The sequence below is a fragment of the Streptomyces sp. V3I8 genome, from assembly GCF_030817535.1.
Taxonomy (GTDB): Bacteria; Actinomycetota; Actinomycetes; order Streptomycetales; family Streptomycetaceae; genus Streptomyces.
On sequence record NZ_JAUSZL010000003.1, the window covers coordinates 111,262 to 157,951 of the forward strand.

Here is a 46,690-nt window from a genome sequence, read left to right on the forward strand (position 1 = left end):
CGAGTACAGCAAGCACTACCAGGCCGTCATCACCCAGCTCCTCGCCGAGGACGGCGGACGATGACCCTCTACCGCGAGATCACGTGAGCGCCGAGGTCTGCGGGGCGCCCCACGAGGAGCGCCCTGGCGTCGCATGTGACCGCGAGGCCCACCAGATGGCAGGCTTTCACCGCAACCGTGCGGCAGGGCTCGTCTGGGCGGCCGGAGCGCTGCCCGAGCCCCCGCCGACCGGCCGGGCCGCGCTGGCCTCCATGGCCGTCCGTACGAACCGCTCCGGACGCACCGGGGCGCCCGCCGACGCCGTTACCACCTGGAAGGACAGCCATGCCCCAGGCGCACCACCGAGCCACCCGTGAGGACGTGTTGGAGGTCTTCGCCGACAGCGGACGGGCGCACTACAAGATGCGTCGCCGTCCGCTGTCGGCGCCCGAGATCCGGCGTGCCGTCGAGGACGTGCAGGGGGGAACGGTGGCCGACTACCCCTTTCGGAAGCTCCTGAATGCACTGGTCGCCGACGGATCCCTCACCTCCCGCCATGGGGGCGGCTGGAGGGGTCTGGCCCCGTCCATGTACGACGTGCGGCCGAACGTGACCTACTACACCCGTGCGGACGTCCTGGCCGAGTGGGAGAAGGCCCGCGCCGACGCCAAGACGGCAGCCCTGGAGGAGCAGGCCAACCAGTACGCGAGAGGCTTTCTCGTCGAGCGTCACCGCGACGAGTACGAGGCCCTGAAGGCCGAGTTCTACACCGAGTTGGAGAAGGAGCAGGGCAAGTGAGTATCGAAGAGGGTTCGTTGCAGACGACCGAGCCGCTGCGTGAGCTGCATCTGAACGGGCTGAACATGAACGTCGGCTCGCTGGTCGGCTGGGCTCATCAGGGCATGGTCGACTTCGACCCGCCGTACCAGCGTCAGCCGGTGTGGGGGATCCGTCGCCGTCAGCAGCTGATCCGCTCCCTCCTCATGGGCCTGCCGGTCGGCGCCATCACCGTCAACCGGCGCGATCACTCGGAGTTCCGGGCGCCCGGTCACGTCCCGAACGTGTCACCGCCGTTCGCCGTCATCGACGGCAAGCAGCGGTGGCAGACCCTCGTGATGTTCAGGGACGACGAGTTCCCCGTGCCGCGCTCCTGGTTCCCAGAGGAGGCGCTGTCGGCCGTGTACGAGGAGAACGCCGACGGCGCATGGGTGCGGTACTCCATGCTCGCCATGCGGGGGCGGACCGACGTCGACATGCCTGCGATCGCCTTCAACGAGGCCCGCTTGGCCTCGGTCGAGGCGGAGGCGGAACTGTTCGACCTGATCAACTTCGGCGGCGTGCCCCAGGGTGAGGCCGACGACGACCGCTGAATGTCAGCCCCTGCGCGTACGGTGGCGCCCGGCCGGTGAGGCCGGGCGCCACTGGCGTTTCCTCACCCGCTTGCAACGCACTGATCAGTGCGCTAGGTTGGCGTCATAGCCCGCCGAGGAGGAGCGAATGACGACCGACAGGACCACGATGGACGACGTCCGCAGGGTCACCCCGCAGCAGCTCACGAAAATGACTCCCCCGCAGATCGATCGGCTGAACGCCTGCCTGTCCGGAGAGTACGAGCGCCTCGATGGCGAGCGTGACCGCGAGTGGGAACGGCTCTATTCGGCCGTCGGCGAGCAGAAGGAGAAGGTCGGCCGCCGTCAGGCCTATCTCCTTCGCCGGGACGAGCTGGAGGAGAAGGCCCGCGCGATCCTCGCCGCCCCGCCCGCCGAACCCCCCTCGCACCTGAAGCGGTACGACTTCATGCTGACCGCCGAGAAGTACACCGCGAGGATCGGTGAAGTCCTCGGCAAGATCGACGCCATCGGCGACAAGGTCCAGGAGCTGAACCGGAAGGTACGCCCCAAGCTCACCGAGGAGTGGGACCTCCGGGGCGGCTGGTCGCGCTTCTTCCTGGTAAATAACACGAACGGGCACATCCACAAGACCACCAGCCCCGTCGGCTGCCACACGCTGCACTGGAACACGGACATCGGCTGGCTTCCCGACCTGTCCGGTCTGACCGAGGCCGACGCAGTCAAGGCGCACGGCACCATCCTGTGCTCGGTCTGCTTCCCGTCGGCCCCCGTTGAGTGGACCGTGGGCAAGGCCCCCGCTGACACGGAGTGCCCCGGCTCACGCCAGTTCGTCAAACTCGATTCCTCCATGGCGCGCCGCATGTCGAAGTTCGCCACGTGCCCCGAGTGCGGAAAAACGGGCGTCAGTGTCAGCTCCGCATGGAATCTGCGCAAGCACGACCGGCCGGAGCCCGCTTCGGCAAAAACCGACAGCTGACCCACGAGCCCGCCCCCTCACCGGGGGCGGGCTCGCCCGCTAGACAGCGCACTGACTAGTGCGCTAGGTTGGCGCTATAGCCCGCCGAGGAGGAACACGTGAACGCCGAGAAGTCACCCCGCCCCGCCGCTGGCAAGCCGCCGTCGGTCACCGCCGTGATCAAGTTCCTCAAGTCCGCCGGTTTCCAGCACGCCCGTTACGCCGAGTCGCTGTCACAGGGAGGCGCGGCGGGGGCGAAAGTGCGCGCCCACCACATGGGGAAGGTGTCCGTCACCTGGAGCGAGGGGGACAAAGAGTTTTTCAGGAGAATGGCGGACCTCGGCCACACGAGCGTGGCAGGAGTGCCGGTACACCCGGACACCGAGCAGCACGCCCGGGAGTACGCCGAAGCTCTCTCGCCGCGATACAGCGTGCATATCCACGACGGCACCACTGTCTACCTCGACGCCCGCGAGACCCTCCCCGTCCGGCCCAAGGGCGTGCCCACCGCCATCACGGTGCGGAAGGCGCTTGCTGCGGCAGGGGCTGCCAGAGCTTCCGAGATGTTCATGGTCGTCTCCGTCGTCGACCAGCCCGATCACACCCGCGTCGCAGTCCTTGAAGGAGAGCGCCTCGACGCGGTCCGGAAGGCTCTGGAGGCCGAGGGGTGGACCTTCGAGACCGGCGAGGCCATCGAGCACTACTTCATCAAGATCACAGGCTCCACGCCCGACCGCCCGGCCCGCCTGCGCAAGCTCCGCGCCGCGCGTGCCGCCAAGGAGGAACGCAAGAGCGTGGAGGCCAAGTTCCTCCAGCGGGTACGGGCGGCCGATGCGCCCCAGAAGGAGCCCTCCCCGGTCGGTTCGTATGTCGCGTGGGCCGAAGGCCCCCAGGAGCGCACCGAGCACGGCTACGTCATGGCCGAGCGTGACAGCGAGGCCCTTGTGCTCGGGCTGGACGGGGGCTTTCGGCAGATGCCCGCCGACATCCCCGAGACCGTGTCCGAGGAGCCCCAGGCGCCCGCCGCCGTGCGGGACGGCAAGGGGCGCGTATTCAGGGTCGGCCAGCGTGTCAGCCTCCGCACGCGGGACGGCTTCTTGGAGTTCGGCGAGATCACCGAGTTCGGCAAGCTCGACGACGGCACCCAAACGCTCACCTTCACCGCCGACACCCGGCAGTTGGCCCCGATCTCCCGCCCGATCAAGGGTGTTCCCCCGAGAAGGGAGAAGATCCGGCCGATTGACCCGCCCCGGATCAGCCGAGTAGCCCTCGACAAGCGGATCAACCCCGCCTGAACAGCCCTCCAGGGCCCGCCCGCCCGGCGGGCCCTGGCCGCTTTCCGCCATCCGCTAGACAGCGCACTGATCAGTGCGCTAGGTTGGGCACAACAGCCCGCCAAGGAGGACCACGTGAACAACGGAACCGGCTCGATCCACTTGCAGGGAGTCGGCCGCGTGCCCGCCGTCCCGGCCAGCGCACTGACCGTCGGAGACCAGCTCATGTACAACGGGGGCAGCGTCGCCCAGATCACCAAGATCGTGGACGCCTCCGCGCACTTCCTCAAGATCACGCAGGTGAGCCCGAAGGACGGGACGGAGCACCTCCGCAAGATCAAGAAGACGAGTCTCACCGCCCGCGTGCCTGCCGAGCATCGCCGTCCCCTGGGCCACGACGCCCCGGCGACCGCCTACCGCGCCCAGGTCCGTGCCCCCGAGCACGGCCAGTGGGTCACCGTGAGCCACGGCGCCACGGCCGAGAAGGCCGCGAGCGACCAGAGCAACTACCACCCCGCCTACTTCGCGTCCGTTCTGCTCGACAACCACGGACTCGGCTGGAGCCGAGAGAACCCCGACGGCCGCGCCGCCAGCGTCAAGGCCATGACGGACGGCGAGACCCTCACTGCCGCCGACGGCCACAGCTTCCGCATCCTGCCCCCCGAGCAGCCCCAGACGCCCGCCCGCCGCGTCGTCGAGGGCGTCGTGATCACCCACGACGACACCTCGTCCGGCACGGAGCCCAAGCACAGTGCCGACCCCGACGCCCGCGCCGCCGTCGAACTGTTCACCGCCGCCGGGCACACCCCCGCCGAACTGACCGGCGACTACGACCCCGAGACCAGCACCGCGAACGGCTTCCTTGTCGTCCCGCGCGGCGCCGGATCCGTGTACGTCTACCACCTCGTGGACGGCAAAATGCAGCCCGAGGACTCGAACGCCGGGTACTGGCCCCAGTCCCGGGAGTACCGGCGCCTGTTCCGCGACGCCCCGGGCTGGGAGGTCCGCAACCGCGCGGGCGCCAGCGCCCAGGCTCAGCGCATCGAGGAGCCGTCCGCCCCCACCCGGCTCGCACCGGGCGCCCTCGTGAGCCACACCGCCCAGGAGTGGGCCCACAGCAAGGCGACGGCCGTCGTCGTCGGCGTGACGCGAGAGCACCACGACGGAACGTGCGAGTACGCGGTCATGGCAGGCCAGGAGTTCGCACGCCGCATCGGAGAGGACAACCCCATGACGCGCGAGACCGAATGGAACTCCGCCCGCACCAGGCCCATCGAGGGACCCCGGGCGGCCGTCGAGGGCGCCGACATCGAGAGCAAGATCGTTCGCAGCGTGCTGGACAGTTCCCGGCGAGAGGAGATCATCGAGACTGCCCGGAACCCTAAGCTGACGCGTCTGGCCTCCGCCGTTGCCCGCGTCGCCGACCACCTCTCGCCCGAGGAGCGGAACGCCGCCGACTGGCACCGGGTGCGCCTGGCCCTCCTGGCGCGAGGGCGCTTCGATGTCGTCGTCACCTCCAACAAGCCCGAGTACACGGCCCGCAGGGGCGTGGCGTGCATCATCACCCACGTCGCCTATGCGGACGCCGTCGAGTCCCGCCGTAAGGAGTCTCAAGAAGAGGGGTACTACGCCCAGGTCTACTACGGGGAAACACGCCTGCGGGTGACCGAGGAGAACTTGCGTATCTCGCTCGCCCTGGGGGTCCGGGAGTCCGCCCGGCCGCGCTTCGAGGTTCGCAGGGTCAGCCCGTACTACTTCGGGGTGTGGGACGCCCGCACGGACCTGTGGGCGTCCGTCTCCGAGCGCCGTGAGCAGTGCGAGGAGGGCGCCACGGGGCTGAACTCCGGACGGCTGGAGCTGGACGACCTTGGCAGGATCAAGGGTCCCGACAGCCTCTGACCAGCGTAAACACGTTCCGTGGTGCCAACCTTCACACCAGAGTTGCCAGCGCACTGATTAGTGCGCTAGGTTGGCACCACGCCAAGCAGGAACCGCCACACGAGGAGCACCGAATGCGCATCACCGCCGACCACGTCAAGGAACTGGCCAACCTCCACGGGGACAACGTCCTCGTCCCGCAGGGCGAAGAGGGCACGCCGTGGGTCATCTCCACCCAGAACCAGCACTACCGGGGCGCTCATACCGTCATCGCCACCAGCGAGCAGGTCACGGACCTGGCCCTTGACGCCGACTTCGACGAGGACGGCGACCTGACCGACGAGGCGGCCGAGCGCATCGCCCGCAAGCTCAGTGAGACCCCCCGCGAGGAGGCCAGGGGGTACGCCCGGGGCATGGCCCAGCACGACGACGGCACCCGCCGCATGGCCGAGGGCACCGCCCGCTCGATCCTGGGCAAGGTCACCGCCGCGCGGGACGAGCTGAAGGCGTGGGAGGGCGAACACCGCAACGTAGCCGACTGGCGCGTCAACGATGCCCTTGAGGGACTGAGCAAGGCCCGCAGGGCGCTGGACTACCTCCTCGCCGACACCGACCCCGAGGGCGACGCCGCCCGCGCCTCGATGCGCGCCGCCTTCGGGGAGTAGACCCCCGGCGGGCCGCCGGACCCCGCCCGGCGGCCCGCTAGACAGCGCACTGATCAGTGCGCTAGGTTTGCCCCACGCCAAGCAGAACCGCCACACGAGGAGCCCGCAATGCGCGTCACCGCAGCCAAGATCCGCCAGGCCACCGCCCACATCGAGGAGGCCACCGGAGGCGGGTACAAGAGCCTGACCGGCGGCAGCAACACCGGCCGCACCGGCACCACCTTCTCCGCCAACTTCGAGACGCGGATCTTCGACAGCGCCCGGGGCGAGAACCGCCAGGCCCTCGCCTTCTTCCTCGGCGTGATGCAGGAGTTCGGCATCCTGACCGACGAGTGGGCCGAGGTGCGCGCTGACCTGGCCATCGGCTTCGCCGACACGCAGACCTGGTTCGAGCGCGGGCAGTACGACGCCCAGAAGCAGAAGACCGTGATCGCCCGTAAGGCCCGCGCCGCCGCCGAGGCCGACAAGGAGGCCATCCGCGACAAGGCCCGGCCGATCGAGGAGCGCCGCGCCGCCTTCCGCCGCCACAACCGCCGTACCGGGTCCGCCGCGCCGCGCTCCGTCGAGTCCAGCAGCCAGGATCTGGACGACGAGACCGGCTACAACGGCACGAACTGGCCGACCCACACCATCGACGTGTGGATCAACAACGACCACAAGGTCTACGAGGACGCCGTGAACCACTCCCGGGTCAGCGCCGACTCCCTGCGCGACTACGTCGAAAAGGTTCTGTTCGACCTGTACGCGCTGCCGGTCGACGTGCGCAAGCGCCTCACCCAGACCGACGCCCACGGACACGCCAACGTCCGCTCCAGCCTTGCCCGCGAGGACGACGCCACCGACCCGCGCGAGGCGTTCACCCGGGTCGACTGGGAGTACGTTCGCTCTTCCCTCCTCGGCGAGTAGCACCACCGCCCCGGCCCCGTTCACACCGGCGGGGTCGGCCGCAGGCCGGTTCGATCCCTGCTCTGAATAAGACCGAACAATGTGAAGGCAATGAAGGGAAATCAAATGCCGGAACAAACTACGAGTTGCCGTTCAGAAGACGGAAAGACCGTCGGCGGTATTGACGCGATCATTGCCATGGTCCGATTCCTCGTGGACCGGGACATGAGTTCGGAGGAGGTGCAGCACGCATTGGCGGACCTCTTCGAAGATAGCGACTTTGCGAAGATCCAGGCTGCGAGAACGTTTTTCAGCCCGCCGGACGAGTAGCACAACCGCCCCGGCCCCGCCGACACCGGCGGGGCACTGGACCGAGGCAGGTTCGAAGCCTGCCCGGGGCACTCCACCACCCGCCACGACCACAAGGGGAACCCACCGTATGGACAGCGACCGCGACGCCCGCGACCGCGCCGGACAGCTCGCACAGGAAATCTGGCTCGGCATCTGGCCGCACACCGACACGCCGAAGCGCCCCCACGTCGGACACCTCGACTCGGACATGCCCGCCCCGGAGTACCGCCTGACCCCCTTGCAGCACATCGAGGAGGCCAAGCCGGGAGACCTGCTGTGGGTGATGGACCTGGACGGCCGCGACGTCCGCCGGGAGCGCACCCTGAGCACCCACACCGCCCGCGAGGCGGTGCAGCTGGGCACGCTGGCCCGGGTCGAGTCGACCACGGCGAAGATGATCAAGGTCCATGACATCCTCGTGCGCCCGCAGGGCGGATACGGCGGCGCCAACCTTGACGCCCTCGGTGACCCGGCCCCGGGCGCCTACGTCGTCAGCATGCGGTTCGACACCGCCGGGCGCCTGTATGCCCGCCTCGGCACCGTCGAGGAGATCCGCGAGCGCCTGGCCGCCCACCCCCGCTACGCGGAGTGGCAGGAGGCGTACGCCGCCGCCGTGGTGGAGCACGAGGCAGCCGAGGCGCGCGGCAAGGCCGAACGGGACAGGAGGCAGGCCCGTCGCGCTGTCCTGACGGCTGCGATCGAAACCGTCAACTCGATCGCCGGTGAGGAACTGGTGAAGCTGGATTCCCCCTGGGGTGAGCAGGACACCGCCAGGCCCGCGAACGAGTGGCTTGCCGAGGGCAACCACCTGAACACCTACCTCGCCGGGCTCGGCGCCTCGGGGAAGTTCGACACCCGGGGGCGACTGGAGATCGGGAAGGCACTGGAGACGCTCGACCTGACCCCCGCCGGACGGGAACGCGCCGCCCGCGCCAAGGGGGCCGCCCAGAAGGAGGCGGCCCGGCTGATCGCCGAGAAGGAGCGGCGCAGGCGCGACGAGAGCGCCCGGGAGCACGCAGACGCCGTCTGGAGCGACCTGTGCAACGAGGGCCCCGGGGCCGCGCTGCGGGTCGCCCCCGTCTTCCCCGCTGGCAGGAGCGACGTGTACCGGCCGCCGGTGGCGCTCCTCTTCCACCACCTCAGCCGTGACGTCAACCTCGGCCTGACGGACTCTGGCACCTACCGGGCTGCTGTTCTCACCGGCCCGAACTCTGGGCAGGCGTGGGAGGGCGACACCGCCGAGGACGCCGTCAAGGCCATGTGCGGGGCGCTGTACGGCACGTCGTGCGAGCACGGCTACACCACCGGCCAGGACTCGTGTCCCGGCTGCGACGCGACCGCCGGAGACTTCGAGGGCATCCACCCCTCCCGGGGCGCCATGCCCGGTCCCACGCCCACCCTGACCCGTGCGACCGAGGGAGAGAAGTGAGCAAGCCCAAGACCGATACGGAGATCGTCGCCGCGTTCGAGGAGGCCGCCGCCGCAGCCCTCGCCGAGGTCCAGAAGGCGCGCAAAGCGCTGGCGGGCGCGGTGGAGTACAGCGGCGAGGCGGCTGACCGGGCGTACGGCATGCTGCTGTACGCCGAGGGGTTCGCCGTGTGGTTCGAGGAGCGCTCGATCAACCCGGACGGCACCCTTGCGCGCCACGAGGGGGAGGAGGACGACGACATGGCGAGGCACCTGCGCCGTGGTCGCCGCAACATGATCCGGCGCATGCTGGTCACGCCCGAGCACCCGTTCGAAGGAATCGCCGGAATCCGTCAGCGCTACAGGCGCGAGGGCGTAAAGCGCTTCCTGGCCGCCACCTCGTTCGTCGCCGCTGAGGGGGAGCTGTGAGCGTCCGGCAGTCCTACCCGAGCCCGGGACTCGCCCCCGACTTCCATTGGGACCTCCAGGGGCGCGCCCAGTTTCGGCACAAGGGCTTCACCGTGCGTGTTCTGATCCGTCCGGCCACGGACGACGACGGGGTGTACTACCTCGGCACCGAGCCCGGCGCGAATGACGTCGTCCTCGTCGGCACGGTCGACCTGGACCACGTGGAGGTGGCGAGCGTCGGGCACGGCGCCGACTTCACCAATCCGTACCAGATGAACGAGGCTCTCCGGACCGTCCTCGACGACGCCGTCAGCGACGCCCGTACGAACGTCGGCCGCCTGGTCAAGGCCCTGGCCGCCGTCGATGCCCAGCAGGAGAAGGAGGCCAAGCGGTGAGCAGCAGGCAGGCCTACACGGTCGTATCCAACCCGATGCCCGGCCCGCTGCTGGCCGCAATGTCGAGCCTGAAGGGCGCCACCGTCGCCCCCGAGGATGCCTACTCCGACGCCCAGGGGCATCACCTGATCGCCCGTAAGGGCTCGGTTGTCGTGCATGCCACGCTCGCCCTGGACCACTACGCCGACGGCGTCGACTGGGCCGACGGAGACATGGCGTGGGCCGTGACCCGCGACGGCGCACCCGTCGACTGCATCCGCTGGTCCGACGTCGTCACCGTCGTCCGCGAAGCCCCCGAGGAGGCGCCCGTGCCGGTCCAGCAGTGGCCCGCCAAGGGCGACGTGATCACCATGAGCACCGTACCGGGCGTTACACCGCCTCTGTCGTTCACGGGCATCGTGACCTTCACGCCTGCCGACGGATGGCACGAACTGAGTGTGGACTACGCCCCGGAGAGCTTTGACGCTCACGTGAGCCGGTCCAAGTTCCCCGGGGTCTGGACGTGGGAGTACGCCGGTCCGATGGTCGTGGAGGGGGTGACCCCGTGAGCGCGCACCCGCGCCGCCCGAAGCGGCCCAAGCGCCCCCGGTAGGGCGGTGGAAACAGGGGGCTAGCCAACGCACTAACCAGTGCGCTAGGTTGGCCCCCTACCCGCCGAGGAACGAGGACCCCATGAGCGACACCCGAGTGAAGATCAATTTCGACGAGGAGCCGTGCGGACGCTGCAGCGGCACGGGTCAGCACTCGTACAACCAGCGTGACGGACGCGTGTGCTGGGGCTGCAGCGGCCGTAAGGTCCGGCTGTCGCCCCTGGGTAAGCGGGCCGCCGACGCCTACGAAAAGGCGCTGCATGCCTCCGCTGGCGTCGTCAAGGTGCAGGACCTCGCGCCCGGCATGATCATCCTGTCGCGCGCCCAGGGTGGCGTCACGGGCAACCGGCCCTGGGACCACCCTGCCGAGTGGCGCACCGTGGCCGAGGTCACCGTGAGTGCGCACACCTTCAGCGGCTGGGGAGTGCACGACGGGCTCCGGGTTGACGTGGACGGCGTGACCGCAGAGATCGTCTTTGAGGGCGGGAAGACGTGGCGCGCGGAGTCCTCGGAAGATGAGACGTTCTGGCACAAGAGCGCCATGCGTACCATCTACACGGAACGCCACTTCCACATCCGCAGCGAAGAGGCCCGCGCCGCCCGCGACGAGGTGCGCCGTGCCATCGCGAAGCGCTTCAAGGGCGCATGGCTGGACGGCGAGGAGCCCCCGGTGAAGACCCCCCGGCTGCGCAAGAGCGCCGACATGCCCAAGGCCGAGGAGGCCGCGCGCCCGCTCCCCTCGAACCGCTTCGGGGGCAAGTGCCGCTCGTGCGGCGCATGGGTGGAGGCCGAGGCCGGTCACCGGCTCAAGATCGAGGGCGCGTGGAAGGTCGAGCACAAGCCGGGCGAGTGCGCCCAGGAGGCCCCGGCCGCCCCCGCCGAGGCCCCGGCCGCCGACGGCACCCCGCACGTCCTGATCACCCGTGCCCGGCTGTATCCGGAGGTCGCCCGGCCCGGTCCGGCGTGGGTGTGGTCGTACAACTACCACGTGGACGGCGGGCCTGTGTGCCAGTACGGGCCGGGCCTGGACTCCCTGCGCAGCAGGCTGCGCCAGAAGTTCGGCAGTGACGTCCGGATCACCGAGGAGTGGAAGCGCCAGGAGCGCCCCGCCCCGGCCGCCCCTGCGACCGACGAGGGTATCTACCGCCACGGCGGCGCCGACGGGACCCTCTACAGGGTGCGGCGCGGCCCGAGCGGTTACCTGTACGCCCACACGATCACCTGGGACGCCGAGCGCCAGAAGGTGACGTTCGCCAAGGCGCCCGGCATGGCCCGGCGACTGTCGGCGGCCGAGCGGCTCGGCCTCGCCGAGGTCGAACGGATCAGCGCACTGTGGGACTCGTGCGCGCTCTGCGGGGCGGAGATGACCGTATCCAAGGGCATCGGCCCCATTTGCCGTAAGCGCGTCTAACAGCCCCACCACGAGCGGCCCCGGGGCACCCCCGGGGCCGCTCCGGCATGTTCGGAAACTGCCTCTCCTCGCCGGTAGACAGCGCACTGACCAGTGCGCTAGGTTTGCCCCCTACCCGCCAAGTAGACCGAACCGAGGAGCACCACATGCCCGCCACCTCCCGCCTGTCGGACCCCATGATCCGCGCCCTCCTGGGGGCGCTGTGCCACAAGAACAGCGACGGCCGTTACTGCGTGTTCGCCCCGCAGCCCACCATCCGCGCCCTGATCGGGCGAGGCAAGGCCGGACGGGAAGAGTTCACCGGCCGCGAGAGCGGTGCCCTGCTCGTGCGCTACCACCTCACCGAGGAGGGTGTCACCTACCTGCGGGAGGCCCTGACGTTCGTCCTCGGCAAGCGCGGCGAGGACCGTGACGCGGTCTGGACGGAATGGTTCGCCGCCGACCGCAGCCACGTGTGGGCCCTGATCGACTTCCTGGGCCTCACCGGCGACACGTACAAGGTCGTCACCACCACGCCCCACGAGCGCAAGGCGCTTCACGAGACCCTCAGCCGCGCGGACGCCTGGGAGCGCATGAGCGACGCCCTGCGCAACGGACAGCGCATCACCATCGACGGCCGGTCCATGACCGTGCACACCAAGCTCGGCGCCCGCTGGACGTTCACCGCCCAGGACGTTCCCACGGTCGAGGTGGACGACGTCCAGCACCGCATGTACGTCGGCGTCCTCCGCGACGACGCGAAAGACATGGGCCTCTGCGGTCCGGACAACGTCCGCGCCGCCATCGTCAACGGCTGGACCGACGGCCACCGCGCCGAGCGCCAGGAGGACGGCACGGTGGCCGTGGGCTACTCCTGGTTCGTCCCGCAGCGCCCCGTCCCGTGGGTGGAGTCCGGAGAGATGCTCACGGACGCGGGCGGCGTCGGCGGAGACATTCAGATCGGCAACGCGGCCGAGCGCCGGTTCACTCACACCACGCTGCCCGGCCGCGTAGTCGACGTCACCGCCTGCCCGATCAAGGGCGACGGCTCCACCTCCATGCCCGCCGAGGACGCACCGATCTATCTTCAGCAGCAGGTTCACACGACCATCTGCCGTGACGTTGAGGACCCGGGCGGCACCGAGGAATTCGCCGATATCACGTACCCCGACCTGCCCGAGGCGTACAGCGGTACCTACGCCACGGTGACCGACGCAGAGGCCGCCGCCCGCCGACTGGTCGCCAGCACGACCCCGGAGCACATCGGATGGGACGGAGTCCCCGACTACCCCACCGAAACCTGGTGCGCCGAGCGCGCGGCCGAGCTGCTCGGCGCGGGTCGCTACTGGGTGAAGCACTTCCGCATGTTCGGCCAGGTCCCGCGCACCGAGCCGGTCAACCGCACGGCCGCGCTCGAACTGATCACGTGGGCGATGCGTCACGGCGGCTGGCAGTGCTACCGCGCAGACACGGGCGGAGTGAACCTGGAGAGCCCCACGGGTGAGTCCTCGTACTGGCTGGAGCCGCTCGCCGAGGACTGCGACACGCACGCCGGTGAGCCCGCCGACAGCTGTGAGACGTGCGCAGAGGACGCCCAGGAGGCGGCTCAACTCGTCGACGAGGCAAGGAAGGACGCCGAGGAGGGCGGGGCCACCGCCGAGGCAGGCCGCCGCGTCCTCTCTGACGCCGGGGTCGAGGAGGACTCTGCCATGGTGGCCCGCCGCGCCACCGAGGAGGCCGGACCCGCCCCCGTGGACGAGGAGGTCACCCCCGCCCCGCACACGGTCTATCTGATCGCGCTCGTCGAGCCGATCACCGGCTACAGCATGGTGGGCGAACGGGTGCGCGCCGAATACGTGCGCGAGGACATCCGTACCTCCGCCCGCTCCGGGGTCCATGCCGTCCGTGTCGGCACCGAGGGCATGATTCGTGTCGGGTCGCTGCTGTTCATCCCCCAGGGGCTCGCCGCCTAGGGCTGCACCATGACGTCATGACGTCGCTACGGGGGCGGGGAGGAGACTCTCCGCCCCCGTCGGCGTGCCCAAACACGCTGGTCAGAAGAGATCCGCCCCCGCCCCTTCACAGCGCACTGATTAGTGCGCTAGGGTCGGCAACCTACCCGCCAAGTAGACGACCCGAGGAGCGCACGATGGGCGAGACCCCGCAGACCGGAATCAAGACCGCAGACGGCATGATCGAAAAGGCCGTGCGGCTCGGCCTCACCGTGGCCGTGTCGGCCAAAGAGGGTGAGCACTCCACCACGGTCACGGTGGAGTTCGGCATGACCGTGCCGGAGAGCGCCGAGGGGACCTTGCTCGGCCAGCACATCGCGGCCGACACGCTGTCCGTCACCTGGCTCCGCCCCACTCGCAAGGGCGCCCGCTGGAGCATGCTCACCGCCGTGCGGTGGGAGTTCGCCAGTCACCGGAAGATCAGGCGCGTGCGTGACCTGGAATGCGTGCTCGACAGCATGGGCCGCGAGGTGGCCCGCCGCGCCGCCCGCGAGGAGGCCGAGAAGCGCTCGGCCGCCGAGGAGGCGGCCCCCGCGTTCGAGGGCGCCCCCGCGCGTACCTTCGACGGCTGCGGGTGCCGCTCGTGCCAGACCGGCCGGGGCAACTGCCTCAAGATCACCGGGGCGACGTACTACGTCCTGGTCGCCGGGATCAAAGAGACGGGCCCGTACAACTCCCACCGTGACGCGGTCGAGGGAGGGCGGCGCCACGGCGGCCGGATCGAGGAGCGCCACGTGATCACCGAGGCCGCCCCCGCCGCCGAGTCGCCGGAGCCCAAGATCATCCCCGAGGTGCCGGTGAGCGAGACCCCGCGCACCATGGGGCACGCGATCGACTTCCTGAACCGCTTGAAGGTGGGCGACCGTGTCCGCGTCACCCGAGAGGGGCGCACGGCCGATCTCACGGTGTCCATGGGCCCGCGCCGCTCCGACGGGGCGTACGGCTCGCCGGAGTCCACCAGGGTCACCGTGTCGTACGGTGTGGGCCGCTACTCGTACGAGGTGGAGGCCGGTCACCTGTTCGCCCAGAAGGGCGACAAGGGCAGCATGACCATGGGCGGCACGCGCATGATGCGCCTGCCCGCCGAGGAGGCCGCCCCCGTCGCCGAGGAGGAGGGACCCCGTACGCCCGTGGAAGCCGGACGCGTCCAGCTGAGCGCGCTCGCCGAGAAGTGGAGCGCCGCCGTTGACGCCGAGTGCGCCCGGTTCACCGGCCAGGCGCAGGAAGTCGCCGAGACCCGGGGTGAGAGCCAGTGCCCCAAGTGCGGGCGTGAGCTTCGCACGTGGCCGCTGGACCGTGGACCGGTCTGCGCCCCGAAGAGGTGGGCCTACTGCATCCGCCCGGTTGCCGAGTCGCAGGGAGTCGCTGCGACTCAGGATGTCCCGAGCGCCCCGGCGGGCGTGGAGTCGCTGAATCTCGCCGACGAGGAGGCCGCCATGCGCAGCGCACAGAGCATCGTTCCCCAGGGGGAGACGCTCACGGTCCGCACGGTCAAGGGTGAGGACGATCGCACCGAGAACACGGACCGCGACGACGCGGTGGGCCGGGTCGCCATGTTCGTGAGGGCCGGGGCACGCTGCACGGCCACTGACGGGACCCTGGTGTGCGCATGGCAGGGAGAGACCCTCACGGTCTCCCTGACCGCGTAGAGGGGCACCGGGGGGCGGCACGGGGGCAGTACGGGGCGGGGGAGGGATACCCGCCCCGTGGCGTCTGTGCACGTATGGGCTGATACGGACATACCTCCCTACCCTGGAGTTGGGGCAGCACGAGGGTTCACAGCGCACTGGTCAGTGCGCTAGGGTCGCCTTCCTGCCCGCCAAGCACGAGACACCACGAGGAGCGACAGATGAGCATCACCATCTGCAACGGCAAGCACGTCGAGGGGTACGACGTCAACGACGTCAGCAGCAACAGCCCCGAGGCCACGGCGCGCCACATCGCCGAGTGCCACGAGATCACGTTCACCGGTGCCGTGCTGAGGCTGCGTGAGATGAACGGGCCCAACGACTCGGACTTCTACGCGCTGGTGTGGGACGAGGAGCGGCAGGCGACGCGGGAGATCGAGTACGGGACGACGCGGGGGTGGGCGTACCACAACGGCGCGATCATCGATGCGACGCGGGAGGTGCTCGAAAAGGCCGTGGCGTACATGACGACCGTGCGGTTCGCCGAGTGGGTGGCCGAGCACAAGGCCACGGTGCGCATGGGGTACGTGGCGCGTGCGGTCGAGGGTGGCGTCACGGTGGAGGGTGTCATCGCGTGGGAGGGCTACGAGAAGCCGCGTAGCCAGTGGGCGGCGCGGTACGGGACGCGGACCAAGCGCTACGGGATCAGGGTGGAGGGGCGTCGGGGGCTGGTGTTCCGCAACGCGGACGCGGATGACTTCAGCTTCGACGTGGAGCCGGTGAGCGCCGAGGACATGGTGTCGTGGCGTGCCCGGTGCGAGGCGAACGTGCGGGCGGAGCTGTCGCAGGCGTTCGCGCTGGCGGACAAGCGTGAGCCGCTGGTGGACCCGTTCGCGCCGGGGACCGTGGTGGACGCCCGGGAGGCGGACGAGGACGGGATGCGGCTGTACGCGGTGGGTGAGGCGTTCGCTGATGACGAGTGGGCGCGGGGCGTGGCTGCGGCTGTGGTGGACGAGTCGGCGGTGGAGTACCGGGTTATGGGCAGTCGGGCCGACCTGTCGTTGATGCCGGACCGTGTGGCCACGGTGTTCCGGGTGCTGGCCACGGTGGCGCGGTGGGCGGATGGGGAGGGGACGCGCATCCTGCACAACGGTGCGGGGACGGTACGGATCGAGCGGGAGGACGGGGCGCGGCTGGTGCTGGAGCCGGTGAGGGGGGTGGGGCTGTTGGCGGGCTGATACCGGGTAGGGAGTGCGGCTGCGGATTTCGTTGTCTGGCCCTAGGGGGCGAGCGACGGATTTCGTGGCCGCACTCTGCGTTTGCTGCGGATTTCGTTGTTCGGGGGGTTCAGGGGCTCCCTGGAGTAGACAGCGCACTGACCAGTGCGCTAGGTTCGGCCACCTACCCGCCAGGACGCACCGAGCACGAGGAGCCCGAAATGGCCCGCACCGCGATCATCGAGATCACCCGCAAGCCGACCCCCCGCATGGTCGAGGCGCTGCGCACGGGGGCCGCCGACAAGCGCGGCATCATCGATGTGGGCGCCGACAAGCGCACCCACGAGGGGCTCGTCGGGCGCGGCATGGCCGACTGGAAACAGCGGCAGGACCTGGGAGCGAGCGTGTGGGGTGCGGCCTACTGCGTGATCACCAGGGCGGGGCGCGCCTACCTGGCCAAGCTGGACGCCCCGGCGCCGGTGAGCGTGAAGGTGACCGTGGACGCCCCGGTCCCCGCCTTCACCGCCCCCGTGGACCCCGCGCCGTGGGCCGTCAAGGGCGCGAGGATCTCCGTGCCCGCCGGTAAGGCCACGGTCACCGGGCGCCCCCACAGTGTCCGCTACATCGAGTTCGCCTTGGACGGCACCGGGGAGGCGCTCCAGATCACCGCCGACTCCCCGCACCTCGCCCCGCTGTGCATCCGGTGCGACACCGTGGGCGACGACACCATGCCCCACCGCGAGACTGAGAACGGCCACCTGTGCGGCTACTGCGCCGCTGCCATCGATGACGAGGAGAGCACCGTGCCCGAGACCCCCCAGACCCCCGCCGCGCCCCGTGAGGGTGTGACCCGTGGCAACGGCGGTACGGATGAGTACGGGTACCCCGACCGCATCCCCACCCTGTTCGTCGGCGAGGAGCGCTACCGGCTGGCGCCGTTCGCCCCGGCTGGTGTCCACGCCGACGGGGGCACGGTGTCGGCGTACAACGCGCACACCGGTGATCGGCGCACCGAGAGCTACGCCACGGGGTCGCTTGCCGGTAAGAGCGGGGACATGCCGGTTGCGTGGCGTGTGGACGGCTACGAGTGGGAGCGCGTGAACGGTTTCATGATCCGCACCGAGGACCGGGGGCACGGCATCATCGCCGTGTACGTCAAGGGGAGCGCCAACGACGTCAACGGTGCGGACCGGGCGGGTGTCGCCTACGCCCGCAAGAATCTGACGTTCGCCCCGGGGATGCCGGGCCCGTCCATGAGCAGCGCGGGGGGCGGGGAGTTCGCGGACGCGGGCGCTACCTACATCGCTCAGATGGTGTTCACCACCATGCCGCTCGCTGCCCGCCAGGACTAGCCCACGGGGGCGCTGAGCCCCTGTACGGCGCCCGGGGGACCGATTCTCCCCCGGGCGCCCCCTGAAAGCCCCGCAACGCCCCGTACAGCCTGTTGGAGGACATGATGAGCAGCATCCCCACCCCCGCCGACCGTGAGCGTCACATGGCGGCCCTGGTGGCCCTGATCGATCAGGTGGCGCCCGGGTGGACCGTGCACCACACGAGCCAGGAGGCGAACGAGGGGGGCGGCACGGCGGTCGTCGACCACGTGTCCGCCCACCTGTACGGCGGGGGCCCGGGGTACACCAGCAAGCAGGGCAAGCGGTCGTCCTACCACGTGTGGCCGACCGAGGGCGCCGATTTCGAGGTGGACGGCCTGACGCTGCGGGTCTACAACCCGTCGCACGCCTACGTGAACGGACGCCGGGCGCTCACCCACGAGTTCCGCTACGCCCCGCCCGCCGGAGCCTGAGAGCCCCGCCGCAGCCCGGTTCGTCCAGGGGGCTAGCCAGCGCACTACTCAGTGCGCTAGGTTGGCCCCCTGCCCGTTGATAGAAGGAGCCCCCGATGACCACCACCGCCCCCAAGACCCTCCGCAAGAGCGACGTATCGCGCATGGTCGGCCGCATCCTCGGCAAGGACAAGCGCAGCGCCGCCCGGGGATGGGACGTCATCGACACCGGCTCCGAAATCCTGGTCACCCTCAACCACTTCAGCGACGACGACGACCGCGCCGCCTACGACAAGCTCACCGCCGCGTACGGCGCCCGCTACACCCTCCACTACACCGCCGACCTCGGTGACTACTCCTGGCTCGACGACGATTACAACTACTGCGCCGTGGTCTCGCTGCACCCCCTCGAAAAGGAGTCCCCCGTGCCCGCCGACACCCACACCGTGAACGTGCCCCTTCCCGTCGCCGCTTTCTGGGACGCACACACCGAGGACCTCCACACCGAGCGCGACGCCGCCACCCGCGACGCCGTCGCCGCCTACCGGACCGGCACCACGGCCCCCCACGGGCGCGGCGCCGTCTACCGCTTCACCACCACCCCCACCATCGCCCGCATCTTCCTGGCCCTCCTCGCCTCGTACACGGACACCGAATTCGACTCCGACAACGCCGACACCAAGGGCGCGACCGCCGCCCTGCGCTTCCTGGCCCGCGAGGAGGCAAAGGGACTCACCCCCCACATCCCCGACGGCTACCGCATGATCAACGACGCCGACCAGGCCACCCTGGAAGCCGACATCCGCGCCGCCCAGGAGCGCACCGCCACCGCCGCCGCCCGCACGGCCGACAACGACACCCACCGCGCCGCCTGGAAGAGCCTCACCCCCGCCGAGCGCACCACCCGCACCCACACGCTCCTGAACGCCGCGTGCGCCGTGTTCGGCCTCCAGCGCGCCGACACCCGCTCCTGGTTCGCCCTGAGCGGCGTCAACTTCACCTCCCCCGACGGCCGCCTCTACGCCGAGGTGGCCCGCCTCACCGACACCACCGCCCCCGCCACCCTCGACACTGCCCGCACCGCCCTGGAAGCCGCAGGATGGACCGTCACCGCCCACGACGGCAGTTTCTATGCCACCCCCGCCGACGACGCCCCCCAGGACGCCCAGGGGCCCCAGGAAGCCGCCACGGCCCCCGCGTTCACCGACTGGGAGCGCGACTTGCTCGCCGCCGCCGACACCCTGCCCGACACCGCCTCGCTCGCCGCCGCCCGCCTCCTGGAGGGACTCACCGTCGACCACGGCCGCCGCGTCGTCACGGTCGGTGGCCACGACGTGCTCCCCGACGGCACGGTCACCCTCACGCTCGCCCACCCGGGCGGCGCCACCTACACCGCCCCCCTCGACGAGGTGGCCGTGACCGACGCCGACCACGACACCTTCGCCCGCCGCGTCAAGGGCTACTCCGCCGCCTGACGGCCCCCAGGAGCGCCGGGGCCGACCACACCGGCCCCGGCGCCCACCCCGACCCTGACAGCCCCGCACAGACCTCAGGAGCGCCCACCATGCCCGACCCCCTCGCCGAGTTCGCCGCGCACGACGGCTTCACCCTCCGCGCGCTGCTCCTCGCCGCCGCCGGGACCGCCACCGAGGAGCCCGACCCCGCCGACCGCGCCGCCGCACACGACATGCTCACCCGGTTCCAGGGCAACGCCGTCCCCCGCCTCACCGCCGACGACCGCGCCGCCTACCGCCGCGTAGTCGACCTGGCCGCCGACTACGAGCGCGGCAACCTGGACGCCGCCGACATGCCCGACGAGCCCACCGACGACGAGCGCCTTGCCGCAGCCCTCGCCCGCTGGCCCGAAGCGCTCCACCACGCCCTCGACCACCTCACCGCCTAGGCGCCCGCCAGCGCCCCGCTGCGCCCCGATCCCAACCCGGACGGGGCGCAGCACCCCCACCCCGCCCGCCCGCCCGCCCGCACAGACCCCCGGAGCCTCCCGTGAGCATCACCACCGTCCGCCCCGACGCCGCCGCCCTGTTCGGCTACCCCAAGACCGGCTCCCGGTGGGGCACCGGACCCACCGCCGCCCGCGTCACCGCCCGCCGCCCCGACGCCATCACCCTCACCGGCCGCGACGGCACCCACACCCTGACCTACCTCCAGTTCGCCGCCCGCTACCTCTGACCACCCCCAGGGGCGCCCCTGCACGGCCACCCACGGCCCCAGGAGCGCCCCGGAGGGGTGCAGCCACCCCCAAGGGCGCGGAGCGCCACAGCACCCCACCGCCGCGTAGCGGAGGAGCGCCGAGCCCACGGAGTGGGCCGCGCGCACAGAGACACCCGACCACCCACGCCCAGGAGCGCGCGCATGCGGTACACCAGCACCACCTACACCCCCGCCGACGGCACGACCACCACCGACTACGCCGAGGAAACCGCCGCCCTCCTGATCACCCGCGCACTGGGGGAAGGCTTCACCCTCACCGCCGACGCCGACACCGCCGCCATCACCCTCACCCGCTCCCTGCGCACCGTCACTCTCGCCCCCGCCGAGCCGCTCCCCTCCTGGACCACCGCTCAGCGCCGCGAGGTGCTCACGCTGGCAGTCAGCGACGAGCCCCTCGTGTGGAAGTGGGGGAACAGCAACACGCCCCGCCTCGCCGACGGCGCCCGCTGGCTCGCCGCGTCCACCACCAGGGCGCTCATGAGCGGCGGCTACCTCGCCCTTTCGAACGGCAACGGCACGCCCGCCCGCCTGTCCCTCCTCGCCTACCTCATGATCGGCACCCGGCCCAGCACCCGGCCCAAGCCCGTCCGTGACGAGGCCCTCACCGCCGTCCTGCGCAACGTCTACGCCCCCGCCCGCACCCTCGCCCACCACTGACCCACGGAGCGCCCCATGACCGACACCGTCACCACCGTGCCCGCCACGCCCGCCGAGGCCCTCGCCGAGGTGCTGACCATGTACGCCGACGCCCCCGACGACCGCATCATGATCGAATCCACCATCGGCATCCACGGCCCCGGCGTGCGCACCGGCCTGACCATGGGCGACCTGCGCGCCCTCGCCGCCCAGCACACCCCCGCCACGTTCGCCCCCACCCTCCGCACCGAGGGCGCCTTCCACCTCGTCGCCCGTGTCACCGTCCACGCCGACGGAGAGATGAGCACCGACCTCGACGAGAGCAAGGTGTCCAGCAGCATCACCGGCGCCGTCGACCGCATGCCGTCCGGCCTGCGCGGCGCCGAGGTGTTCGCCGTCTGGGACTTTGAGCAGCGCCCCAACCCCGCCGAGGCCGCCGACGCCGCCCGCCAGGAGCGCCCCGCCCGCATCCTCGTCCACGTCGGCAACGGCATCCTCAAGCAGCTCACCGACACCTACCGGCTCGACCTGGAAGTCACCGAGAGCTGACCCCGCCACCGCCCCCAGGAGCGCCCCGCAGCCCCGCACGGGGACCGGGGCGCTCCCCACCGCCCGACGACCACCCACGCCCCGCCAGGAGCCCGCCATGGCCCGCCGCAAGAAGCCCGTCCCGACCTACAGCGTCCACCCCACAGACGTCCACGACCGCCCCGCCTGGGAGCTGGTGCGCACCCGGGGCAGAACCAGCGCGACCAACAGCAGCGTGATCACCGAGTACACCGACCGGACCGCCGCCGACATCGTGGCCGCCGCCATGAACGCTGCCGCCCCGCACGAGGACTGAGCCATGACCGACTCGAAGCGCTACACCACCCGCCGCGACCCCGGCCACCCCGGCTGGTACCGCGTCTACGACCGTGAGGGGAAGCTCCGCGCGTTCGCCGAGCGCCGCCCGTCCTGGTGGCACCTCTACTGGGCCAGCGACGCGCAGCCCAACCCGCACGGGGCGCCCACCCGGTACGAGACCCTCCACGACGGGGCCGACACGTACACCCACCCCGCCCGTACCCAAGGGAACTGACCCATGGCCGACCAGCCCGCCCCCCAGCACCTCGCCGACGCGCCCGACGCGCCCGTCCGCATCCTGACCGACGCGGGATGGGAGACGCTGCCCGTGCCGGGCGAGCGCATCCTGGCCCCCGCCGACTACCTCGACGCCTACCGCGCCGAGCCGCGCCCCGACGGCATGCCCGAGGTCCTCGACGCCCTGCTGCGGGACGCCGAGACCAGCGGGGAGGGAACCGGCCGTCACGCCGACCTCCACGTCCCCGCCGAGCACCTGCCCGCGCTCGCCGCCACCGCCTACGACCAGTTCATGACCTGGGGCGACATCCTGAAACACCACCGCGCCACCATGACCCGAGAGCAGCGCGAGAGCACGGCCGCCGCCGCCCGTGCCGCGTTCATCGTCCACCACCAGGCCAAGCGCCCCGGTATCCGCATGCGCCCCCTGGAGCAGCCCCTGACCCCCGACGCCTGACACCATGACCGACACCTGACAACCCGCCACCAGGGAGCAACCCGCCATGCCCCAGCCGCCCGCCGCCGAGTGCAGCGCCACCGCCACACTGCACGGCGCCGTCCAGACCTGCGCCAAGAGCCCCGAGCACACCGACAGCACCGACCCGGGCCGCCGCACCCACCACGACACCGAGACCGGCGCCCGCTGGCCCTCCCGCCCCGGCGACGCCGACCCGCTCGCCGGGTTCGTCCGCTACACCGCCCGACAGGAGTTCTGACCCATGCCCGCTCGCAACCGCCCCGTGCGCGACCCCGCCGCCCTGGAGAGCACCGCCAAGGCCCTCCAGGACGCCGCTGCCCGCCTCCTTGCCCAGGGCGTGCCCCTGGAAGACGTCACCGCGCTGGCCGAGGCCGCACGGGCCCACGCTGCCGAGCGCGCCGCCGAGACCGTCGCCCAGCTCGGCCGCAGCATCGGAGTGCACTCTCCCTCGCTCCTGTCCACCAAGCCCATCGACGTCGTCCGCACTGCCCCGCTGCCCCTCCTCGCCGACGCCCCGCAGGAGAGCTGACCCATGCCCGCCTTCACCGCACCCGCCACGCTGGAGACCGAGACCGCCCGCCTGCGCCGCCTCGCCCACCGCCTGATCGGCCAGGGCGCCGACGAGGAGGACCTGATGGACCTCCTCCAGGCGACCCGCGACCACTACGCCCGGTACGCCCTCGACGTGACGGCCCGCACCGGCACCGCCACGGCGAGCCCCGACCTGCACCGGGGCGTCATGCTCGCCGCCGACCTGGCCCGCCTCGTGGTGTTCGAGCTGAACCCCGCGCCCGACCCGGCCGAGCCCCGCGAGTACCTGTTCTGCGGCGCCACCATCGACCCGCCCGACGGACCCACGTACACCTGCAACCGCCGCGTCGCCCACCGGGGCACGCCCTGCGGCCCCGACATGGACAAGGACTGACCCATGACCGACGCCGCCGTCCAGATCACGATTGCCCGCGACGTACTGGGAGTCGACGTCACGCTGCGCGAGGTCGAACGGCGTACCCATCAGGGCATGGGACGCTCGGACCTGGTGAGCTATCACGCCTTCCGCGACGGGACGTACATCGGAAGGGTGGACTCCTACTGGATCTTGCGTGAGGACGGGTCGCGCTCGACGAACAAGGAGTTCGCGGGCATCTACCCGGGAGACCGCGACTGGGGCCCCTCGGGCCGCCGTATCGATGTCCTCGCCGACCTGGTCCTGCGCGACCGCGCGCACCAGCAGGAGACGCTGAGCGCCGACCTGGCCCGCATGAAGGGGGAGCGGGACGCGCTGCTCAAGCACCTCGGCGAGCTGCTCTCGTCGATCGATGCCACCTCTGCGGAGATGACCCGCCTGGCCTCCGCACCCACGTACGTCCACGACAAGGACCGGCCATGACTGCCATCACGCTCTCCAAGGACGGCTGTTGGCGCTGCGCCGCCGACAGGGCCAGGGCCGCGCTCGTGGGGGACGGGGTCGCGGACGACACGGCCGCCGTCCGCGCCGTCCTGTCGGCCGACGGCGCGCTCCCTGCGGGCCTGTACCGGGTCACCGGCCCTATCGACATCACCAGCCGCGAGTGATCATCTGGGGGCCGGGTTCCACCGCCCGGCCCCCACGCCGCCCCTGCAAGGAGAACGACTTGACCGCCACCTCTGCTGAGCTGATCCGTATGGCCCGCCGCGCGCTGACCGTCGGGGAGATCGCCGCTGCAGCCCACATGCGCGCCGCCACGGTGCGCCGCCGCCTGCGCATCCTGGGCGTGCGGCCGGTCGACGGCCGCGCCCTGCGCCGCCCGGCCGCCGGAACGCTTCCTCGACCGGCCGGGGACCTGCCTCCGGCCGTCCGTGCGCTGCGGGAGGCCTCGTACTGGCCGGACGTGGTCCGTGACTACGCCGCCGGTGACTCCATGCGGGTCCTCGCCAGACGGTACGGGTGCAACCACATGACCATGAAGCACGCCCTCCACGACGACGAGGACGCGACGGTGCGCAAGGCGACCGAGGGGATCGCCGTGCACGACGACCGGTCCGACCAGGCTTCCGCCATCCTGTACCGGCTTCGCGAGGGCGCGCTGGAGGAGGCCGCCGCGAAGCTGGGCGTGTCCTCGGCGCTGCTGCAGGAGGTCCTCGACGGGCAGGGTCTGCTGCCCCATGACCTCGACGCCGACGAGGAGTTCGGCTTCCCGGAAGATTCCGGGGTCTGACCCCCTCAACCCGTACCCAGCGCACTGATCAGTGCGCTAGAGTGCGAGGGCTTCGCCCATTCATCAAGGAGACCCGCCACCATGACGAACCCGGATCCTTCCGCGCCGCCCACCGGCGAAGAGCGCGAGCCTCGCGAGGACAAGCTGCCCGACTGGGTCCAGCGCAAGCTGGCCCTGCTGCGCCAGCGGCTCGCCGACGAGCGCAGGACCAGCGCTGCCCTGCGCGGCGGCATCGAGGAGACCGACACCTTCATCGGGCACTACGACATCCGCCCCGACCAGCTGCTGGAGCCCGGCTCGGACATCACCTTCGTGCCCGACCTCGCTCGCCCGAACCAGACGATCAACTGCAAGATCGCCGAGGGCAGGCTGATCGTCCACGCGACGAACACCCTGGTCATCCGCCCCACCTACAACAACGGCCTCACCCTCGGACTGGAGAAGTGACCTGTGCCCACCACGGCGACGCCCGTTGAGCGGGCGTCCGCGATCCTCAGCTCTGCCGGGTATGCCCGTGCCGTCACGGACGAGCGCGGCTACACCGTCTCGCCCGGCTGGTCCGTGACGGCAGACGGCGAAGGCAGAGGCGCTTTCGTGCAGGCCGAGCCGGTTGCTCTCACCGAGGAGCAGGGGCGTGCCCTGCAGGCCGCGCCTGATTTCGCCGCGCGTCAGGTGCTGGTCGACGAGCAGGGTGAGGAGCGGGCGCAGTGGGCCAGCGCCCAGCTCGCTGAGTACCGCCGTGCGCTTGAGGTGGAGGGCTGGTACGTACGGCACTTCGCGAGTCGCAGCGCCTGGAACATGGCTCTTGCCGCGTGGCCCGCCAAGGAGCCTGCAGAGAGGGGCAGCTGACCCGCTAGACAACGCACTTGTCAGTGCGCTAGGTTGTGGGCACCCCGCCAGCCCCACCCTCTGTTCCCCGCCATTTTCACGGGCGTTGGGGTCATTTCAGGGACAGCAGACCTAGCTCGGCGCCATGATGGCGCGCAGCAGTATCGATTACCCGCCAAGGAGAACGTTCACCATGAAGGTGACCCGCCACACCGCCCTTTTCGCCGTCGCGCTGACTGCGCTGGCGCTGAGCGCCTGTGCCCCCGAGACCCCGGCCGCCGCGCCGACGAAGACCGTCACGGCCCCCGAGAAGTCGCCGGTGTCCGCCGACCCGGAGCCCGAGCCGACCGACGAGGAGCCGACCGCGTCCGAGCCGGAGTCCGAGGAGGGCGAGTTGCCCGACCTGACGGCCACGAAGACCCTCCAGGAGGCCCAGGACGCCGCGCAGGCGGCCGGGTTCTACGAGCTGGCCCCCGAGGTCGACGGGACCGGCCAGGGGCGTCTGCCGCTGTGGGACCGGGGCTGGGTCGTGTGCTCCCAGGAGCCCGAGCCGGGCGCGTACTCGACCGGTACCACGGTCACGCTGACGGCGGTCAAGCAGGGCGAGTCCTGCTGACCTGAGTCCGACGGCCGCCGTGCCCCGGTGCGGCGGCCCCCTTTTTTCTCCACCTCGACCCGCCACGAGGAGCACCACCCGATGATCCGCCGTCTCGGCGTTGTCTCTGCCGTAACCCTTGCCTGTGCCACGGCCGCCACGAGCGTTTTCCACCTCGTGTTCGGTTCGTTCCTGGGGCCCGCTGAGGGCTCCTCCATCCACTGGGGCTTCACCCGCCTGTTCTTCCTCGGCGCGCTGTTCGTCTTCGCGCCGGGGGCCCTGTCCGCCGAGTTCCTCCGTAAGGACGTGAAGTCATGACGCAGCCTCTGACCATGCAGGACGCCGAGGCGATGGGCGTGCCCGCCTGCTTCTCCCTGGAGTACGCCTTCCACGAGGGCAACGGGACGCTTCCGCCGTACGCGGGGCCCGTCTACCCGGACTTCAACCGTGAGGACGTCGACTACGGCGACCCGGGGGACAACGGGTTCCCGGTCGCCGAGCCGGTGAAGGCCCCGGCGCTGCTGTCCTTCGAGGACCTGGGGATGCCCCCGGGCTTCGCGCCGCACGAGCCGGGGTGCTGGGACTTCCACTCCCCGGCCGTGCTGCCCTGCCCGCCGCCGTTCTGAGTGTCGGCCTGCTCCTGCCCGAAGCCGGGGCCCCGGGATCACACCGGGAGCAGGCGCCATGCGTATCCGCGCAGCTGCCACCACGCTTTCGAGGGGAACCCTCATGAAGGTCACCCGCCTTAACCGCCACATCTTTGCTCCTGTCGCCGCTGTCGCCGCGCTGTCGCTGAGCGCGTGCGAGCTGACGACCGACGACGCGAGGCCCGTCGTGTCCTCGCCTACGCCGGTGCGGTACACCGGGATGGACATCGCCAGGAAGCTCGCGCAGGTGACCGGCGTGAAGTCGCTGGGGAACCTGGCCGACAAGACGGGAACCTGCGCCTCCGACGAGGGCAACGGGTGCGAGCGGCTGATCACCACCGACACCGTGAGCGTGTACGAGTTCGCGGTGTCGTCGATGGCCGGGCGCTGGGTGAAGAAGATGCGCGAGCGGGACAACTGGCAGCAGGCCGACTGGCGGCAGGTCGGCCGGTTCGCGCTCGCCTTCACCGAGCGCGACCAGGCTCAGACGCCCAAGGAGCGGCGCGACAGCCTGGAGACCGCTCTGCTGAACCTGGCCCGCGAAGAGGCCTGACCCGCGATACTCCCACCCATCCGCCACACACCCTCAGGGGGAACCATGAACGCTCCGTACACGCCTCCCGTCCCGCCCCACCGTCCCTCGCAGGACGCGCGCCCCCTGCACAAGCGCAAGCGCGTGTGGGTGGGCGGGTTCGCCCTGGTGACGCTGGGGGCCACGCTGGTGGCCGCCGGTGACTCCTCGTCGACCGCGACCGCTTCGCCGAAGGCGACCGTGACCGTCACCGCGACGGCCACGGCGACCGCCACGGCGACGGCGAAGCCCGAGCCCGCCGCCACGGTGACGAAGACCGCCAAGGCCAAGCCCGCGCCCACGGTCACCGTCACCAGGACCGCCCAGGCCGCCGGGTCCGGCACCACCGGCGGCTCCGGCAGCAGCGGAGGCAGCTCCACGACCGGCGGGGGCAGCTCCAGCACCTACTACGCCAACTGCACCGCCGCCCGCGCCGCCGGGGCCGCGCCGATCCGCCGGGGCGAGCCCGGCTACGGCTCCCACCTCGACCGTGACGGCGACGGCATCGGCTGCGACAGCTGACCAGCCCGCCGGGTGCCCGCGCTACGACAGCGCGGGCGCCCGGCCTGTCCGGAGGAGCACCCGCCCATGGCCGCACACGAGCCCGCGATCATCTACGACCTTGCCGACCCCGAGCGCATCGCTCCGCCGTCGGAGGTCTGCAGCACCTGCAGTGACATTCCCGGAGGCCGTCTGGTCCCCGCACCATTCTGCCCCAAGTCCAAGACTCAGCTCGCCCCCGCCTCCTGGGAAGAAAACTGATCATGACCAGCACCGACGAATTCCTTGCCCTGACCGTCACCCGTGCCGACGGCGGCGTCGTCCGCATCGGGCCGATCGGCTTCCTGCACATCGCCGAGCAGATGGTGAGCGCCTTCGCCACCATGGCGGGCAACACGACCGGCGCGGCCGGAGCCTCGTACGTGATCGCCCCTTACGAGCCCAGGGACGGCGAGACGTACCTGCCGCTGGTGCCCGTCAACGCCAGCGTGCTTGCCGAACTGGCGGACGACGAGGCCGAGGGCTCCGAGGCGCCGTTCCCGGGCCTGTGGTCCCGCCTGCACGCCCAGCACGGCTATGAGACGGCGCAGAAGGTGTGGAAGGCCGCGTGCATCCTCATGGACGGGCCGCCGGAGGAGAGCAGCGAAGCCGACAAGGTCGTCGTGCGCCTGCCCCGCGCGCTCGCCGAGATGGTGGCGGCCGTCGTCGACTCGCACATGGAGGAGTACCCGGTCGACGATGAGTGGGGGCTGATCGAGGCCGTGCGGCAGCTGGACCCCGAGCGGGGCGCCACCATGTACCGGGAGCACCGCTACTTCGTCAACGGCGGCGCGGTCCTCGACCGCGTCGAGAAGGTGGAGATCGAGAGCGAGTTCGCCGACTCGGACGCGGCTCGGGCCTGGATCAAGGAGCACGGCAAGACCTCCGGCGACTCCTAGACAGCGCACTGATCAGTGCGCTAGGTTTGCCTCATCAGTCCGCAGCCCGCCAAGGAGAGCTGAAGCCATGACCGATACCGGCCAGAAGAGCCTGGACGAGCGCTACCCCGAGCACGCCAAGCAGAGCAAGATCATCGATAAGTCGCAGGCGGTCTTCGAGTTCCTGGAGTGGGCGCAGGAGAAGGAGTTCCTGTTCGGGCAGGAGATCAAGAGCGAGCGTCTGACCGCCAGCGAGGGCGCGGACAGCGCCGAGCGCCACGCGGTATCGCTGGGCAACCTCGCACAGGACTCCATGTTTTTCCGGGAGGTTTCCCGCAGCGAGCTGGAGAAGCTGGTGGCCGAGCACTTCGGGATCAACCTCACGGTCATCGAGGCGGAAAAGCAGCAGATGCTGGAAGACCTGCGGTCGGCGAACCGGTGACCGCCCTCCGCGTCCATGAGCGGGACCTGGACCGGGTCCAGGTGATGATGGTCGCCGCGCACATCGGCGCGGACGGGGCCGACAAGACCGACAGCGGCTGGCGCTTCAAGTGCCCCGCGTGCAAGGCGTGGGACTTCGGGCCGAACGGCTCCCTGGTCACGGCCGTGACCCTGTACGCGGAGAGCGGGTACCTGCCCTCCGGGGTGCTGCTGGGCGGGGTCTGCATGAGCTGCGAGCACATCACGACTCCGGAGCCCCGCGAGATCGAGGACGAGGCCTACGACCGCCCCAGTCGCGCCGGGCAGCGGCGCAACCGGCGCGGCGAGACGTTCGAGGAGGCGTGGGCCCGCTGGTTCGCGGAGAACCCGAAGGTGCTGGCGTCCTACAACCACCAGAGCGGCTACTGGCCGTACGAGCCGCCCGAGCAGCCGGAGGCCACCTCGTTGTGACGTCGTGACGTCTTTCACTCCGAACCCCACCCCAACGCACTAATCAGTGCGCTAGGGTGGGGTTCGTCGCGTTGACCTCTTGACCCGCCACGAGAGGAAGTCCCGCCATGCCCGAGCAGTCCGAAGTCACCGTCGTCCGCCTGGGCGACACCATCCGCCTCACCCACGCCCGCGCCGACGGCGGCGAGCTGCAGATGTCTCTGACCAGGGGCGCCGAGCGCACCACGTCCGTCTACGCCGTGACCGACGCCGACGGCCGCCTGCGGACGATGTCCGCCCGCTCCTGGGTCAACTCGGGCGCGGAGCCCGAGCTGGGCAGCGTGATGCGCCGGGCGCTGGAGCAGGCCGACGCGTGACTACCTAGCGCACTACTCGGTGCGCTAGGGTGGCCATCCCGCCCAGAGAAGGAGTGCATTTCCCGTGGAGAAAGCCAACATCAGGCCCGGCGACTTCTACGCCGTGAAGCGGGCCGACCGCCTCATCGTGCCTGCGCTGGTGCTGAGCAATCGTCTGTGGGACCGCCTCCCCGAGGGCGCGGACTTCGTCTATCGTCCCGCCGACAGGAACGAACGCTGGGCGACCACCCTCGACCGCCAGACGGGGGCCCGCCGGGGCATCCCCGCCGTCTTCCCCCGGCCGGGCAAGAACGTCCCGCGCAGCGTGCTCATCCCGGCGCTGGCCCGCCTGTCCGCGCGGGCCGGGGAGCTTGGGCTCCTCGGCGACGACGCGGGAGAGGCCGCCGTGGCCGCGCTGCGCGAGTCCATCGAGGAGCCCCTGCTCATCGACGTCGTGTCCGACTCCAAGATCATCACGCCGTGGACGAATCACGTCACCGGCGAGAACCTGCACAGCTGCCCCGAAGAGGACTGCGGCGCCGACGTCACCATGAACGCCGCCAGCCGGATGCGCGCGCACCGCATGCGAAACGGGGCGCCCTGCCCCCGCTCGAACACCGCACTGACCAAAGAGGAACGAAATGCACCCTGAGCCGTACTCGGGCCCCACGGCCGCCCACCACATCACCGAAGGACAGCGCGCTCTTCGCCAGGCCACGGAGGCCAGCAGCCCCGTCTCGGACGCCCTGCGCCAGGAGGCCCTGGCGCACTTCGCCGCCGCGCAGGCCATCAACGGACTGCCCGCCCCGGCCGCCACCGAGCACGAGGACCTGAGCGACGAGGAACTGCTGGCGAGCGCTGTCGGCACCCGAATGCGCAAGATCCTTTACGACCGCATGCACGAGTACTCCGAGGAGCGCTACCAGCGCAGCACGAAGACGGGAACAGCCTCCGCGATTATGGGCGGTATCGAACTCGCCAGGAACTTCGTGTATCCCGAAGTGAACGAGGACGGCTTCCGGAACGCGGCCGAGTGGGATGAGCCCTACACGCCGACCGAGGCCGACCGCGCCGAGCTGCGCCGCCGGATCAAGGAGCACGGCGGCATCCCGGACCACGGTACGGCCGAGACCATGGCCATGGAGATCGCCGACGAGCGGCTGGCCGAGAAGGGGGTCTGACGTGGCTTCGATCGACGAGCCCGCCCGCCAGAACATCACGCGGAAGGTCGACCGGGAGCGGAGGGAGATGGCCAAGGAGGCCACGGACCTGCAGCGCGAAGTCCAGAGGTTCTGCGCCGACATCATCAGGGGTGGCCCGTACGCGGGCCGGGCGCGCAACATCGCCCGAGACGCCGTGGAACTCGCGGCGAGGGCCGCCGCGCTCGACGCGGCCTCGGACGTCGCCGACGCAGTACTCCCCCAGGACGAGAATGCGCCCGGCGTAGACTGAGGCGCAAAACTGCAGAAGGCTCTACCGCCTACCCCAACTATGGGGTAGGTTCTCTTTTTAGACGGAGCAGGCCGCGCCAACGGCCTCCGCTTCGCCCGCCATTGCTCCCCGTGCCGCCGTACGGCAGTCCGCCTCGGCCCGGCCGGGAGCCTGCACCAGGAGTACCTGTGGACATCAACGTCACCGTCAGCGACATCACCCTGGAATCCGTCGTCACCAAGTCCATGAGCTGGGACGCGGACGAGGGTGAGATGGTCGAGACTGGCGACCACGTCCGGGTCGGCGACCTCGTCGCTGCTGAGATCGTCAAGAAGGCCGTCGCCGACGACCGCTACCCGAGGCTGAAGGAGCAGGTCCTGGAGGTCCGCAAGGAGGTCATCCGGGAGAAGGTCGGCCCGATGGTCGACGAGGCCCTGGCCGGGACCGTGCGCCGGACGAACGAGTGGGGCGAGGCCAAGGGACCGGAGGTCACCTTCCGCGAGATGGTGGTGTCCGAGGTCAAGTCGGCCATCGGCCAGCGCCACAACCAGCACAACCGGGGCACGGTCCTGGAGGTCGCGGTCCGGGCCGAGGTCCAGAAGCACGTGGACGTGGCCGTGGCGGAGGAGGTCGCCAAGCTGAGCGACCTGGTCCGCGAGGAAGTCGCCAAGGGCATGTCCGAGACCGCCGTCGCAGCCATCCTCGCCTCTGCGATGAAGCCCGCCAACAGCTGACCTGCACCACCCGGCGGGCGGCCGGACCTCTTCGGCCGCCCGCCTTCTCTTTCCTCGAACCCGCCCGAAGGAAAAGTCATGAACTCCGCTGCACCCTCGCGCGCCGCTGTCGCAACCGCGCTCGCCGTCGTCACCACCTCCCTGGTCCTGGGCGCCGCCAGCCCGGCCTCGGCCGCCACGGCGAAGTCCAAGGCGCTGACCACGGCCGCCGCCCAGAAGGGCGACGCGTACGAGTACGGGGCGACCGGCCCGGACCGGTTCGACTGCTCCGGCCTGACGCAGTACGCGTACAAGAAGGCAGGGAAGTCGATACCGCGCGTGGCGCAGGCCCAGTACAGCGCCTCGAAACAGATCTCCTGGCGCTCGCGCCAGAAGGGCGACCTGGTCGCCATCGGGTCGAACAAGCGGGACATCGAGCACGTGGGCCTGTACGCGGGCTACTGGAGCGGTGCGAGCTGGTACTGGCACGCCCCGAAGCCCGGCCAGAAGGTCCAGCTGTCCAAGATCAAGTACTCGATCTACAGCGGAGTCAGCGCGTACTACGGCCAGTTCAACGGTCAGGCACGGTGACGACGATGATCTCCCGCCGCGCCCTCGCGCACGCGCCCTCCTACATCGTCCTCAACCGCCGCACTGCTGCCGCCGAGCTGGTATGTGGCGGGCAGGTCGACTACGTCCTCAGCGAGATCTACGAGGACGACCAGGTCGAGCCGCTTAACGGCGGCGCGTTCGCCGTGACCCGGGCCTACCCGGTCAAGGTCGGCGAGGCGCACGAGGTCGTGCAGTACCTGCCGTTGCACCGCGACCAGCGCCTGCACCAGCACGTCCGGCCGGACAGCACGTACGCGATGAAGCGGTCCCAGGAGGGGCGCACCTTCATCGACATGCCCAACGGGAGCGGCAAGGACCTGCTGCGGTTCGTGCAGCGGCACGAGGGGGCCTTCTACCGCACTGTGGACGACCACATCCTGCGCCTGCACAAGCGGCGCATCCTGGGGATCTGGCAGCCTGTCATGGCCGAGGCCTTCGCCCAGGCAGCCTGAGATGCTGGACCGACCCGAGACGGAGGCAGTGATGGACAAGCTGGTCTGGAGGCGTGACCGCGCCGGAGACGCGCTGTGGAGCGGTGAGACGTTCCTGGGGTGCATCTACGACCGTGACGGGCTGGCCAGCCGCGCCCGCAACCACGGCTGGCGGGTGCTGAAGGGCGAGGACATGATCGTTGTCGGTGACGTGCTGCCGACGCTGGAGCGGCCCGATGCCCGGCTCGGCGCCCGCGCGCTCCTGGAGGCCGAGATCGGCTTCTTCGCCCCTCTGCCGACGGCCGAGGAACTGCTGAGGATGTAAGGCGTGCGCGCAGAAGGCCCCGTGACGGACTGTCACGGGGCCTTCTGCATATGGGGAGGTGGGCACCGTAGCGCATCGGGGGGCAGGCACTGAGTGTCAGTTTTTTGCATGTACTGGTTCTGTCCGATACCGGGTGTAGAGTGATCGAACGCAGCCACCGCCAAGGCTGTTTTCACCCGCCAAACGCTTCCTTCTCCACCCGCCAGGAGACCCCTTCATGCCTTCAATCGCTACTGAGCGTGTCGTGCGCCAGACGATCGACGACACCTACACCCTCCCGCTGGCCCTCGCGGCCGAGCTGCTGGGGTGCGAGGAGAAGGACATGCGGCGGCTGGTGAAGCGCTCGAAGCACAACGCCGAGTCCGGCGTCTCGTGGCCGCTGCGGTTCAACGGCTCGGGCGTCACCCTGCTTTCACTGCTCGCGTACCGCACGGCCTGCCGCAGCAAGACGGCGACCGCCCTCTCCGCCTGAGACGAAAGGGGGCGCCGCCATGCCCCATCCCGACATGCTCGCCGTCCGTTCCGCGCTGGAGTTGACCGACCGGCAGTCCCACCGGATGGTCGTCTTCGCGGCCCTGGACGACATCACCGGGTGCAAGCGCCCGCGCTCGCAGTGGGCCCACCCGACGCTGGCCCGCCAGCTCGGCATGGGCCCGCACTTCGTGAACCTCCTGCAGAACTACCTGCAGTACCGCACCGTGCGCGGCCTGGACCAGGGGCGCTCGCTGCGGCTGCACGGCGAGAACAAGGCGCGCCTGATGCGCGTCGAGGACGGCTATCCGCTGGATCTGCTGCGCATCGTCGCCAGCCGGTGCCGGGAGGCGCAGCTGGCCGAGCTGCTGGCCCTGGCGATGAAGCTGAAGGTCCGCGTCGAGGGCGAGGTCGTCGTCGACATCGAGAAGACCCTGGGCCGGGCCTGTGGGCTCGCCTGGGACGGCCTCACCGCCACCTACCAACGTCAGACCACCGCGACCAAAAGGGAGACCTACGGATCATGAACCTACTCACGGACAGCGCGATCGGTGTACGCATCACCTACCGGCCGACCGGTGCGTTCCTGCCGGTGGAGCGGGAGTTCCCCTGGGCCAATCCGGACGATGTGGTGTTCATCATCGCCGCGTTCAGCGCGCGCCAGCACCGCAGCCTGCGCACCCGCAGCGACGTCGTGGCGATGCTGAAGGAGGCCCGGGACAGCCAGATCGCGTGGCACGAGGACCGGATGCGCATGGCGCTGGTGCACAGCCTGGGCCGGTGGGCGAAGGTCGTGCCGTCCCGGCTCGTGGACCGGCTCGTCCAGGCGTCGATGAAGCAGTACTACGAGGCGACCGCGCACTGGGCGCTGGAGCTGGGCGAGCTGTACGAGCAGGTGAACGAGCTGAGCAGTCAGGTCGGCACGATGCGCCGGGCCCAGCGCCCGCAGTCGAAGCCGCCGACGTACGGGCCGCAGGTGCTGTGCGAGGCCCCCCTGTGCACCAGGCAGATCCCGCTGGCCAGACCGCTGGTGCTCCCCGAGGGGTGGACGGCCGACGAGCGGAACGTCCCGCGCTGCCCGGAGCACTCGGCCGCTGACGTCATGACGTCGAAGGTGGGTGCGTGATGCGAAGAGCACCGCGCTTTCTGGCCGGGCTCGCCCTGGCCGCGCTGGCCTTCTGGGGCTCGCACCTGCTGAACGCCCCGGTGGAGATGTCGGTGTTCCTTGCCGCGATCGTCGCGATAGGGGTCTGGTTCCGTGGGTTCGAATTGATCATGGAGGGGATCGGGGCGCTCCTGCTCTGGGTTCTCACCGGCTCCTGGAGCTGAGCCTGTCCGTGGGCCGGTGAGCGGCACCAGGAGGTGGAGAAGGGAGCCACCGCCATGCTGCTCGCCGACTGGCAGATCAAGGACCGTATCGCCTCGGGAGATTTGAAAATCTCCCCGTTCGACCCTGCCCGGGTGCAGCCTGCCAGCGTGGACCTGCTGCTCGATCACTACCTGCGGGTTCCGCGCACGCCGGGCGTCGAGATCGATGTGAAGGCCGTCTTGGCCGGGCACACCACGATGGCGGAGATCGACGAGGACGGCTGGCTGATGAAGCCGGGCGACTTCGTTCTGGCCAGCACGATGGAGCGCGTCGTCCTGCCGCCGGACCTCGCGGCCCGGGTCGAGGGCAAGTCTTCCCTGGGCCGGTTGGGTCTCGCCATCCACGTGACGGCCGGGTTCATCGACCCGGGGTTCGCAGGGCAGATCACGCTGGAGATCGCGAACTTCTCACCATGGCCGATCCGGCTGCGACAGCAGATGCCGGTCGCCCAGCTGTGCCTGATTCCGATGTCGGCCGCGCCGCAGCGGCCGTACGGGAGGGCAGGCAACCACTACCAGGACCAGTACGGTCCCGTGGAGTCACGCTACGAATTGCGCTGATCCCGGGGCTTTTGGCGGTGGTTGTCGGTACCTCCCGGCAGACTGACCACCGCCGAGAGCTAGGGAGAGCACGATGGCGAAGCGCAAGAGCGGACTGGTTCCGTGGCCGGAGGACGTCTGGTACACCGAGGGCAAGGCCCGGCTGGCGGGGCTGGTGCACGACGTCGGGGCCCGGCTGGCCGAGATGAAGCGCACGGACAGGGTCCAGGCGGTGCGGGAGTTCGACCCCCGCGAGGTCGACCCGACCTCCAGCGCCTGGTGGGCCTACGAGGCGAGCTGGTGCACCAACGATGGCGGACGCATCACCGCGCGCCTGGACCTGACTCCCGACCCCCACGAGGCCGAGCACCTGGGCGCGACGGCGCAGACCGTCGCGGACAACCGCACCATCGAGCTGGGAATCTCCTGGTCGTTGGTGGCCAAGGCCGACGGGCCGTGGCAGTCGGCGTGGGCGAACCCGGTCCTGGTGTTCCTCAACCCCCTCACCATCACACACTGGAACATGGACTCGATCGTCGGATCGGCATCGCTGCACGCGATGACCAGCATCGGCACCGACGCCAGCGCGGACTCCGTCGGCAGGCTCCTGGATGAGCTGGCGAAATCCACCTTCTACACCACGGTCATCACCCACGACCGGCGCGAGTTGGGCAGCAAGCCGCACCCGCCGCTGTGCGGCATCCTGCCCAACGACATGGGCGGCAAGGTCGTGGAGCTGCGCGCCTACGGCGACCAAGATCAGATGTTCAACGAGATCCTGGCCCGGCACCGGGTGTCGCTGAGGATGGGCGGCGCGGTGATCCTGCCGCACTCGCCGCGCAAGGACGGCTGGCCCGCGTCCAGATGTTCCATCGCGCTGCCGGGCGCGGAGTTCGAGGCGCTGCTGCACGCGACCGCGTGGCGGCTGTTCGAGTACGCGGAGCTTCCGGCGCACTACCACGAGCGGGCTCAGCTCGCGGCGGACCGGCTGCGCGCCCAGTGGGGGCTGCCGGAGGTCGAGATGCCGGTTGCGTACCTGCAGGCGCAGCTGGAGGAGGCCCTGGAGGACGTCGAGGGCCTGACGAGCAGTCTGGCCGACGCCACGCGAAGCCTGGAGGAGCAGGAGGAACAGGTCAAGGCCGCCCAGGCCGTCGCCGAGCAGTCCAGGGCCGAGGTCCTGGAGATGATGCAGGCCTATCGCGACCACCCGCTGCAGCAGCGGGCCGACGAGGCCAGCGCTCAGGCGGAGGAGGCGTTCTCCGGGCAGGAGGCGGCCGAGTCGGCGATGGAGGACCTGACGGCCGAGGTCGCGTGGCTGCGGCGCAGGCTCGCGCAGGCGGGCGCTTCCTACGCCGAGGAGGCGCCGCCGAGGCCGTCTGCTCCGGGGTCCTGGGCGGACATGTTCGCGCTCGTCGCCGACCTGTTCTCCTTCGTGCGGATCGGTGACGTGCGGGAGCCTCTGGCCAAGCTGATTGCGCACCGGCACGAGGCGAGCTGGCGGCGGCGCACCTGGGAGGTGCTGGAGGCTCTGGAGGCGTACGCGGGAGCCAAGGCCGAGCACGGGCGCGAGCTGCTGCCGCACTTCACCGCCTACCTGAACTGGCCGCAGGCCCCGGCGCTGGTGCCGCTGAGCTTCTACGCCGCGAAGGAGACGACGGTCTTCACCCGCGACTCGAAGTACCGCGACATGCGGGTGTTCGAGGTGCCCCAGCTGGGGCCGGTGTTCATGGGAGAGCACTTCCGCATCGGCGGGAGCCGTCCGCCCGCGCCGCGTATGCACGTCTACGACGACACGGGCGGGAAGACCGGCATGATCCACATCGGCTACATCGGACCGCACCTGCCCAACGGCATCAGCGTCTGATTCCTCTTCGCTTGATTTATCGTGCGGCGATAACTACTCTCAAGAGAACGTTATCGCCGCACGATAAGGACCCCTCGTGAAGTCTGCGACTGCATCCGTTCTTTACAACCAGGTCATGGCTGGCCTGATGCTGTCCACCAGCGTTTTCATGCTTGTCACTGCGTTCATCGACCCCACGGTCCTGATCAAAAAGGACACGGCCCGCATCGGCGTCGAGGGCGGACGCGAGGTAGTGGTGGCGCTGCATGATCCGAGCCTCGCTGACCTACTGGTCAGCGCCATCCCTGAGATCCTCAACGCGCTGGTCTTTTTCACACTCGCCCTGCTGTTTTTCCTGCAGGGCCGAGGGAGCAACCTCCTGGTTAAGCCGAAGAGCAGGAATCAGGCTGTGCGTCGAGTGGGCATCGTCTCGGGGCTCACCTTCTCGACCATGATGGCCTATCTTGCCTCGCCGACCCTCCAGTACCTGTACTTCGGAGAATCCCTCGGAGGGCGGGTCAGCGGGAGCTTTTCCCTCTCAGGCTTCCAGGTCATTCAGCTCGCCGTCATCGCCATGTGGTCCATCAGCGACACGCGCGTACAGAAGGACCGGGCCGACAAGCTCGACGCCCAGATGAAGGACGTGGTCTGAGATGACTCCGGCGTCCGAGGACCACCAGATCCACGTCACCCTGGACAAGGTCATGGAGAAGCGGGACATCACCCTCACCGACCTCGCGGAGAAGGTCGGCATCACCAATGCCAACCTCTCCCGCCTCAAGACCGGCAAGGTAATGGCCGTGAAGTTCTCCACCCTCACCGCGCTGTGCGCTGCTCTCGACTGCCAGCCGGGCGACATCCTCTCCTACGTGCCCGCCAACGCCGAGGCCCCCGTCTCCGACTGACCCTTTCCTGGTTGCTGTCCGACCCCTCCTTTCCCCCTCCCAAGGGGCGAAGGGAGGGGTTTTTCGCATGCATGACGCCGTACAGACCGATCGAGCGGACCTGTGGGCCGAGGACGAGCCCGTCCGCGAGCCGATGCGCCCACAGTCGGCCAGCACGCGACGCAACCCCTCCCGCGATGACAAACGGATACGCCGCCGGATGCGCCGGTCGGGCGCGCAGGAGGAGAACGAGATGCCCATCCCTGACCGCTCCGAGCTGATGCAGCGGATCGCGACCGCCCAGAGCCTGGCCGAACAGATGGTCCTGGTCCGGCAGCTGGACGAGCTGGACCGGACCCTGCAGCGCCAGGCGGCGCTGGAGCGTGAGGTCGACCTGTCCCAGACGTCGATCGACGCGGCGATGACTCCGGTCATGTCGCGGACCTCGTACGGCACCACCGAGAGCGACTGGCTCACCGAGGTGCCGGACGCGCCGCTGGACCAGTCGAAGCTGGTCGCGCAGGCGGCGCACTGGTACGGCCAGGTGCCGGGCTTCGTGCTGTCCGACGAGGTCGAGTTCGCCGAGCAGGCGCGCGGCATGGCCCGCAAGCTGGCTTCCGGTCTCGGCGGGCAGGCTCCGGCGGCCGAGCAGATCTTCGTCTCCTACGCCGCGTTCCTGCGCGCGCAGGCGGCGTCCGGCCTGGACCAGGTCCAGCAGACCACCGCGCCCGACGGCGTCACCCAGAAGGCGACCCCGCTCAACCCCGACGTCTTCGACAACTTCGCGCCGCCGGTGGCCGACATCAACACGGCCGTCTCCGGCACGGAGGACTCCAACCAGGCCCCGGCCATCCAGATGGCGGTCGGCGGCGGCGGCAACTCCAGCCCCGAGGTGCCCGGCGGGCACTCCGAGACCGGCGAGCAGACCGGCCCGGCTCCCGAGCCGTCCCTGGGCGGTGGCGGCGGCGGTGCGGCCGAGCAGCCGGGCGGGCACTCGGAGACCGACGTCGTCGGCGACAGCATCGCCGAGCCGCCTCCGGCCGCGCCCCCGGGCCAGGGTCCGGCGGCCGGGTCCGGCGGTGCGCAGCCCTACGGCGCCGGTGGCGACAACGAGCCGCGCAAGCAGGCGGCCAGCGGGCTGCCGATGATCCAGCAGACCATCGACCCGCACGACTCGCCGTCCTCGCAGCCCCTGCCGACCACCGTGGCGTTCCCCTGGACGCTCGACGAGGGCGGCGAGGCCGACGGCATGACCGGCGAGGCCGACTACGACCAGGGCGGCCAGGTGTCCTCGGGGCACCAGTCGCACGCCAGCCTGCAGACGCAGGCCGACCAGTGGACCCAGCCGCACCAGTTCGCGCAGCCGAACATCGCCAACTCCCCGGCGACCACTCCTCCGCGTACCCCGGCCGATGCGGGCTCGGGTGCGGCCGACGCGCGCAACCCGGAGGCGCAGCCCTCCTACGGGGACGCGCACGCGGCCAGCTCGTACACCGACTCCTTCAACTCCGGCTCCCCGGCGGCCCCGGCGCAGAACGTGCCGGTGTCCATCGGCGGCGACAACGGGCAGGCGCAGCAGCACCCCCGGTTCGCCTCCCGCAAGGTCGCCTCGAAGGAGGAGATGCAGCACCCCGACTTCCAGCGCGGCTACAAGTACGCGACGAAGTGGGTCGAGGGCACCCCCGTGGTGCGGCCGGGCACGGCCGAGCTGGAGGCCGGAATCTACGCCGGGCTCACCGACAACCCCGTCCACCGGAGTGCCTGGCTGGCCGCTCACGCGCGCCTGGCGGAGGCCGAGCCGACGCTGACCGGCCGCATCGCCCGGCACCGCGAGTTCACGCACAAGGTCGCCTCCGCGCAGGCTCTGCCGACGGACGGCACCTACCTGCAGGTGCAGGCGATCACCGGCGTCGACCCCGACACCACGGGCCCGGCGACCTCGCCGTCGCCCTCCGGCGACACCCCGCTCAACGGCCCCGGCCGCACGCCGCCGCTGGACGGCCAGACGGGCGCGGCCGACCCGGCCGGTGCCGCCCCCTACAACGGCGCCCCGCCGTACGGCAGCCCGGTCGTCCCCCAGACGCAGTCGGTGCCGCGCGGCCAGCCCGTGCACATCCCCGACACCGGGATGGCCTCGGCCGCCCCTGCCGGTCGCGGACTGTCCCCCTCGACGGCCGCCTTCCGGCGCCGCGTCCAGGCGGGTCTCCTGAACGAGAAGAAGGGCTGACCGCTGATGGACTTCACTGCAGACCTGATGTGGGACGGGGCATCCCGCGACCACGAGGCGGAGACGCTCGAACTCGCGCGTACGGCGGCCCTGAACGACGCGGACAAGCTGGTGGGCCCGCTGGTCTTCCAGGCCGCCAACGATGTCGACCTCGGCCACCGCCTGGCGCTGGCCGAGCCGCACCTGAACGCCATCTCCTCCTTCCGGGGGTACCCGGTGGCCGACCTGGAGGAGGACCTGAAGCGGCGCTGGGCGCTGCTGGCCGAGTCCCGGGCCGGGCAGGCCAAGCAGGCGGCCGTGACCCGGCAGGTGACGGCCGCGCAGGAGCAGTTCATGGACCAGGCCGTCTCGCGCCTGGCGGCGATGGCGGCCAAGGACAACCCGCTGGTGCCGATGCGGGAGTGCCTGCGTCTGGCGACCGAGGCCGTGCAGAAGCACGCCGACGCGTTCCCGCTGGCGTACGAGTCGTGGGGCGGCACCGCCGACGGCCCGATCACCGACCGGGCCAAGCACTGGAAGCCCCCGGGCATGAAGGGCGCCGGTGGCGGCGCGGGGGCCGTCGACCCGGGCGCCAACGGCGGCGCGTCCACGTTCGACAACGTCCACCAGCGCCTGGACGACATGGAGAACCGCCTGGGCGGCGGGTCTCCGTCCGGGCCGTCCGGGCCGGTCTCGCCGACGGCGTCCCTGGACGCGATGGCGGCCGGGTTCATGGACCGGGTCAAGAACTGGTGGTCCGGCAACGGCAGCCAGCCCCACACCCCGGCGCCGTCGGCCACCCCGGCCCCGGCTCCGGCCGCAGGGGGGCGGGCGCCGCTGATCGCGCCGAGCAACAACGCGGCCTCCGACCACGTGGACGACGCTGTCACGCGCCACCACGACGAGCAGGGGCGCCGCGAGTTCGACAACATCATGCGGCGCCTGGACGGCGACCAGGCCGAGATGAACCACAAGTGGGACACCCCCCGCGCGGACCGCTTCGAGAGCCCGGCGGACACCGAGCAGCGCACGCAGCACCTGCAGAACGCCCACGACCGCCGTACGACCGACATGGAGGGGCGCGTGGACCGCCTGAGCGACTCGCTGACGCCGTCCGCTCCGAGCACGCCTGCGGGCGGGTTCTCCCACACCGACCGCTCCCAGGTCACCAACGTGCCGCTGCACAACGCCGGGCCCGCCAGCTTCTCCCACCCCGACACCGGCTCCGGCGCCGGTGTGGGCCAGCAGCAGCTGCCGACCGACCCGGCGCCGTCCTTCTCCCACTCGCAGTCGCACACCTCTCCCCGGCCGCAGGATCACGCGTTCGGCGGTCACTTCCAGTACGGAGCGTGAGATGGACCCGAACCTGGTCTGGGGCGGCATCCTGGGTACCGCGTTCGCCTACGAGATGTACGGCGTCTTCAACAGGGTCGACGGCGACACCCTGAGCGAGCGCACCCGCGAGTGGTTCCGGACCAAGTCCACCCCGGGGAAGGTCATCTTCACCCTGGGGTGGCTGGGCCTGAGCGCCTGGTTCATTCCGCACATCGTCTTCGGCGGAAGCTGATAACTTCTGATCGTTCGTTGACTCGGACACAGCGACCCGCCGCCCCCAACCCGGTGCGTCGCTGGCATGCGCCCCTTCCGCCGTTGTCAGGGAGGGGCGCTGTGCTGTCCGCCCCCAGGCGCCGGGCTGTAGGGGGTGGAGGTGAGGACCATGTCTACGCTGCCCCAGGTCCTGGCGCACCAGTCTGGCGATGGGATCACCATCGCGCACTGCCCGTTCTGCGGCTCTGGACAGGTCATCGGCCGGTCTGACGGAAACACCGAGTGCTCGTTCTGCAACCAGTCCTTCCTGGTCCGGGTGCAGCCGATGTTCTCCGCGTTCCCGCAGTCGATCGACGGCATGCCCGTCGACATCCCCGGCATGCCTCCGGTCACTCCTCCCGGGATGCCGCCTGGCGGCGACCCGATGGCGGCTGGAGCCCCTCCGGGAGCCGAGGGTGAAGAGGGCGCCGGTGCGCCGCCGTTCGGCGGTGACAGCGACTCAAGCGACTCCGGGTCCGAGGACGGCCCGCCCAGCGGCTCCGACGACTCCGGGGACGACTCCGGCGGCGGTCCGCCGTTCGGGAAGAAGGAGTCCCTGCGCACGGCGGCCGGGCACCAGCTGTCCCGGTCCGCGTACGTCGACCACCTGGCCAGCCTGCTGCGGGTGAGCCCATGAGCGCCTCGGTGAAGGTCCTGGTCCAGCTCGGTCTGGACGGCAAGACGTACCAGCCCGGCGAGTGGGTCACGCTGCCCGACGAGCAGAAGTGGCGCGCGCAGGAGCTGGTGGCGTATGGCCTGGCCGAGGAGGCCCCGGCCAGGCCCGTGAAGGCCGCCCGGCGTCGGGCGGCGTCGGGCTAGAACCTCTGCCGGTAGGCCGAGGTCCAGTGCTCGATGAGTTCGTTGCCCAGGAGTTCGTCGTCGGTGATGGCGTCCCAGCCTCCCTGATGCTCCGCCTGCTTCGCCGCGTCCCCGAGGATCCCGGCCAGTCCGTCTGCGAGTTCAGGCTGGACGGGGCCGGTGATCCACTTCAGGATGAGAGCGAGGGCTGTGTCCAGCGCCTCGGGGTCCACGCGGGAGTCGTCGATGTCTTCTCCCAGGTGCAGGGCCTGGCTCAGGTCCACCGCTTCCCAGGAGCCGGGGCGGCCCGAGGTGAAGACGGCCGTGCTGCCGCCGTCGGCGGTCAGCATCTGCGCGGTGCGGTTCAGCGCCACCAGCAGTGTCGCCACGCCCTTCCTCCCGGCCTGGAAGAGCGCGAGGGCGAGCTGGTTGGAGTCCTCTGTGGACATCGGGCCCACGGGCCGTAGCGGGCCGCGTGCCGCGTCCAGCGCTTCGATGGTGGCGTACTCAGGAAGGTCCCGCCTCGGGTACGTCGCGTAGGCGCCGTTGAGGCCGTTGTTCAGCCAGCCCTCCCCCTCCCGGTCCGCGAACCGTCCACTGCGCTTGATTTCAGGCGTCGTCATGCCGCCGATCCTTCCACCTCCCTGGCCCTGTCCGTGGCCCTTTCACCAGCCCAAGGGGTGAGCCACCACAGGGAGGAACCCCCGAAATGCCCGAGGACAAGACTGAGGCCGCGCTGGCGCGGATGTCTCGCATGTTCCGCCGCTCCTCGCGCGGAGACAGCGAGACGCCCGAGATGCGGGAGATGCGCGCGAACCGCCGCATGTCCCGTACCGCGTCGGAGACCGGCCGGTCGAGCCCCTCGGTGAATTTCGCGACACAGCGCCCGCGCGACCCGCTTTTTTATTGGCGCCAGAATAACATGCCATTCCAATTTGATGACCCGCAGCAGATGGCGAAGATGAGGGCGTACTGCCGCCTCGTCTATGCCTCTCACCCGGTCGTCGGATCGTGCGTGGACATTTACTCGAAGTATCCGCTGCTCGGCATGAAAATGTCGTGCAAGGACGAGCGGCTCACTGACTTCTACACGCAGCATTTCCTCGAAGAAGACGGCCTGAATTACAACAAGTTCATGGTCGACATCGGCCGTGAGTACTGGACGGTCGGCGAGGCCTGGCCGCTGGGGACGTTCAACGAGCCGCTGGGCGTGTGGGACGACGAGGAGCTGCTGAACCCGGACGACGTCGAGGTCCAGCCCTCGCCGTTCCTGCGTGACCCCCGATTCCTGATCCGGCTGCCCGCCGAGATGCGTGAACTGATCCGCACCCGGCAGCCCGCCTGGGAATTCGAGAAGCTGATGCAGGCGTACCCGGAGCTGACGTACTACGCCGACGACAATCAGCTGATGCCGGTTTCGAATATCCTGCTGCGGCAGCTGAAATTCGAGGCGGACACGTTCAACAAGCGCGGCGTTCCGCTGCTTTATAGGGCGATGCGTTCGCTCATGCAGGAAGAAATGTTGAATGCGGCCGTCGATTCGGTGGCCGACCGGCTCTATACCCCGCTGATTCTCGCGAAGCTGGGCGCGTCCGCGAGCGACCTGGGCACCGACGTACCGTGGATCCCCACCCAGGACGACCTGGCCGACTTCGAGGAGGCCGTCGACCTCGCGCTGGCGGGCGACTTCCGCATCATCATGACCCACTTCGGTGTCGACATGGCGCCGGTGCTGGGCAAGGAGGACGTGCCCGACCTCACCCCGGACTTCGACCGGATCGAGGGGCGGATCCTGCAGACGTTCGGCCTCTCCAAGACGATGCTCGCCGGTGCCTCCTCCGGTGAGACGTACGCGGCCGACGCCCTCAACCGCGACCTGGTCACACAGATGTTGACGAATTATCAACAGCTGCTGCACAGGCACTACCGCCAGCGGGCGCTCGTCGTCGCCGAGGCCCAGGAGCACTTCGACTACGAGGAGCGGGCCGGGCGCCGGTACGTGAAGATGGAAGAGATCCTCGAAATCGACGAGGAGACCGGCGAAGAGCGCATCGTCGAGCAGCCCAAGCTCCTCATCCCCGAGCTGCAGTTCCGCACCATGAGCCTGCAGGACGAGGCCGCGCAGACCGAATTTTTCGAGGCGCTGCGGGAGGCCGGGGTGCCGATCTCGATGCGCACCCGGCTGCACAACGTCCAGATCGACTTCGAAGACGAGATCGAAAAATCCCGCGACGAGGCGGTCGACCTGGCGGTGGGTGAGCAGGAGACCCGCAAGGCGATCTACGTGGCGCTCAAGGACAAGGGCCTGCCGATTCCGCAGGACCTGCGCACCGACTTCGAGCCGCGCGCGCTGGACCAGAGCCAGGACCCCTCGCAGCTGCCGACGGCTCCGCTGCGGATCCCGCTGCTGGGCATGGACCCGGTCACCTCGCAGCCGACGATGGCGCCGACGATGCAGGACCTGCAGTCCACCCCGGCCGACGGCGGCGTCGTCGAGCCCGGCAGCGTGCCCGAGCCGGTGGACGCCGACCAGGGTGAGGGGTCGCGGCCGGACGAGTCGGACGAGATGCGCGGCGACATGCCCAAGCAGTCCTCGCTGTTGCCCTTCACGCCGATCGGTGACCTGACGGGCCTGCTCCAGAACGCCGAGCGGATGCGCACCCTGGCCAACCGGCACAAGCCGAAGGTCACGGTCGCCGCGAAGCCGCTGCCCGTGAAGGCGGAAGACGGCGAGGTCGAGGAGATCGAGCTGCCCGAGGCCGTGCAGCGCAAGGAGCCGATCGGCATGTACCAGGGCCCGCGCCACATCGGCATGCGCCGCCACGTGGAAATCAAGAAGGAGCAGCAGGCCTGATGACCTACACCCTGATCCCGGTCACCCGGACCTACCTGGACGGCTCCACTCCGCGTACCGGCACCGTGCGCCTGCAGCTGATCGGCCCCCTGTCCAACGACGGGGAGGTCGCCGACCGCAGGCCTCAGGTGGCCACCCTGGACTCGGCGGGCTCGATCTCGCTGACCGTGCGGGCCACAGACGACCCCGGCACGCTGCCCGAGGGCGGCGGCGCCTACGAGGTCACCGAGGTCCTCTCCGGGCTCGACGTCGACACGTACCTCATCCAGGTGCCCTTCGACGGCGGGCCCGTCGACCTGGCCACCGCGCCCCGGCTGGACGAGGACGAGGCCCCGGCCCCGGCCGTGTTCTTCCAGCCGGTGAACGAGCGCGGCCTGCCGGGCGGGTACGCGGGCCTGGACGGCTCCGGCCGCGTCTCCTACACCCAGCTCCCGGCCGACATCGGCTCCGGTGAGGGAGGGGGCGGGGGCGTCGAGATCAGCGGCGACAACACCGACATCCAGCCCCTGGGCACCCGGGCGGCCGGGGCCTCCGGCAAGGCGGCCG

The 46,690-nt window shown here is 70.4% G+C and carries 68 protein-coding genes and 1 pseudogene (1 of these 69 cut by a window edge); 68 read left to right on the forward strand and 1 reads right to left on the reverse strand.

Features of this window, described 5'->3' with window-relative positions; genetic code table 11:
• The 66 genes from QFZ75_RS39680 to QFZ75_RS40005 form a co-directional block, all read left to right on the forward strand.
• Positions 1-64: the 3' end of a hypothetical protein gene (locus tag QFZ75_RS39680; protein WP_307545453.1), read on the forward strand. 404 nt of this gene lie to the left of the window's left edge; the window shows 64 of its 468 coding nt (coding positions 405-468); its start codon lies beyond the left edge, outside the window; its stop codon occupies positions 62-64.
• Between the two features lie 91 nt (positions 65-155).
• Positions 156-356: a hypothetical protein gene (locus QFZ75_RS39685; RefSeq protein ID WP_307545454.1), complete on the forward strand. Its 201-nt coding sequence runs from the start codon at positions 156-158 to the stop codon at positions 354-356.
• Positions 325-777, forward strand: coding sequence for a hypothetical protein (locus QFZ75_RS39690; protein WP_307545456.1), 453 nt, complete (start codon positions 325-327; stop codon positions 775-777). The genes QFZ75_RS39685 and QFZ75_RS39690 overlap by 32 nt, the downstream gene beginning before the upstream one ends.
• Positions 774-1,349, forward strand: a complete 576-nt coding sequence (locus tag QFZ75_RS39695) for a DUF262 domain-containing protein (RefSeq protein WP_307545458.1) — start codon at positions 774-776, stop codon at positions 1,347-1,349. Before QFZ75_RS39690 ends, QFZ75_RS39695 begins: the two co-directional genes overlap by 4 nt.
• A gap of 127 nt (positions 1,350-1,476) precedes the next feature.
• Positions 1,477-2,307 carry a hypothetical protein gene (locus QFZ75_RS39700; protein ID WP_307545460.1) on the forward strand — a complete coding sequence of 277 codons (831 nt, stop codon included), beginning with the start codon at positions 1,477-1,479 and terminating at the stop codon, positions 2,305-2,307.
• A gap of 98 nt (positions 2,308-2,405) precedes the next feature.
• Positions 2,406-3,581, forward strand: a complete 1,176-nt coding sequence (locus QFZ75_RS39705) for a hypothetical protein (protein ID WP_307545461.1) — start codon at positions 2,406-2,408, stop codon at positions 3,579-3,581.
• 114 nt (positions 3,582-3,695) lie between these two features.
• On the forward strand, positions 3,696-5,459 hold the full coding sequence (locus QFZ75_RS39710; protein ID WP_307545462.1) for a hypothetical protein: 1,764 nt from the start codon (positions 3,696-3,698) through the stop codon (positions 5,457-5,459).
• Positions 5,460-5,572: 113 nt separating this feature from the next.
• The gene (locus tag QFZ75_RS39715) at positions 5,573-6,103 is read left to right on the forward strand and encodes a hypothetical protein (RefSeq protein ID WP_307545464.1); all 531 of its coding nucleotides are present in this window, start codon (positions 5,573-5,575) and stop codon (positions 6,101-6,103) included.
• A gap of 108 nt (positions 6,104-6,211) precedes the next feature.
• Positions 6,212-7,009 carry a hypothetical protein gene (locus QFZ75_RS39720; RefSeq protein WP_307545466.1) on the forward strand — a complete coding sequence of 266 codons (798 nt, stop codon included), beginning with the start codon at positions 6,212-6,214 and terminating at the stop codon, positions 7,007-7,009.
• 81 nt (positions 7,010-7,090) lie between these two features.
• The gene (locus QFZ75_RS39725) at positions 7,091-7,318 is read left to right on the forward strand and encodes a hypothetical protein (protein ID WP_307545468.1); all 228 of its coding nucleotides are present in this window, start codon (positions 7,091-7,093) and stop codon (positions 7,316-7,318) included.
• Positions 7,319-7,427: 109 nt separating this feature from the next.
• The gene (locus tag QFZ75_RS39730) at positions 7,428-8,768 is read left to right on the forward strand and encodes a hypothetical protein (protein WP_307545469.1); all 1,341 of its coding nucleotides are present in this window, start codon (positions 7,428-7,430) and stop codon (positions 8,766-8,768) included.
• Positions 8,765-9,175: a hypothetical protein gene (locus tag QFZ75_RS39735; RefSeq protein WP_307545471.1), complete on the forward strand. Its 411-nt coding sequence runs from the start codon at positions 8,765-8,767 to the stop codon at positions 9,173-9,175. Before QFZ75_RS39730 ends, QFZ75_RS39735 begins: the two co-directional genes overlap by 4 nt.
• Positions 9,172-9,549, forward strand: coding sequence for a hypothetical protein (locus QFZ75_RS39740; RefSeq protein WP_307545473.1), 378 nt, complete (start codon positions 9,172-9,174; stop codon positions 9,547-9,549). The genes QFZ75_RS39735 and QFZ75_RS39740 overlap by 4 nt, the downstream gene beginning before the upstream one ends.
• Positions 9,546-10,097, forward strand: coding sequence for a hypothetical protein (locus QFZ75_RS39745; RefSeq protein WP_307545475.1), 552 nt, complete (start codon positions 9,546-9,548; stop codon positions 10,095-10,097). Before QFZ75_RS39740 ends, QFZ75_RS39745 begins: the two co-directional genes overlap by 4 nt.
• A gap of 124 nt (positions 10,098-10,221) precedes the next feature.
• Positions 10,222-11,550, forward strand: coding sequence for a hypothetical protein (locus tag QFZ75_RS39750; RefSeq protein WP_307545477.1), 1,329 nt, complete (start codon positions 10,222-10,224; stop codon positions 11,548-11,550).
• Positions 11,551-11,696: 146 nt separating this feature from the next.
• The gene (locus tag QFZ75_RS39755; protein WP_307545479.1) at positions 11,697-13,502 is read left to right on the forward strand and encodes a hypothetical protein; all 1,806 of its coding nucleotides are present in this window, start codon (positions 11,697-11,699) and stop codon (positions 13,500-13,502) included.
• 176 nt (positions 13,503-13,678) lie between these two features.
• A complete protein-coding gene (locus tag QFZ75_RS39760) occupies positions 13,679-15,190 on the forward strand; it encodes a hypothetical protein (protein ID WP_307545481.1) in 1,512 nt (503 codons plus the stop codon).
• 200 nt (positions 15,191-15,390) lie between these two features.
• Positions 15,391-16,407: a hypothetical protein gene (locus tag QFZ75_RS39765; RefSeq protein WP_307545483.1), complete on the forward strand. Its 1,017-nt coding sequence runs from the start codon at positions 15,391-15,393 to the stop codon at positions 16,405-16,407.
• A gap of 200 nt (positions 16,408-16,607) precedes the next feature.
• Complete coding sequence (locus QFZ75_RS39770) at positions 16,608-17,738, forward strand: hypothetical protein (protein WP_307545485.1); 1,131 nt, start codon at positions 16,608-16,610, stop codon at positions 17,736-17,738.
• Between the two features lie 101 nt (positions 17,739-17,839).
• Positions 17,840-18,190: a hypothetical protein gene (locus tag QFZ75_RS39775; RefSeq protein ID WP_307545487.1), complete on the forward strand. Its 351-nt coding sequence runs from the start codon at positions 17,840-17,842 to the stop codon at positions 18,188-18,190.
• Between the two features lie 95 nt (positions 18,191-18,285).
• Positions 18,286-19,644, forward strand: a complete 1,359-nt coding sequence (locus QFZ75_RS39780) for a hypothetical protein (protein ID WP_307545489.1) — start codon at positions 18,286-18,288, stop codon at positions 19,642-19,644.
• Positions 19,645-19,733: 89 nt separating this feature from the next.
• Entirely contained in the window at positions 19,734-20,072 is a 339-nt protein-coding gene (locus tag QFZ75_RS39785) for a hypothetical protein (protein WP_307545491.1), read from the forward strand.
• A 101-nt stretch (positions 20,073-20,173) separates the two neighbouring features.
• Positions 20,174-20,359: a hypothetical protein gene (locus tag QFZ75_RS39790; RefSeq protein ID WP_307545493.1), complete on the forward strand. Its 186-nt coding sequence runs from the start codon at positions 20,174-20,176 to the stop codon at positions 20,357-20,359.
• A 183-nt stretch (positions 20,360-20,542) separates the two neighbouring features.
• Entirely contained in the window at positions 20,543-21,058 is a 516-nt protein-coding gene (locus tag QFZ75_RS39795) for a hypothetical protein (protein ID WP_307545495.1), read from the forward strand.
• Positions 21,059-21,073: 15 nt separating this feature from the next.
• Complete coding sequence (locus QFZ75_RS39800) at positions 21,074-21,586, forward strand: hypothetical protein (RefSeq protein ID WP_307545497.1); 513 nt, start codon at positions 21,074-21,076, stop codon at positions 21,584-21,586.
• Positions 21,587-21,683: 97 nt separating this feature from the next.
• On the forward strand, positions 21,684-21,881 hold the full coding sequence (locus QFZ75_RS39805) for a hypothetical protein (protein WP_307545498.1): 198 nt from the start codon (positions 21,684-21,686) through the stop codon (positions 21,879-21,881).
• A 3-nt stretch (positions 21,882-21,884) separates the two neighbouring features.
• The gene (locus QFZ75_RS39810; protein WP_307545500.1) at positions 21,885-22,118 is read left to right on the forward strand and encodes a hypothetical protein; all 234 of its coding nucleotides are present in this window, start codon (positions 21,885-21,887) and stop codon (positions 22,116-22,118) included.
• Positions 22,119-22,121: 3 nt separating this feature from the next.
• The gene (locus QFZ75_RS39815; protein ID WP_307545503.1) at positions 22,122-22,577 is read left to right on the forward strand and encodes a hypothetical protein; all 456 of its coding nucleotides are present in this window, start codon (positions 22,122-22,124) and stop codon (positions 22,575-22,577) included.
• Positions 22,578-22,623: 46 nt separating this feature from the next.
• Positions 22,624-22,836 carry a hypothetical protein gene (locus tag QFZ75_RS39820; protein ID WP_307545504.1) on the forward strand — a complete coding sequence of 71 codons (213 nt, stop codon included), beginning with the start codon at positions 22,624-22,626 and terminating at the stop codon, positions 22,834-22,836.
• 3 nt (positions 22,837-22,839) lie between these two features.
• Positions 22,840-23,127, forward strand: coding sequence for a hypothetical protein (locus tag QFZ75_RS39825; RefSeq protein ID WP_307545506.1), 288 nt, complete (start codon positions 22,840-22,842; stop codon positions 23,125-23,127).
• 3 nt (positions 23,128-23,130) lie between these two features.
• Positions 23,131-23,523, forward strand: coding sequence for a hypothetical protein (locus tag QFZ75_RS39830; RefSeq protein ID WP_307545508.1), 393 nt, complete (start codon positions 23,131-23,133; stop codon positions 23,521-23,523).
• A 3-nt stretch (positions 23,524-23,526) separates the two neighbouring features.
• Entirely contained in the window at positions 23,527-23,988 is a 462-nt protein-coding gene (locus QFZ75_RS39835) for a hypothetical protein (protein ID WP_307545510.1), read from the forward strand.
• Entirely contained in the window at positions 23,985-24,173 is a 189-nt protein-coding gene (locus QFZ75_RS39840) for a hypothetical protein (RefSeq protein ID WP_307545512.1), read from the forward strand. The genes QFZ75_RS39835 and QFZ75_RS39840 overlap by 4 nt, the downstream gene beginning before the upstream one ends.
• 59 nt (positions 24,174-24,232) lie before the next feature.
• Positions 24,233-24,796: a hypothetical protein gene (locus QFZ75_RS39845; RefSeq protein WP_307545514.1), complete on the forward strand. Its 564-nt coding sequence runs from the start codon at positions 24,233-24,235 to the stop codon at positions 24,794-24,796.
• 81 nt (positions 24,797-24,877) lie between these two features.
• Positions 24,878-25,243, forward strand: coding sequence for a hypothetical protein (locus QFZ75_RS39850; protein ID WP_307545516.1), 366 nt, complete (start codon positions 24,878-24,880; stop codon positions 25,241-25,243).
• Positions 25,244-25,246: 3 nt separating this feature from the next.
• Positions 25,247-25,645, forward strand: a complete 399-nt coding sequence (locus QFZ75_RS39855) for a hypothetical protein (RefSeq protein ID WP_307545518.1) — start codon at positions 25,247-25,249, stop codon at positions 25,643-25,645.
• Positions 25,646-25,817: 172 nt separating this feature from the next.
• Positions 25,818-26,240 carry a hypothetical protein gene (locus tag QFZ75_RS39860; RefSeq protein ID WP_307545519.1) on the forward strand — a complete coding sequence of 141 codons (423 nt, stop codon included), beginning with the start codon at positions 25,818-25,820 and terminating at the stop codon, positions 26,238-26,240.
• A gap of 81 nt (positions 26,241-26,321) precedes the next feature.
• Positions 26,322-26,537 (forward strand): hypothetical protein, encoded by a 216-nt coding sequence (locus QFZ75_RS39865; protein ID WP_307545522.1) that lies wholly within the window; start codon positions 26,322-26,324, stop codon positions 26,535-26,537.
• The gene (locus tag QFZ75_RS39870) at positions 26,534-26,845 is read left to right on the forward strand and encodes a hypothetical protein (protein ID WP_307545524.1); all 312 of its coding nucleotides are present in this window, start codon (positions 26,534-26,536) and stop codon (positions 26,843-26,845) included. The genes QFZ75_RS39865 and QFZ75_RS39870 overlap by 4 nt, the downstream gene beginning before the upstream one ends.
• Positions 26,846-26,948: 103 nt before the next feature.
• Positions 26,949-27,419: a hypothetical protein gene (locus QFZ75_RS39875; protein ID WP_307545526.1), complete on the forward strand. Its 471-nt coding sequence runs from the start codon at positions 26,949-26,951 to the stop codon at positions 27,417-27,419.
• A gap of 45 nt (positions 27,420-27,464) precedes the next feature.
• Positions 27,465-27,959, forward strand: a complete 495-nt coding sequence (locus QFZ75_RS39880) for an excalibur calcium-binding domain-containing protein (RefSeq protein ID WP_307545528.1) — start codon at positions 27,465-27,467, stop codon at positions 27,957-27,959.
• Positions 27,960-28,025: 66 nt separating this feature from the next.
• A complete protein-coding gene (locus tag QFZ75_RS39885; protein ID WP_307545530.1) occupies positions 28,026-28,199 on the forward strand; it encodes a hypothetical protein in 174 nt (57 codons plus the stop codon).
• Positions 28,200-28,201: 2 nt separating this feature from the next.
• Positions 28,202-28,876: a hypothetical protein gene (locus tag QFZ75_RS39890; RefSeq protein WP_307545532.1), complete on the forward strand. Its 675-nt coding sequence runs from the start codon at positions 28,202-28,204 to the stop codon at positions 28,874-28,876.
• Between the two features lie 67 nt (positions 28,877-28,943).
• Complete coding sequence (locus QFZ75_RS39895; protein WP_307545534.1) at positions 28,944-29,297, forward strand: hypothetical protein; 354 nt, start codon at positions 28,944-28,946, stop codon at positions 29,295-29,297.
• Positions 29,294-29,746, forward strand: coding sequence for a hypothetical protein (locus QFZ75_RS39900; RefSeq protein ID WP_307545535.1), 453 nt, complete (start codon positions 29,294-29,296; stop codon positions 29,744-29,746). The genes QFZ75_RS39895 and QFZ75_RS39900 overlap by 4 nt, the downstream gene beginning before the upstream one ends.
• A 107-nt stretch (positions 29,747-29,853) precedes the next feature.
• Positions 29,854-30,102 (forward strand): hypothetical protein, encoded by a 249-nt coding sequence (locus tag QFZ75_RS39905; protein ID WP_307545537.1) that lies wholly within the window; start codon positions 29,854-29,856, stop codon positions 30,100-30,102.
• Between the two features lie 64 nt (positions 30,103-30,166).
• A complete protein-coding gene (locus QFZ75_RS39910; RefSeq protein WP_307545539.1) occupies positions 30,167-30,733 on the forward strand; it encodes a hypothetical protein in 567 nt (188 codons plus the stop codon).
• A complete protein-coding gene (locus QFZ75_RS39915) occupies positions 30,723-31,262 on the forward strand; it encodes a hypothetical protein (protein WP_307545541.1) in 540 nt (179 codons plus the stop codon). The genes QFZ75_RS39910 and QFZ75_RS39915 overlap by 11 nt, the downstream gene beginning before the upstream one ends.
• Position 31,263: 1 nt before the next feature.
• On the forward strand, positions 31,264-31,533 hold the full coding sequence (locus QFZ75_RS39920; protein WP_307545543.1) for a hypothetical protein: 270 nt from the start codon (positions 31,264-31,266) through the stop codon (positions 31,531-31,533).
• A gap of 167 nt (positions 31,534-31,700) precedes the next feature.
• Complete coding sequence (locus QFZ75_RS39925) at positions 31,701-32,246, forward strand: hypothetical protein (protein ID WP_307545545.1); 546 nt, start codon at positions 31,701-31,703, stop codon at positions 32,244-32,246.
• 78 nt (positions 32,247-32,324) lie between these two features.
• Positions 32,325-32,816, forward strand: a complete 492-nt coding sequence (locus QFZ75_RS39930; protein WP_307545547.1) for a C40 family peptidase — start codon at positions 32,325-32,327, stop codon at positions 32,814-32,816.
• Between the two features lie 5 nt (positions 32,817-32,821).
• Complete coding sequence (locus QFZ75_RS39935) at positions 32,822-33,289, forward strand: hypothetical protein (RefSeq protein ID WP_307545549.1); 468 nt, start codon at positions 32,822-32,824, stop codon at positions 33,287-33,289.
• Position 33,290: 1 nt separating this feature from the next.
• Complete coding sequence (locus QFZ75_RS39940; RefSeq protein ID WP_307545551.1) at positions 33,291-33,593, forward strand: hypothetical protein; 303 nt, start codon at positions 33,291-33,293, stop codon at positions 33,591-33,593.
• Between the two features lie 217 nt (positions 33,594-33,810).
• Positions 33,811-34,065, forward strand: a complete 255-nt coding sequence (locus tag QFZ75_RS39945; RefSeq protein ID WP_307545553.1) for a hypothetical protein — start codon at positions 33,811-33,813, stop codon at positions 34,063-34,065.
• A gap of 19 nt (positions 34,066-34,084) precedes the next feature.
• A complete protein-coding gene (locus QFZ75_RS39950; RefSeq protein WP_307545554.1) occupies positions 34,085-34,591 on the forward strand; it encodes a hypothetical protein in 507 nt (168 codons plus the stop codon).
• A complete protein-coding gene (locus QFZ75_RS39955) occupies positions 34,588-35,190 on the forward strand; it encodes a hypothetical protein (protein WP_307545556.1) in 603 nt (200 codons plus the stop codon). Before QFZ75_RS39950 ends, QFZ75_RS39955 begins: the two co-directional genes overlap by 4 nt.
• Complete coding sequence (locus QFZ75_RS39960) at positions 35,190-35,393, forward strand: hypothetical protein (RefSeq protein ID WP_307545558.1); 204 nt, start codon at positions 35,190-35,192, stop codon at positions 35,391-35,393. Before QFZ75_RS39955 ends, QFZ75_RS39960 begins: the two co-directional genes overlap by 1 nt.
• A 54-nt stretch (positions 35,394-35,447) precedes the next feature.
• Positions 35,448-35,993 (forward strand): dCTP deaminase, encoded by a 546-nt coding sequence (gene dcd / locus QFZ75_RS39965; protein ID WP_307545560.1) that lies wholly within the window; start codon positions 35,448-35,450, stop codon positions 35,991-35,993.
• A 73-nt stretch (positions 35,994-36,066) separates the two neighbouring features.
• Entirely contained in the window at positions 36,067-37,836 is a 1,770-nt protein-coding gene (locus QFZ75_RS39970; RefSeq protein ID WP_307545562.1) for a hypothetical protein, read from the forward strand.
• 76 nt (positions 37,837-37,912) lie between these two features.
• Entirely contained in the window at positions 37,913-38,467 is a 555-nt protein-coding gene (locus QFZ75_RS39975; RefSeq protein WP_307545564.1) for a hypothetical protein, read from the forward strand.
• Position 38,468: 1 nt separating this feature from the next.
• Positions 38,469-38,720: a helix-turn-helix transcriptional regulator gene (locus tag QFZ75_RS39980; protein ID WP_307545567.1), complete on the forward strand. Its 252-nt coding sequence runs from the start codon at positions 38,469-38,471 to the stop codon at positions 38,718-38,720.
• 232 nt (positions 38,721-38,952) lie between these two features.
• On the forward strand, positions 38,953-40,926 hold the full coding sequence (locus tag QFZ75_RS39985) for a hypothetical protein (protein WP_307545569.1): 1,974 nt from the start codon (positions 38,953-38,955) through the stop codon (positions 40,924-40,926).
• Between the two features lie 6 nt (positions 40,927-40,932).
• Complete coding sequence (locus QFZ75_RS39990; protein WP_307545571.1) at positions 40,933-42,258, forward strand: hypothetical protein; 1,326 nt, start codon at positions 40,933-40,935, stop codon at positions 42,256-42,258.
• A 1-nt stretch (position 42,259) separates the two neighbouring features.
• Positions 42,260-42,472 (forward strand): hypothetical protein, encoded by a 213-nt coding sequence (locus QFZ75_RS39995; protein ID WP_307545573.1) that lies wholly within the window; start codon positions 42,260-42,262, stop codon positions 42,470-42,472.
• Between the two features lie 150 nt (positions 42,473-42,622).
• The gene (locus QFZ75_RS40000; RefSeq protein ID WP_307545575.1) at positions 42,623-43,129 is read left to right on the forward strand and encodes a hypothetical protein; all 507 of its coding nucleotides are present in this window, start codon (positions 42,623-42,625) and stop codon (positions 43,127-43,129) included.
• A complete protein-coding gene (locus QFZ75_RS40005) occupies positions 43,126-43,311 on the forward strand; it encodes a hypothetical protein (RefSeq protein WP_307545577.1) in 186 nt (61 codons plus the stop codon). The genes QFZ75_RS40000 and QFZ75_RS40005 overlap by 4 nt, the downstream gene beginning before the upstream one ends.
• Here the strand turns inward: QFZ75_RS40005 and QFZ75_RS40010 are convergent.
• The gene (locus QFZ75_RS40010) at positions 43,308-43,913 is read right to left on the reverse strand and encodes a hypothetical protein (protein ID WP_307545580.1); all 606 of its coding nucleotides are present in this window, start codon (positions 43,911-43,913) and stop codon (positions 43,308-43,310) included. The two genes, QFZ75_RS40005 and QFZ75_RS40010, sit on opposite strands and share 4 nt — an antisense overlap.
• 86 nt (positions 43,914-43,999) lie before the next feature.
• Between QFZ75_RS40010 and QFZ75_RS40015 the strand changes: the two genes are divergently transcribed.
• Both QFZ75_RS40015 and QFZ75_RS40020 read left to right on the forward strand, forming a co-directional pair.
• Positions 44,000-46,144 carry a hypothetical protein gene (locus QFZ75_RS40015; protein WP_307545582.1) on the forward strand — a complete coding sequence of 715 codons (2,145 nt, stop codon included), beginning with the start codon at positions 44,000-44,002 and terminating at the stop codon, positions 46,142-46,144.
• A pseudogene (locus QFZ75_RS40020) lies at positions 46,144-46,690 on the forward strand (hypothetical protein); the annotation flags it as partial. The gene QFZ75_RS40015 and the pseudogene QFZ75_RS40020, both read left to right, overlap by 1 nt.

Bases quoted from the DNA above. Each gene is read 5' to 3' on its own strand.
- QFZ75_RS39690 (WP_307545456.1), top strand. From the start codon at position 325: ATGCCCCAGGCGCACCACCGAGCCACCCGTGAGGACGTGTTGGAGGTC.
- QFZ75_RS39750 (WP_307545477.1), top strand. From the start codon at position 10,222: ATGAGCGACACCCGAGTGAAGATCAATTTCGACGAGGAGCCGTGCGGA.
- QFZ75_RS39850 (WP_307545516.1), top strand. From the start codon at position 24,878: ATGACGAACCCGGATCCTTCCGCGCCGCCCACCGGCGAAGAGCGCGAG.
- QFZ75_RS39720 (WP_307545466.1), top strand. From the start codon at position 6,212: ATGCGCGTCACCGCAGCCAAGATCCGCCAGGCCACCGCCCACATCGAG.
- dcd (WP_307545560.1), top strand. From the start codon at position 35,448: ATGCTGCTCGCCGACTGGCAGATCAAGGACCGTATCGCCTCGGGAGAT.
- QFZ75_RS39810 (WP_307545500.1), top strand. From the start codon at position 21,885: ATGACCGACTCGAAGCGCTACACCACCCGCCGCGACCCCGGCCACCCC.
- QFZ75_RS39805 (WP_307545498.1), top strand. From the start codon at position 21,684: ATGGCCCGCCGCAAGAAGCCCGTCCCGACCTACAGCGTCCACCCCACA.
- QFZ75_RS39825 (WP_307545506.1), top strand. From the start codon at position 22,840: ATGCCCGCTCGCAACCGCCCCGTGCGCGACCCCGCCGCCCTGGAGAGC.
- QFZ75_RS39980 (WP_307545567.1), top strand. From the start codon at position 38,469: ATGACTCCGGCGTCCGAGGACCACCAGATCCACGTCACCCTGGACAAG.
- QFZ75_RS39795 (WP_307545495.1), top strand. From the start codon at position 20,543: ATGCGGTACACCAGCACCACCTACACCCCCGCCGACGGCACGACCACC.
- QFZ75_RS39905 (WP_307545537.1), top strand. From the start codon at position 29,854: ATGCCCGAGCAGTCCGAAGTCACCGTCGTCCGCCTGGGCGACACCATC.
- QFZ75_RS39765 (WP_307545483.1), top strand. From the start codon at position 15,391: ATGAGCATCACCATCTGCAACGGCAAGCACGTCGAGGGGTACGACGTC.
- QFZ75_RS39955 (WP_307545556.1), top strand. From the start codon at position 34,588: ATGAACCTACTCACGGACAGCGCGATCGGTGTACGCATCACCTACCGG.
- QFZ75_RS39715 (WP_307545464.1), top strand. From the start codon at position 5,573: ATGCGCATCACCGCCGACCACGTCAAGGAACTGGCCAACCTCCACGGG.
- QFZ75_RS39985 (WP_307545569.1), top strand. From the start codon at position 38,953: ATGCCCATCCCTGACCGCTCCGAGCTGATGCAGCGGATCGCGACCGCC.
- QFZ75_RS39915 (WP_307545541.1), top strand. From the start codon at position 30,723: ATGCACCCTGAGCCGTACTCGGGCCCCACGGCCGCCCACCACATCACC.
- QFZ75_RS39835 (WP_307545510.1), top strand. From the start codon at position 23,527: ATGACCGACGCCGCCGTCCAGATCACGATTGCCCGCGACGTACTGGGA.
- QFZ75_RS39990 (WP_307545571.1), top strand. From the start codon at position 40,933: ATGGACTTCACTGCAGACCTGATGTGGGACGGGGCATCCCGCGACCAC.
- QFZ75_RS39800 (WP_307545497.1), top strand. From the start codon at position 21,074: ATGACCGACACCGTCACCACCGTGCCCGCCACGCCCGCCGAGGCCCTC.
- QFZ75_RS39860 (WP_307545519.1), top strand. From the start codon at position 25,818: ATGAAGGTGACCCGCCACACCGCCCTTTTCGCCGTCGCGCTGACTGCG.
- QFZ75_RS39700 (WP_307545460.1), top strand. From the start codon at position 1,477: ATGACGACCGACAGGACCACGATGGACGACGTCCGCAGGGTCACCCCG.
- QFZ75_RS39760 (WP_307545481.1), top strand. From the start codon at position 13,679: ATGGGCGAGACCCCGCAGACCGGAATCAAGACCGCAGACGGCATGATC.
- QFZ75_RS39830 (WP_307545508.1), top strand. From the start codon at position 23,131: ATGCCCGCCTTCACCGCACCCGCCACGCTGGAGACCGAGACCGCCCGC.
- QFZ75_RS39775 (WP_307545487.1), top strand. From the start codon at position 17,840: ATGATGAGCAGCATCCCCACCCCCGCCGACCGTGAGCGTCACATGGCG.
- QFZ75_RS39970 (WP_307545562.1), top strand. From the start codon at position 36,067: ATGGCGAAGCGCAAGAGCGGACTGGTTCCGTGGCCGGAGGACGTCTGG.
- QFZ75_RS39820 (WP_307545504.1), top strand. From the start codon at position 22,624: ATGCCCCAGCCGCCCGCCGCCGAGTGCAGCGCCACCGCCACACTGCAC.
- QFZ75_RS39755 (WP_307545479.1), top strand. From the start codon at position 11,697: ATGCCCGCCACCTCCCGCCTGTCGGACCCCATGATCCGCGCCCTCCTG.
- QFZ75_RS39940 (WP_307545551.1), top strand. From the start codon at position 33,291: ATGCTGGACCGACCCGAGACGGAGGCAGTGATGGACAAGCTGGTCTGG.
- QFZ75_RS39945 (WP_307545553.1), top strand. From the start codon at position 33,811: ATGCCTTCAATCGCTACTGAGCGTGTCGTGCGCCAGACGATCGACGAC.
- QFZ75_RS39930 (WP_307545547.1), top strand. From the start codon at position 32,325: ATGAACTCCGCTGCACCCTCGCGCGCCGCTGTCGCAACCGCGCTCGCC.
- QFZ75_RS39865 (WP_307545522.1), top strand. From the start codon at position 26,322: ATGATCCGCCGTCTCGGCGTTGTCTCTGCCGTAACCCTTGCCTGTGCC.
- QFZ75_RS39770 (WP_307545485.1), top strand. From the start codon at position 16,608: ATGGCCCGCACCGCGATCATCGAGATCACCCGCAAGCCGACCCCCCGC.
- QFZ75_RS39960 (WP_307545558.1), top strand. From the start codon at position 35,190: ATGCGAAGAGCACCGCGCTTTCTGGCCGGGCTCGCCCTGGCCGCGCTG.
- QFZ75_RS39685 (WP_307545454.1), top strand. From the start codon at position 156: ATGGCAGGCTTTCACCGCAACCGTGCGGCAGGGCTCGTCTGGGCGGCC.
- QFZ75_RS39870 (WP_307545524.1), top strand. From the start codon at position 26,534: ATGACGCAGCCTCTGACCATGCAGGACGCCGAGGCGATGGGCGTGCCC.
- QFZ75_RS40015 (WP_307545582.1), top strand. From the start codon at position 44,000: ATGCCCGAGGACAAGACTGAGGCCGCGCTGGCGCGGATGTCTCGCATG.
- QFZ75_RS39890 (WP_307545532.1), top strand. From the start codon at position 28,202: ATGACCAGCACCGACGAATTCCTTGCCCTGACCGTCACCCGTGCCGAC.
- QFZ75_RS39935 (WP_307545549.1), top strand. From the start codon at position 32,822: ATGATCTCCCGCCGCGCCCTCGCGCACGCGCCCTCCTACATCGTCCTC.
- QFZ75_RS39815 (WP_307545503.1), top strand. From the start codon at position 22,122: ATGGCCGACCAGCCCGCCCCCCAGCACCTCGCCGACGCGCCCGACGCG.
- QFZ75_RS40000 (WP_307545575.1), top strand. From the start codon at position 42,623: ATGTCTACGCTGCCCCAGGTCCTGGCGCACCAGTCTGGCGATGGGATC.
- QFZ75_RS39880 (WP_307545528.1), top strand. From the start codon at position 27,465: ATGAACGCTCCGTACACGCCTCCCGTCCCGCCCCACCGTCCCTCGCAG.
- QFZ75_RS39995 (WP_307545573.1), top strand. From the start codon at position 42,260: ATGGACCCGAACCTGGTCTGGGGCGGCATCCTGGGTACCGCGTTCGCC.
- QFZ75_RS39730 (WP_307545469.1), top strand. From the start codon at position 7,428: ATGGACAGCGACCGCGACGCCCGCGACCGCGCCGGACAGCTCGCACAG.
- QFZ75_RS40010 (WP_307545580.1), bottom strand. From the start codon at position 43,913: ATGACGACGCCTGAAATCAAGCGCAGTGGACGGTTCGCGGACCGGGAG.
- QFZ75_RS40005 (WP_307545577.1), top strand. From the start codon at position 43,126: ATGAGCGCCTCGGTGAAGGTCCTGGTCCAGCTCGGTCTGGACGGCAAG.
- QFZ75_RS39885 (WP_307545530.1), top strand. From the start codon at position 28,026: ATGGCCGCACACGAGCCCGCGATCATCTACGACCTTGCCGACCCCGAG.
- QFZ75_RS39780 (WP_307545489.1), top strand. From the start codon at position 18,286: ATGACCACCACCGCCCCCAAGACCCTCCGCAAGAGCGACGTATCGCGC.
- QFZ75_RS39785 (WP_307545491.1), top strand. From the start codon at position 19,734: ATGCCCGACCCCCTCGCCGAGTTCGCCGCGCACGACGGCTTCACCCTC.
- QFZ75_RS39895 (WP_307545534.1), top strand. From the start codon at position 28,944: ATGACCGATACCGGCCAGAAGAGCCTGGACGAGCGCTACCCCGAGCAC.
- QFZ75_RS39950 (WP_307545554.1), top strand. From the start codon at position 34,085: ATGCCCCATCCCGACATGCTCGCCGTCCGTTCCGCGCTGGAGTTGACC.
- QFZ75_RS39875 (WP_307545526.1), top strand. From the start codon at position 26,949: ATGAAGGTCACCCGCCTTAACCGCCACATCTTTGCTCCTGTCGCCGCT.
- QFZ75_RS39840 (WP_307545512.1), top strand. From the start codon at position 23,985: ATGACTGCCATCACGCTCTCCAAGGACGGCTGTTGGCGCTGCGCCGCC.